The following is a 57,671-nucleotide window of genomic DNA, read 5'->3' as shown; positions in this document are numbered from 1 at the left end:
AGTTCATCATCGAGGAGGTGAACGTCGCGCGCGACCGGGTCTCGGTGCTGCCGGGCCTTCTCGCGCTCGACACGCTCACCGAGATCGTCAAGGCGCCGCGAGACGATTTGCGCTTCCAGCCCTACAACGCGCGCTTTCCCGAGCGCGTGCGCGACCATGCGGGCGACTGCTTCGCGGCGATCAAGGAAAAGGACATCGTCATCCACCACCCCTACGAGTCCTTCGACGTGGTGGTGCAGTTCCTCTACCAGGCCGCGCGCGATCCGGACGTGCTCGCCATCAAGCAGACGCTCTACCGCACCTCCAACGACAGCCCCATCGTACGCGCGCTCATCGAGGCGGCGGAGTCCGGCAAGTCCGTGACGGCGGTCGTCGAACTGAAGGCGCGCTTCGACGAGGAAGCGAACATCCGCTGGGCGCGCGATCTGGAGCGGGCCGGCGTGCAGGTGGTCTTCGGCTTCATCGAGTTGAAGACGCACGCCAAGATCTCACTCATCGTGCGGCGCGAGGAAGGCTCGCTGCGCTCCTACTGCCATCTCGGTACCGGCAACTACCATCCGGTCACGGCGAAGATCTACACGGACCTTTCCTTCTTCACCTGTACGCCGGAGGTCGCCGGCGACGTGCAGCAGGTGTTCAACTTCATCACCGGCTACGGCACGCCGGTCGAACTCGACACGCTCATCGTCTCCCCGCTCAACATGCGCCGGCGCATCATCGAGCATATCGATGCGGAGATCGCCCATGTCGAGGCAGGCCGGCCCGGATCGATCTGGATGAAGATGAATGCGCTCGTCGATCCGGAGATCATCGACGCGCTCTATCGCGCCGGTCGGGCGGATGTGGACATCGAGCTCGTCGTGCGCGGCATCTGCTGCCTGCGTCCGCAGGTCGAGGGGCTTTCCGAGCGTATTCGCGTGAAGTCGATCGTCGGGCGCTTTCTGGAGCACAGCCGCATCTACTGCTTCGGCAACGGCCGCGGCCTGCCCTCGCCCGACGCCCTCGTCTATATCGGCTCGGCCGACCTGATGCCGCGCAACCTGAACCGCCGCGTCGAGACGCTGGTGCCGGTGAAGAACCCGACCGTCCACGAGCAGGTCCTGTCGCAGATCATGCTCGGGAACCTGATAGACAACCAGCAGAGTTACGAGATATTGCCGGACGGCACGTCGCGCCGGATGATGCCGCGCCAGGGAGAGGAACCATTCAACGCCCAGGTCTACTACATGACGAACCCCAGCCTTTCGGGCCGGGGCGAGGCGCTGAAGGAGAGCGCGCCGAAGCTGATCGCCGGCTGGACCGCGCCGGAACGCTGACCGGCACGCGGACGACGGGAGCGTTTTCGTGATCGAGTCGGAAGCGCTCGGCCGGATTTCGGGATTCCGGCCCGTTTCCGTCATCGACATCGGCTCCAACTCCGTGCGCCTCGTCATCTACGAGCGCCTGAGCCGTTCGCCCTCCATCCTCTTCAACGAAAAGGTGCTTTGCGGTCTCGGACGCGGCCTCGTCGCGACGAACCGCATGGACGATGCCGGCGTCGAGCGCGCACTTTCCGCGCTTAAGCGTTTCCGCGCTCTGAGCCGCCAGGCGCAGGCGATCGAGATGCACGTCATCGCGACGGCCGCAGCCCGCGAGGCGGAGAACGGGTCCGAGTTCATCCGCCGGGCCGAAGCCATCCTCGAAGCGCCGATCCGCGTTCTTTCCGGCAAGGAAGAGGCGACCTACTCGGCCTACGGCGTCATTTCAGGCTTTGCCGCGCCGGACGGCATTGCCGGCGACCTCGGCGGCGGTTCGCTGGAACTCGTCGACATACGCGGCAGCAGGATCGGCGACGGCGTGACCCTGCCGCTCGGCGGCTTGCGCCTCGCCGACCTCGCCGGCGGTTCCGTTTCCAAGGCGCGCGCCTTCGCACGCAGGCAGATCAAGGGCGCGAAGTTTCTCGCCAAGGGCAAGAACCGCCTCTTCTACGCCGTCGGCGGCACATGGCGGAACATCGCTCGCCTGCACATGGAACAGACCGGCTATCCGCTGCACATGATGCACGCCTACGAGATCGAATTCGAGCCGATGATGGACTTTCTGTCCCGTGTCGCGCGGCTTCGCGATACCGGCTCGTGCGAACTCAAGCCGGTTTCCAAGAACCGCCGTGCGCTGCTGCCCTTCGGCGCGGTGGCCCTGCAGGAGACGATCGCCGCCATCCGGCCACGGGCCGTCTCGATCTCCGCCCTCGGCGTACGCGAGGGCTACCTGTTCTCGCTTCTCGACGCTGAGGAACGCGCGCGCGACCCGCTGCTCGCCACGGCCGAAGAACTGGCGCTCCTGCGCGCCCGCTCGCCGGAACATGCCTACGAGATCGCCGAATGGACCGAACGTGTCATGCCGGTCTTCGGCGTCGACGAGAGTACCGACGAAGCGCGCTATCGCCGCGCCGCCTGCCTGCTCGCCGATATTTCCTGGCGCGCGCATCCGGACTATCGTGGGCTCCAGGCCGTCAACATCATCGCGCACAATTCGTTTTCCGGCATAAGCCATGCCGGCCGGGCCTATCTGGCGCTCGTGAACTACTATCGCTTCGAGGGGTTGGGCGACGATTCGGCGACCGAGCCGCTCGCCAAGGTCGCCGGCGAACGCTTCGTCCAGCTTGCCAAGCTCGTCGGCGGCATCCTGCGGGTCGGCTACCTTTTCTCCGCCTCGATGGCGGGTGCGGTGCCGCTGCTGCGCTTCGAAGCGGTCCACGACGAGAACGACGAGGCGGACGTCGTGCTGATCGTGCCCGAACGGCTTGCCGATCTCGCCGGCGAGCGCGTCAACGGACGGCTTCAGCAGCTCGGCAAGCTGACCGGCAGGCGCATCGGCGTACGCATCGAGCACGACTGAACGCCCTTCACCGCGATGGTGCGTTTCGGCCATCGATGGGCGTTCCGATACGATCGCGTACCACGCGGCAAGGTTCGCGCGCTCCGCCGGTACCGACGTGTCCAGATATTCGCAGATGACGGCGGATTCGCAGATCGCCTCGCCCGTTTCGGTCACGAGCGTCGGCACCTTCGCGAGCGGGTTCAGGGCGCGAAGGGCGATGTCGACGCGAACCGGAGTTGCATCAGGCCTTCCGGTCTGCACGCACCCAGATGCGGTTGTCGTGAAACGCAGCTCCGCCGAAGGGAGCGCAAGGGTCCGCGCCGGTCAGAACATTGATCCCTTCGCCATCGAGGTGGTCGCGGTTCGGCCACAGCCCCTCACAGACCACCACGCCGCGCCGCAGGCCGGAAAAGAGCCGCGCATGGATGCGCACCGCGCCGCGCGGATTGCCGAGCACGACGACATCGCCATCCGCGACGCCGATCTCACGCGCGTCGTCGGGATGGAGCATGGCCTCGGGGCGCCCCTCGCGCGTGCGCGATCCGTCCGTTTCGGAAAAGGTCGAGTTCAGGAAGTTGCGCGCCGGCGAGGTCGCCAGCCGAAAGGGGTGGGCTTCGTCCGCGGTCTCGATGACGTCGACGTGGTCGGGAAAGCGCGGAAGGCGCTCGTGCGGGCCCTGCACGCCCATCGTTTCCGGCGGACGGTTCGGCGCGCGCTGCCCGGTCCAGTCCGGCGCGAAGCGGAACTTGCGGTCCGGCCAAACGAAACCGTCGAGGTAGTGCGCTTCCCCGAAGCGAGGCTGGCAGTCGATCCAGCGTTCGCGAAGGAGCTTCTCGAAGCCGGGATAGCCGCTCGCCGCCATCATCCCGTCGATCAGCTGGCGTTCGGTCATGCCGAAGCCCGGACGATCGGAAACACCGAGCCGCTTTGCCAGCTCCTCGATCACGAAGTGGTTCGTGCGCACCGTTTCCGGCGGTTCGACGAGCTTCGGTCCGAGCGTGATGTGTTGCTGCCCGCCACCCTTGTAGATGTCGTCGTGCTCCACGAACATCGTCGCCGGCAGCACGATGTCGGCAAGGTCTGCCGTTTCCGTCAGGAACTGCTCGTGGACGGCGACGAAGAGATCCTCGCGCAGGAGCCCGCGCCGCACCTTGCGCTGCTCCGGCGCGACGTTCGCCGGATTCGTGTTCTGCACGAGCATGGCCGTCACCGGCGGCCCGCCGTAGAGCGCGTCGGGCTCACCGGTCAGCACCGCGCCGATGCGGCTCTGGTCGAGCGAGCGCACGCCGGCGTCGCGCTCGCCGAGACCCATGATCTCGGCCTGATTGAGCCCGAAGGTGCCGCTGTTCGAGTGGAAGGCACCGCCGCCCTCGAACTGCCAGCTACCGGTAACCGAAGCGATGCAGCTTGCAGCGTGCATGTTGACGGCGCCGTTACGGCTGCGGGTAAAGCCGTAGCCGAGGCGCAGATAGCTGCGTTTCGTGCGGCCGAGCAACCGCGCGAACGCCTCGATCTCTTCCACGCAAAGGCCGGTGATCGCCGCCGCCCATTCCGGCGTGCGCGTTGCCAGATGCGCTTCGAGGCCCGCCGCGTCGTCCGTATGCGCGGCGAGGAACGCGCGATCGGCCAAGCCTTCGCGAAAGAGCACGTGCATGACGGCGCAGGCCAGCGCGCCGTCGGTGCCGGGCTTCAACATCAGCGCCGTGTCCGCCTGCTTCATCGTCGCCGTCTCGTAGACGTCGATCACGACGATCTTCGCGCCGCGTTCCTTTCGCGCGCGCATCGCATGGGTCATGACGTTGACCTGCGTGGCGACGGCGTTCGTGCCCCAGATGACGACGCAATCGGATTTCGCCATCTCGCGCGGATCCGGGCCCATCAGCTTGCCCGTGCCGGCGAAAAAGCCCGTCCAGGCGAGATTGGTGCAGATGGAATCGAACTGGCCGGAATAGCGCTTGGCATGCCGCAGACGATGGATCGAATCGCGCTGGACGAGACCCATCGTTCCGGCGAACAGGTAGGGCCATATCGCTTCGCTGCCATGGCGCTGCTCGGCCTGACAGAACCGCTCGGCGATCGTGTCGAGCGCGTCGTCCCATGAGATGCGCTGCCAGTGCCCCTCGCCCTTCGCTCCCGAACGGCGCAGCGGGTGCAGCAGGCGATCGGGATGGTAGAGCCGTTCGGCGTAGCGCGCGACCTTGGCGCAGATCACGCCCGCCGTATACGTGTTTTCCCGCGCGCCGCGCATGCGGCCGACCCGGCCGTCCGCGCCGATCTCGACGTCGAGCGCGCAGGTCGAAGGGCAATCGTGGGGACAGGCCGAAAAGCCGGTCCGTTGGTTCGTCGGGATCGGGCTCGCATCGTTCATGCGCCTCGTATATGGCACGACTGCCGCCGCGACCACCCGTTTCAGAACCGAAGCCACCCATCGACCATGAACTATCGACACGTCTACCATGCAGGCAATTTCGCCGATGTGCTCAAGCACCTCGTGCTCGCGCGTGTCGTCCGCTACCTTCAGCGCAAGGAAAAGCCGTTCCGCATCCTTGATACGCATGCCGGTTGCGGCCGGTACGATCTGACCGGAGAAAAGGCGCAGCGGACCGGCGAATGGCGCGAGGGCATCGGCCGGTTGATGACGGCCGACCTGCCGGCAAAGCCCGCCGAACTGGCCGCACCCTATCTCGACGTCGTTCGGGGGATGAACCCCACGGGTGCGATCGAGGCCTATCCGGGCTCCCCCTTGCTAGCGCGGCGGCTGATGCGCACGCAGGACCGCCTCTCCGCGATCGAACTGCATCCGGAAGATTTCGCCGAGCTCCAGACGCTCTTCGACGGCGACCACCACGTACGCACGACGAAGCTCGATGGCTTTCTCGCGCTCGGCGGGCACGTGCCCTTCAAGGAACGCCGCGGCCTGGTGCTGATCGATCCGCCCTTCGAAGATACCGGCGAGGTGACGCGCATGCTGGACGGGGTCGCCCGTGCCCTTCGCCGTTTTCCCGGCGGCACGTATTGCCTGTGGTATCCGCTGAAGACCGGCGAACCGGCGCGCGGGCTCGTCGAAGGCGTCCGCCGGCTCGCGCCGAAGGAGGCGCTGCGTTGCGAACTGAGCGTGCGAACGCGGGCGAAGGGGCTGGACGGCAGCGGCCTCCTCGTCGTCAACCCGCCCTTCGTGCTCGCCGAAGAGCTCGGCGTTCTCCTGCCGGCGATCGTGCCCCTGCTGGCGCAGGACGAAACCGCTGGCTGGCGCGTCGAAGAGTTGGTAACGTCACGCTAAGACGCGGCGCATATCCTTCTTGACACGCGATCGGTCCCGTCCATCTTCCGATGGGGCCGAAGGCACGCCTCCGCTTGGTAAGGAAAGACGATGTTTGGCAAAATGCTGTCCATGGTGGCGATCGGTGCCGCCCTTTTCTGCGCACCGGCGAATGCCGCGGACTACGTCCAGCCCGGCCCGCGTGGCGCGATGGCGGTCGGCTCGTCCGTCTGCGCGCAGCACGGCACGCTGGCGACGATCGACAGCGAGTTCGACTACCGCGCGCGCAACTACCTTCACGCGCCGCTTGCCATCACCGATTTCCGTGACGCGCGGCTGATCGCCTACCACCCCTACGACCCGACGCACCTCGTCCGGCGCATCTACTGCGAGGCGACCGTCGTCATGCAGGGAAGCCCTCCGCGGCCCATCTATTACCTGATCGAATCGACGATGGGATTCGCCGGCATCGGCGATCGCGTGGAATACTGCATCGCCGGCCTCGATCCATGGCACGTCTACGGTTCGCACTGCTCCACCGTTCGCTACGAAAATCCTTATTGACGCGGTCGCATCGCCCTTTCCGCCGTCGCATTGCGCTGGCGGTCACGGCATGGATCGGCGCGTGCGCGACGTCCGGTCCGGCACTCGCCGACGGTGAAGCGCCCGGAACGTTCGCCTTTTACGTTCTCGCGCTCTCATGGGCGCCGAGCTATTGCCGGGACGCCGGCCGGGACGCGAGCCCGCGTGAATGTGGTCCGCATACGGGGTACGGCTTCGTCGTTCACGGCCTCTGGCCGCAGAACGAGCACGGTTATCCCGCCTTCTGCCCGACGACCCTGCCCGACCATGTGCCGAAGACGCTTGCCGAGCGCATGACGGACCTGACGCCGGACGTCGCCCTCATCGAGCACGAATGGCGCAAGCACGGCACCTGCACCGGGCTCGATCAGCAGGCCTACTTCGCGCTCGTCCGAAAGGCTCGTGCAAACGTCGCGATCCCCCGTGCCTTCGCTTCGCCTGCGCCAGCTCGGTCGGCGGACCCCGCAAACGTCGAAGCAGCGTTTCGCATGGCCAATCCGGGACTTCCTTCCACCGGCATCGCGGTCACCTGCCGCAACGCTCGCCTCAGCGAAGTGCGCATCTGCCTCACATGGTCGCTCGCTTTCCGGGCATGCCCGGAGGTGGATGCCAATGGCTGCAACACCTCCAGATTGCGCTTGCCGGCGGCCGATTGAACCGCTACCGCGGTCTTCCTTCCGACATTCGTGCCTACCGGAGCTTTCATGAAAATCCTGACTTCTTCCGCTTCGCCCTATTCCGCCAAGGTGCGCATGGCCGCGCGCTATGCCGGCCTTCCCTTCGAGGAAGTGGCGACCGATACCGCTTCCGAGGGCAGCGATCTGGTCGATCGCAACCCGCTCGGCAAGATCCCGACGGTGCAGGCCGAAGACGGAACGGTCGTCTTCGACAGTCGTGCGATCATGCAGTATCTCGATCGGGAAAGCGGGCGGAAGCTCTATCCGCGCAACACCGCCAAGCGCACGCAGGCGGAGGTGCTCGAAGCATTGTGCGACGGGATCATGGACGCGCTGATCCTCGTCGTCTACGAGCGCCGCTTCCGGCCGGAGGAAAAGGTGCACCAAGAGTGGATCGACAAGCAGTGGCGCCGTGTGGAGCGCGGGCTCGATCACCTGGAAGCCAACCTGCCGCGCACGGCGAAGAACCTCACCGGTGCGCATTTCGCGATCGCTGGCCTGCTCGGCTATCTGGCGCTGCGCTTCGAAGGAAAGTGGGAACGGGGCCGGCCGAAGCTCAAGAACTGGACGACGAAGTTCGAGAAGATCTTCCCGGACTATGCGGAGTTGAAGCCGCACGTCGCCGAGAGTTGATAGCAGACCAGCTTTATCGGAAAAACGGCACCGGCGTCAGAACTTGATGCCGATGCCGGCGCGCACGCTCTGCTCGTCGAAGCCGGAAGAGACCGGGCCGCTGTCGGGCAGGTCGTAGTTCTTCGAACCGTAGTCGGAATAGCGATATTCGACGCGCGCCGTCACGTTGTCGGTGATCGAGGCTTCCGCGCCCGCACCCGCCGTCCACCCGACATGGGTCTTCGTGTCCGAGCTGTCGCCGTCGTCGAGCTTGAGGTTCGAACCGGCGATGCCGCCCGTCGCATAGACCATGAAGGGATTGTCGAACGCATAGCCCATCCGCCCGCGAACGGAACCGAAGAGCTCCTGGTCCGCCTTGAGGCCGGCCACCTCGGCATCTGCGCCGGAATAGCCGAGATCGGCCTCGACGCCGAAGACGTAGTTCTCGTGCTGCCAGTTATAGCCCGCGAAACCGCCGCCCATGGCCCCGTCGCCGGTATCGTCCGGATTGTCGAAATCATCGGAATTGTACCCTGCGAACGCGCCGGCATAGGGCCCGCTCCAGACGTAGAGGGGCTTGCCGTCCGAGGGCTCGGGTGCGACGGGCGCTGCCTGAAGGTCCGCGGCATGTGCCTGTCCGAACCCTGCAAGCGCGATCGCAATGCCCGCAACGAGGATGCCGCTTCTACGCATGAAAACTCCTGTCGGCCTGCGTCGTACCGTACGCAGCCGCCGTACCAACGCGCCGTGGAAGCCGTCGTTCCACCGGCACGCAAACCATATGGCCATCGATCGGGACATTTTGCAGCCGAAGCAAGGGCCGTGGTGCCGCATTCGTCCACAGCCGTTACGGGCCAAGGGAGATTAGCCTTACCCAAGATGTATAAAGACGGTTCTAGGTATCTGATTTTGATGAATTTTTTTGATTCTCCCATCGGAGTCTCGCACGTGCGGGAGAAATGCAACACCGCACGAAAAAGCAGGACGGTATCGGTCCACGGGCAAAGTCTTCCGTGCATCACGGGCTCGCGCGTTGTTTTCGCCGCGATCCGGCGCCTATATCGGGTCGTGTGTGATGAAGACGGGAGCGGACCGCGGAATGGGTGAATACCGGACGGCATTGGTGACGGGCGGCGCGAAACGCATCGGCCGGGCGATCGTCGAGGATCTGGCGCGAAACGGCTTTGCGGTCGCCGTCCACGCCAACCGCTCGACCGACGAGGCAGAAGCGCTCGTCGGAAGCATTCGTTCGGATGGCGGTCGAGCCGCGTTCGTGCGTGCCGATCTCACCGATGTCGAACAGGCGGAGAACCTGATCGCACGCGCTAGCGAAGCACTCGGCCCGGTCGATCTGCTCGTCAACAGCGCCTCGCTCTTCAAGGAAGATACCGCCGAACGCTTCGACGCCGGCACATGGGACGCGCATTTCGCGATCCATGCGCGGGCGCCCGTGCTGCTCGCCCAGCGCTTCGCGGCGCAGGCGGATCTCGGCGACAACCCGCTCGTCGTCAACATCGTCGATCAGCGTGTCTGGCGCCTGACGCCGGAGTTCTTCTCCTACACCCTGTCGAAATCGACGCTCTGGACCGCGACACAGACGATGGCGCAGGGATTGGCGCCGCGCATCCGCGTCAACGCGATCGGTCCGGGGCCGGCGATGGCGAGCGAGCACCAGTCGGCGGAAGACTTCGAAGCGCAGACCGCACGGGTTCCGCTCGAACGCGGCCCGCAGGCTGACGAATTCGGTCGAACCATACGCTATCTCTATGATTGCCGGTCGATCACCGGCCAGATGATCGCCCTCGACGGCGGCCAGCACCTCGCCTGGCGCACGCCGGACACAGTGGACGTCGCGGGATGAGCGAAGACACCGAGAACCTCGACCCCGAAGAACGTGCGGATCGCAAGCGTGCCGAACGCGCCGCCGACGATGTCGCCGGCGTCGTCTACGACGAACGCGACGAAGGCGGTGGCAGCGACGACGAAGCGCCGGAAGACGCCTCCGACCGTGTACGCACGCTTACCGGTGCGATCGAATGGGAGGATACTGCCGACGTCGCCAAGGGCCTGAAGGGTGCAGAGGCGATCCGCGCCTTCCTGCCGCGCCTGCCGAACAGCCCCGGCGTCTATCGCATGTTCGACGAGGCCGGCGACGTTCTCTACGTCGGCAAGGCGCGCAGCCTGAAGAAGCGCGTCTCGAACTACGCGCAGGGGCGCGGCCATTCCAACCGCATCGAGCGCATGATCACCCGCACGGTGACGATGGAGTTCGTGACGACGCGCACGGAAACGGAAGCGCTTCTTCTCGAAGCCAATCTTATCAAGCGCCTGCGCCCGCGCTTCAATGTTCTACTTCGGGACGACAAGTCCTTTCCGTATATCCTGATCACCGGCGACCATCAGGCGCCGGCGATCTTCAAGCATCGCGGCGCCCATTCGAGGAAGGGCGACTATTTCGGTCCGTTCGCGTCCGCCGGCGCCGTCGGACGGACGATCAATTCGCTGCAGCGCGCTTTCCTGATCCGCACTTGTTCCGACAGCGTCTTCGATGCGCGGACGCGACCCTGCCTGCTCTACCAGATCAAGCGGTGCTCTGGCCCGTGCACCGGCGAGATCGACGAGGCCGGCTACCGCGAGCTCGTGGGCGAGGCGAAGGATTTCCTTTCCGGCAAGAGCCAGAAGGTAAAGGCGACGATCTCGCGGCAGATGCAGGAAGCATCGGAAAACCTCGATTTCGAAAGCGCCGCGCTCTTTCGCGATCGCCTCTCCGCCCTTTCCCACGTGCAGAGCCATCAGGGCATCAATCCGCGCAGCGTCGAGGAGGCGGACGTCTTCGCGATCTACAACGAGGGCGGCGTAGCCTGCATTCAGGTGTTCTTCTTCCGCACAGGCCAGAATTGGGGCAATCGCGCCTATTTCCCGAAGGCCGATCCATCGCTTACGGCGGCGGAAATCCTCGGCGCGTTCCTTTCCCAGTTCTACGACGACAAGCCCTGCCCCAAGCAGGTGATGATCTCCGAACCGATCGAGGAGCAGGCGCTGCTTGCCGAAGCGCTCGGCATCAAGGCCCATCGCAAGGTCACGGTTTCCGTCCCCCAGCGCGGCGAGAAGAAGGATCTTCTCGACCACGTGCTTTCGAACGCGAAGGAAGCGCACGGCCGGCGCATCGCCGAAACGGCATCGCAGACGCGCCTGCTCAAGGGTCTTGCTGAAACCTTCTCCCTGCCCCGTACCCCGCGTCGCATCGAGGTTTACGACAATTCCCACATCATGGGCACGAACGCCGTCGGCGGCATGATCGTCGCCGGCGCGGACGGCTTCGTGAAGAACCAGTACCGCAAGTTCAACATCCGTTCGGAGGACCTGACCCCGGGCGACGATTTCGGGATGATGCGCGAGGTCATGCAGCGCCGCTTCTCCCGGCTCCTCAAGGAGCACGGCAAGCCCGAGCTAGAGGATGCGGCGAACCGCCCGGCCGATGACGACGAAACGGAAAACCCGCAGGATGCCGCGATGCCGGCGTGGCCGGACGTCATCTTCATCGATGGTGGCCAGGGCCAGATGTCGGCGGTGCGCGGCATTCTCGACGAACTCGGCGTGTCCGACAGCGTGACGGCGATCGGCGTCGCCAAGGGAGCCGACCGCGAGGCCGGTCGCGAGCGCTTCTTCGCCAGGGGCAAGACGGATTTCTCCCTGCCGCCACGCGATCCCGTGCTCTATTTCGTCCAGCGCATGCGCGACGAGGCGCACCGTTTCGCCATCGGCTCGCACCGTGCGCGGCGCAAGAAGGAAATGGTCAAGAACCCGCTCGACGAGATCGCCGGCATCGGGCCGACCCGCAAGCGCGCGCTGCTCCACCACTTCGGCACGGCGAAGGCCGTCTCGCGCGCCGCCTTCGACGATCTTTTGTCGGTCGAAGGCATTTCGCGCTCGACGGCGCAACTTATTTATGACCATTTTCACGACGAGCGTGGGGCGTGACCTCGAGAAGGGACGGGTCGCTCCGAATGAGATTCGCATACGGCCGAGAGGAACAGCGTGGCTGAGCAGAACACGGCAGGTCGCATCAACGCCCATGCCTTCAGCATTCCGAACATCCTGACCTATGCGCGTATCCTGGCCGTTCCGCTGATCGTCGGATGCTTCTTCGTCGAGGGCCGTCTCCACGGCTCCAACGTGGCGCGCTGGTGGGCGCTCGGCTTCTTCATCTTCGCCTCCATCAGCGATTTCTTCGACGGCTACCTGGCGCGCATCTGGCAGCAGACCTCGACGATCGGGCGTATGCTCGATCCGATCGCGGACAAGCTGCTCGTCGCCTCGGTGCTGCTGCTTCTGGCCGCCGACCGGACGATCGCCGGATGGACGATCTGGGCGGCGATCATCATCCTTTGCCGCGAGATCCTCGTCTCGGGACTGCGCGAATACCTCGCCGCACTGAAGGTCAGCGTGCCGGTCACGCGCATCGCCAAGTGGAAGACGACGATCCAGATGATCTCGATCGCCTTCCTTCTCGCGGGGCCCGCGGGCGACGCGGTGATGGCGCACACGACCCAGATCGGCCTGACTCTCTTGTGGATTGCGGCGCTGATCACGATGTACACGGGATACGACTATTTCCGCGCCGGCATGAAACACGTGGTGGAGTGATGCCCGTCAAGCTCGTCTATTTCGCATGGGTGCGCGAACGCATCGGCAGCGCCGAGGAAACGATCGAACTGCCGGAATCGGTGTCGACCGTCGCCGACCTGCTCGACCATCTGGAAGGTCGTGGCGAAGGCTATGCGGCCGCGCTCGAAAACCCGCAGGTCATCCGCGTCGCCCTCGATCACGAACATACGCCGCACGACCGGCCGATCGGCCGGGACGTCCGCGAGATCGCCCTCTTCCCGCCGATGACCGGCGGCTGACGGTCGTGGCCGGTGCCATCACGCCCGTCGTGCGCGTGCAGCGCGCGGATTTCGACATGGACACGGAGTGCGCGGCACTGGCACCGGGCGGCGATACCGGCGCCCTCGTCACCTTCACGGGCCTGTGCCGCGACGAGGACGGAACGCTGGGCGCACTCGAGCTCGAGCACTATCCCGGAATGGCGGAAGCAGAGATGACGCGCATCGCCAACGAGGCGATCGAACGCTGGCCACTGACCGCACTTGCCGCGATCCATCGCACCGGACGGATCCTGCCCGGCGAGAACATCGTCCTCGTGATCGCCGGTTCCGCGCATCGCGGCGCCGCCTTCGAGGCGGCAAGTTTCGTGATGGATTTCCTGAAGAGCCGCGCGCCCTTCTGGAAGAAGGAACACCGCACCGACGGCAGCGAGGGCGACTGGGTCGAGGCGAAGGACGGCGATACGGCAGCCATGCGTCGCTGGTAGGTCCCTCGCGCAAGCCGGCAGCGAACGGAACGAATACCTCGCAATTCGCGCCAGATCGTTTATGTCTCGGGCGAAGCACCTCCAAGCCACCGTTACCGGTGCGCGCAAGCCCACCAACGCGAACCCTTTGTGCGCCGGCCATCCGCTTCGGCCGTCGATGCGTCGGGACGCGGGAGCGAAGACCAGGACACGCCGCGTGAGCGAGACTTCCAAGAACCAGCCGGCCGGCTTCCTGTCGCGCCGGTCGAAGCGCACGCAATGGGCAGCACTCGTCATCCTCTCGGCGGTGCTCGCCGCACTCCTCGAATGGGCGGCGATCCCGGCCGGCTTCCTCCTCGGCCCGATGGCCGTCGCCATCACCGCCGGCACCAACGGCGCGACAATCGGCGTCAAGCGACCGGTCTACAACGTCGCCCAAGCGGTCGTCGGCTGTCTGATCGCGCGTTCCGTGACGCCGACGATCCTCGCCACGTTCGCCAGCGAATGGCCGATCTTCCTGGGCGTCGTCGTCGCCGTCATCACCGCGTCCAGCCTGCTCGGCTGGCTGATGAGCCGCTGGAACGTGCTGCCGGGTTCGACGGCGGTCTGGGGGTCGTCGCCGGGCGGTGCCACGGCGATGATGCTGATGGCCGAAGCGTTCGGCGCCGACGCGCGGCTCGTCGCCTTCATGCAGTATCTGCGCGTCGTCATGGTGGCGCTCGCCGCATCGCTGATCTCGCGCATCTGGATCGACGCTTCGGCCGGAGGCGGCGCCGGCGCGCCATGGCTGGAAGCCGTCGCGCCCGGTGCGCTGGCGCAGACGATCGCGCTTGCCGCCTTCGGCTCGTGGCTCGGTCACCTCTCGCGCATCCCGGCCGGCCCGCTCATCCTGCCGCTGATCGTCGGCGCCGTTCTTCACGTGAGCGGGATCGCGACCTTCGCGCTGCCGCTCTGGCTGCTCGCGCCGTGCTACGCGGTGCTCGGCTGGCGCATCGGCCTCAGTTTCGACCGGGCCATCCTGCACCATGCCCGCCATGCCTTTCCACGCATCCTCGCATCGATCCTCGTTCTGCTCGTCTTTTGCGGCGGGCTCGCCGTATTGCTCAACCGCGCGCTCGGCATCGACCCGCTGACCGCTTATCTGGCGACCAGCCCCGGCGGCATGGATTCGGTCGCCATCATCGCCGCGTCGAGTAACGTCGACCTGCCCTTCGTCATGACGCTGCAGGCGGTACGCTTCTTCATGGTGCTGATCTGCGGACCGACCATCGCGCGCTACGCGGCCCGGCGCGCGATGGCGAACGAGGCGTCATGATAGCGCCGAAACGAAAGAAGCCGGCACGAAGGCCGGCTTCTTCGAAAGATCTCTCGGGAATGGATCAGCCGACGATGTCGGTGCCGGCGAACCAGTAGGCAATCTCCTCGGCCGCCGTTTCCGGCGCGTCGGAACCATGGACGGAGTTCTCGCCGATCGACTCGGCATAGAGCTTGCGGATCGTGCCGTCCTCAGCTTCCGACGGGTTCGTCGCGCCCATGATCTCGCGGTTCCTGGCGATGGCGTTCTCGCCTTCGAGCACCTGCACGACCGTCGGGCCCGACGACATGAACTCGGTCAGTTCGCCGAAGAAGGGACGATCCTTGTGCACCGCGTAGAAGCCTTCCGCCTCGCGCAGGCTCATGTGGACACGCCGGGAGGCGACGACCTTCAAGCCGGCATCCTCGAACATCTTGATGATCGCGCCGGTGAGGTTTCGGCGCGTCGCGTCGGGCTTGATCATGGAAAAGGTGCGTTCGATCGCCATGGGGCTTCTTTCCTTGCTTCGTTGTGACGGCCGCTTCCGGCGGCTTCGACTGGATGGGCGGGAAGTGCGCGCTCCTTAACGGCTGAAGGGGCGGCGAACAAGGCCACCGTCACGCCGCGACCGCGTTTCACGCTCGTATCGTACGATCGACAGTGCTTGTGGCGCCATCGCGCGCCGCATGGTAGGTCCCGGCAGGGCAATCCTGGGACAGGGCGATGAAAGACCATTTCCGCATGATGGCGGCCTATAACGAATGGGCCAATCGGCGTGTCTACGATGCGGCGGCCGCCCTTCCCGACGAGGCCTACCGGCGCGACGTCGGCGCGTTCTTCGGTTCGCTCAACGGTACGCTGAACCACATCCTGGTCGCCGATCGGATCTGGATGCATCGCTTCACCGGCGGCGGCGAGAACCCGTCGCGCCTCGATGCCATCGTCGCGGATCGTCTCGCCGAACTGCGCGCTGCCCGCGAAAGCGAGGACGCGCGCATCGTCGCCTTCGTCGAAGGCATGGAGCCGGAAGAATTCGCCGGCCGCTTCACCTATATCACGGTGACCGATACGCGCCGCATCAGCCAGCGTCTGGCGCCGGCCCTCACCCACTTCTTCAACCACCAGACCCATCATCGCGGCCAGACGCATTGTATCCTGTCCATGCTCGAAAGCGAGCCGCCTTCGCTCGATCTCAGTGCCTTTCATCGCCAGCCGGCAGGTCGTGCCTTCGCCTGAAGGGCCGCGCCTGCGATCTCCGCCCTTGCCTCCGGCACCCGCGTGATTCAAGAACACCGCCATGCTTGCAATTTCCAACCTTTCGGCCCGCATCGCCGGTCGCCTCCTGATCGAAAACGCTTCCGTCACGCTGCCGGCCGGCACGAAGGCCGGGCTCGTGGGGCGAAACGGCGCCGGCAAGTCGACGCTCTTTCGCCTCGTCACCGGCGAGATGGCGAGCGAGACGGGTTCGGTCTCGATCCCCAAGGGTACGCGCATCGGTCAAGTCGCGCAGGAAGCGCCGGGCACCGAAGATCCGCTGATCGACATCGTCCTTGCCGCCGATCGCGAACGGACCGCCCTGATGGCGGAGGCCGAAACGGCCGAGGATCCGCACCGCATCGCCGAGATCCAGACCCGGCTCGTCGACATCGACGCCCATTCGGCCGAAGCGCGCGCGGCGGCCATCCTCGCCGGTCTCGGCTTCGACCAGGCCGCGCAGCAGCGACCCGCCTCCAGCTTTTCGGGTGGATGGCGCATGCGCGTCGCGCTCGCGGCCGTCCTATTTTCCGAACCGGACCTTCTGCTTCTCGACGAGCCGACGAACTATCTCGACCTCGAGGGCACGCTCTGGCTGGAGGAGTACATCCGGCGCTACCGCCATACGGTCGTCGTCATCAGTCACGACCGCGACCTCCTGAACAACGCGACGAACGCGATCGTTCATCTGGAATCGCGCAAGCTCACCTTCTACCGCGGCTCGTTCGACCAGTTCGAGCGGCAGAAGGCGGAAGCGGACGAGCTGCAGATGAAGAGCCGCGCCAAGGTCGAGGCGAAGCGCAAGCACATGCAGGCCTTCGTCGACCGTTTCCGTGCGCAGGCGACCAAGGCCCGCCAGGCACAGTCGCGCCTGAAGGCGCTGGAGCGCATGGGAACGATCGACGCGGTGATCGAGGACCACGTCCACGAGTTCTCCTTCCCCGAGCCCGAGAAGCAGATCGCCTCGCCGATCGTCGCCCTCGAAGGCGCCTCGGTCGGCTACGAGCCCGGATCGCCGATCCTGAAGGGGCTCGATCTGAGGCTCGACCATGACGACCGGATCGCGCTGCTCGGCTCGAACGGCAACGGCAAGTCGACCTTCGCCAAGCTGGTCGCCGGGCGACTGTCGACGGAAACCGGACGCATGCAACTCGCCCCGAACCTCAAGGTCGGCTACTTCGCGCAGCACCAGATCGACGATCTGAGGCCGGCCGAAAGCGCGGTGGCGCACGTGCGCGAACGAATGCAGGGCGCCGGCGATGCCAAGGTGCGCGCCCGCGTGGCGCAGATGGGCCTTTCGACGGAGAAGATGGACACGCCGGCGGGCGACCTTTCCGGTGGCGAGAAGGCGCGGCTCCTGATGGGGCTCGCCACCTTCGACAATCCGAACCTTCTTATCCTCGACGAACCGACCAACCACCTCGACATCGACAGCCGTGCGGCGCTGGTGCGCGCGCTCAACGCATTCGCGGGCGCCGTCATCCTGATCTCGCACGATCGCCATCTGCTGTCTGCGACGGTCGATCGACTGTGGCTCGTTCGCGAGGGCACGGTCACGAGCTACGACGGCGATCTTTCGGACTATCGCAGCCTCATCCTTTCTTCCGGAAAGGGCGAGGAAAAGCCGGCTACCGCGGGCACGGCGCCGAAATCGCGCGCGGACCAGCGAAAGGCCGCGGCCGATCGCCGGAAGGCGGCCGCTCCGGTGAAGAAGAAGATCGACGCGATCGAGGCGCTGACGGGCAAGCTCGAACGCACGATCCGCACGCTCGACGTCGAACTCGCCGACCCCGCGCTCTACGAGCGCTCGCCCGAAAGCGCGGCGGAAAAGGCCAAGCAACGCTTCGACGCCGAAGCGCGCCTTGCCGAAGCGGAGGACGAATGGCTGCGCCTTTCCAGCGAATACGAGGACGCCATCGCCGAATAAGGCCGCCTCGCCTTGCGCAGGTTCATGCGCCTCAGGCCTTGCGTTCCCAGCGGCGCTCGGGCGTCTGCTGCCAGTAGGTGAGCTGCATGCCGGCATCCTTGAGCGAACGCCAGTGCGCACGCGCCGCTTCGAGCTGGTCCTGGTCGTGGCCGTCGAACATGAAGACGACGCGCTCGTAGCTCGCCACCTCGCCCGGTTGTGCGGCATCGACCAGAAAGCGGACGGTGGCGCCATTTCCCGTGTCCTCGCCGCTCGTCAGCAGAATGGGCTGCAGATCGGCATAGTCGGCGCGATCGGTGCCGTGAGCGAGGAAGCTTGCTTCGCGATAGGTCCACAAATGCGCGTCCAGCGCATCGCGCCGTTCGTCGCTACCAGTCTGGACGACGACGCGCCAGCCGCGCTCGACGCTCTTTTCGAGCAGCGGCGGGAGCGCGTCCTCCAGACGCGATTCAGTCAGGTGATAGAAGAGGACCTCCGTCACAAAACGGCCTTCCGGTCAGCTTTCCCGGTCAGTTCTCGTAGTCCGCCCGGACGAGTTCATCGAGCAGGCGGACGCCGAAGCCCGATCCCCAGGAACGGTTGATCTCGCTCGACGGCGAGCCGAAGCCGGTTCCCGCGATATCGAGATGCGCCCACGGCGTCTCGTTGACGAAGCGCTGCAGGAACTGGGCCGCCGTGATCGAACCGCCGGCGCGCCCGCCGGTATGCTTCATGTCGGCGAACTTCGATTCGATCTGCTTGTCGTATTCCGGCCCGAGCGGCAGCCGCCAGAGCTTTTCGTGCGTCGCGAGACCCGCCTTCGTCAGCCGGTCGGCAAGGGTGTCGTCGTTGGAAAAGAGGCCGGCATGGTGGTGGCCGAGCGCGACGATGATCGCGCCGGTCAGCGTCGCGAGGTTGACCATGAACTGCGGCTTGAAGCGGTCCTGGCAGTACCAGAGCGCATCGCAGAGCACGAGGCGGCCTTCCGCATCGGTGTTGATGATCTCGATTGTCTGCCCAGACATCGACGTGACGATGTCGCCGGGACGCTGCGCATGGCCGTCGGGCATGTTCTCAACGAGGCCGATGATGCCGACGGCATTCACCTTCGCCTTGCGGGCGGCGAGCGTATGCATGAGGCCGGTGACGGCGGCCGCACCGCCCATGTCGCCCTTCATGTCCTCCATGCTGGCGCCGGGCTTGATGGAGATGCCGCCGGAATCGAAGACCACACCCTTGCCGATGAAGGCGACCGGCTGCGTTTGCGTACCCTTCCACTGCATGATCGCGAGCCGCGGCGGGCGCGAGGACCCTTGCGCGACGCCGAGCAGGGCCTGCATGCCGAGCTCGCGCATTTCGGCCTCGCCCAGAACCTCGACCTCGACGCCGAGCTTTTCGAGCGCCTTCGCACGTTCGGCGAACTCCTCGGTGCCGAGGATGTTGGCCGGTTCGTTGACGAGATCGCGGGCAAGCGTGACGCCCTCGCCGACGCTGCGCTCCGCTTCGAAGGCGGTACGGGCCGCTTCGGCGTCCGTGAAGACGATCGTCACGTCGACCGCCGCGTCCGATGCCCCGTCGTCGGCGTCTTCGTCCCTGGACGTGGTCTTGTAGGTGTCGAAGCTGTAGGCGCGCATCAGCATGCCGAGCGCGAAGTCGGCCGCGTTGCGGGCATCGGGTGAAAAGCCGGGCGCGGAGAGGAATACGGTCACCGCCTCCGCACGGCCGAGCGCGCCGGCGACGGTGCCGCCGAGGCGCAACCAGTCATGCGCGGCGAAGCCGGCCGCATCGCCCGTTCCGACGAGGAGCACGCGATCGACATTCGCCCCCTCGGGCGCGATGAGATCGAGGGTCTTCATCGAAGCGCCCTTGAAGCCGGCGATCGCGCCAGCGCGCATGAAGCCGTCGCGCGAACCGAGGCCTTCGGCCGGCCCGGCAAGCCCGCCCTCGCCCGCCTGCAGCAGAACGGCGAGCCCTTCGGCAGCCTCGCCCTTTTCGGTAAAGGTAAAGTCGATCGCTCTCGTCATCGTCACTCTCGGCAATGCTCGTTTGATGATTTCACGCGATCATGCCGCTTTCGCACCGCTTGGCAAGGGTGCGCCCCATTGCCGGCATGCGGCCCGCCATGGCGAATTGCCGCGCCGTGCCACCGCGGAAACGACACACGAAAGGTTTTCTTAACCACGTTCGTTTGCGGACTTTTATCCAATTTGATGCTTGATCGGGAACCGTGAATGACCGAAGACGCCGCCAATGCCGCTAGGATCGGCGACCTTGGATACGAGGTCGCATGGTCTGCCGGTGTGCTCGGGCGAAAGGGCCCGGCATCACGCTCGTACCGCGCCTCGATCACGCCGCCGCAGAAAGATCGTCACGCTGCATGAACCAGATCCAACGGTACATCTTCCGGCGTATCTTCCTGCTTTCGATCGGCACGCTCATCGTCACGGGCGTCCTGGCAATGACGACGCAGATCCTGCTCTACGTCAACGTGATGACGTCGACGAGCCAGTCGCTGATGACCTATGGCGAGTTGGCGCTGATGCTCATGCCGAAGGTGCTCATCATCGTGATGCCGTTCGCCCTGCTCATCGGCGCGGGCCAGACGCTCGGACGGATGAACGAGGACTCCGAGCTCGTTGTTGCCGAAGCCGCCGGCGCCCCGCCGCGAACGGTCGGCAAGCCGCTGCTCCTCATCGCCGTCGGCATGGCGTTCGTCACGCTCCTTTCCAACAACTTCGTCGAACCGTATTCGAACCATCGCCTGCGCGACATCGTCACCGAAGCGCGCGGCGACCTGCTTTCGAGCGCCATCCAGACGGGCACCTTCACCAAGCTCGACGACAACGTCTATTTCAACGTGCAGAACGTCGCGAGCGGGGGTGAGCTTCGCGGCATCTTCATTTCCGACGAACGGGACCCGGCCTCCAACCTCACCTATTTCGCAAAGAGCGGCCGGCTCGTGCGCACGGATGAAACGCAGCTTCTCGTTCTGTCGGACGGCCAGTTCCAGACACAGAACACCAAGACCGGCGAGGTATCGATCGTCCGCTTCCAGTCCTACGCGCTCGATCTCGCGCTCTTCCCCGGCGGAGGCGAAGGCACCCTTTATTATCCGAAGGAACGCCCGACCACCTACCTCTTCAGTCCCGACCCGAACGACAAGGCCTATCGGGACCGGCCCGACCTCTTCACCAAAGAGATCAACCGGCGTTTCAGCGAATGGATGTATCCGCTGCTCGTCGGGCTGGTCGCTCTCAGCTTCATGGGCCGGGCGAAATCCAACCGCGCTGCGCGCATCCAGCAAAGCATCCTCGCCTTCCTGATCGTGCTTTTCTATCGCGCGCTCGGCTTCTACATCGAACCCGATGCCGGGCGAAGCCTGCTCTTCGGCTACCTGATCTACGGGGTCCCGCTCTTCGGTATCGCCTCCTATGCGTTCCTCGTCCTGACCGGCAAGGAGATCTGGCTGCCGCAGAGCTGGGTGAACGTCATCGCACGGATCTGGTTGCGCACGCGGCGGGCGATCGGCGGGCTCTTCATCCCCGGACGAAGGCGCTCCGCATGACGCTTGGAACGTTGTGGCGATACTTCTTCCGGCGCCAGCTCGGAACGATCGCGCTCTTCACGGCGGGCATTTTCGTGCTCGTGGTGCTCATCGACTTCACAGAGGTGTCCGGCCGGATACCGGACGATTCGACCTTCACCGTGCTTGATACGCTCTCGATCTCTCTGCTTCGTGCGCCGAGCATCATCGAGACCACCTACCCGTTCATTATCCTCTTCGCCTCGATCGCGACGCTCGTCGGGCTGAACCGCAAATACGAGCTCGTCGTGGCGCGTGCCTCGGGCGTTTCGGCGTGGCAGTTCCTCGCGCCGCTTGCCATCGCGAGCCTCCTGGTGGGCGGTTTGGTCGTCACCGTCCTCAACCCGATCGCCGCGCGCACCATGCAGCTCTCGCAGCTTCAGGAGGTGAAGGCCGGTCTGAAGAACAGCGGCGACATCGGCAACACCCGACCGCCCTGGATCCGCCAGGAAACGAAGGAAGGCACGACGATCATCGGCGCACGGACGATCGCCGACAACGGCCTCCTCCTCGCGAACGCCACCTTCCTGCGCATCGGCAACGACGGCAACGTCGAAGACCGGCTCGACGCCGAGCGCGCGCGACTGCAGCACGATGAGTGGGTTCTGACCAAGGTCAGGCGGTTTCGCGCCGGCGAACCGGAGGAAGATCACGCCGAAATGACGGTCGCCACCAATCTGGAGCCGGAATTCGTCCAGGAATCGCTCTCCGACCCCAAGACGATTCCCTTCTTCAAGCTGCCGCAGAAGATCGCCGCGGCGCGTTCTTTCGGCATCAATGCCAATGTTTTTGCGGTCCAGTTCCACTCGCTGGTTGCGTTGCCTTTCCTGATGGTATCCATGACCCTGATCGCCGCTGTGGTCTCGCTGAGGTTCGCGCGGTTCGGCCAGTCGGTTTCCGTCGTGGTGGGTGGAATCCTCGCCGGCTTCGTGCTTTACGTGGTCTCGGTGGTCATCAAGTCATTCGGCGGTGCGGGGACCATTCCGCCGATCGCTGCGGCCTGGATTCCGGTCGTGGTCGCGCTTGCATTGGGGATTACGATTCTGCTGCACAAGGAGGACGGCTAGTTGAAGCGCCGCCGCCAGGGTACATACGCGACGCGCGTCAGGCTGCTTCGAGCGGGCGCTGCGCTGGCAACGGCCATGGTCTGCGGTCTTGCAGGCAGCGTCGCTACCAACGCGCAGCAGCTGCCGAGCACGACGTCGGTGCCGCCCGGAACGCAGCTCCTGCTCTCCTCGAAGAAGCTGAGCTACAACGAAAACACCCACACGGTGGTTGCTTCCGGCCAGGTGCAGATCGCCTATGACGGCTATCGCCTCGTCGCCAACCGCGTCGAATACAATCAGGATACCGGCCGGGTGCGCGCCGCCGGCGAAGTCGCGCTCGTCAATCCCGACGGGACAAAGCTCTACGCCGACAATCTCGACGTCACGGACAATTTCGCCGACGGTTTCGTCAACGGGCTGCGCATCGACACGCCGCAGAAAACCCATATCGTGGCGACGAGCGCCGAACGGCGCGGCGGCGTGCAGACGCAGTTCAACAACGGCGTCTACACCGCCTGCAAGCCGTGCGAGGAGAACCCGGATCGCGCGCCGTTCTGGCAGATCAGGGCGCGCAAGATCGTTCAGGACTCCGAGGCGCAGACCGTGCGCCTGCGCAACGCGACCTTCGACCTCTTCGGCCTGCCGGTCGGCTACTTTCCTTACCTCTCGGTCACAACGGCCAAGCGGAAATCCGGCATCCTGAGGCCGAGCCTCGGCTATGACGACGCGCTCGGCTTCAGCGTCTCGGTTCCCTATTTCCAGGTGCTTTCGCCCTATTCCGACGCGACCCTCACGGTCACGGGCTATACCAAGCAGGGCTTCCTGGCCGACACCGAATATCGTCGCCGCTTTCGCAACGGCTCGCTCGGCTTTCGCGCCGCGGGCATCGGCCAGTTCTCGCCGAAGGAATTCGAGACGGGATCGGCGGATTACGGCAAGACCGGCCGCTTCCTTTTCGCGACGCAGGGCTCGTTCGACATCAATCCGCGCTGGAAGACGGGCTGGAACGTCTTCTACGAGACCGACGAGAACTTCGGCCGGACCTACGCCATCCCCGGCTACAACAGCTCGACGGTCACCTCGCAGGCCTATCTGACGGGTATCGACGGCAAGAACTATTTCGACCTGCACGCCTATCGCTTCGACGAGCAGGGATCCGAAAAGAGTTCGGAAATCGGCGTCAAGAATCTCGAGAAGTCGCAGCCCTTCGTGCTGCCGGTGATCGACTATTCGCGCGTTTCCGACGAGCCCGTCTTCGGCGGCCAACTGAGCTTCAACGCCAACGAGACGAGCATCTATCGCTCGCAGGCTGCGCGGACCAACACGAACGATGATGGTTTCAGCCGATATCGTGGTCTCGAAGGGAACACGCATCGCCTTTCCGGCGAACTCGAATGGAAGCGCACGCAGACCTTCGACAACGGACTGCTTCTCACGCCGATCCTCGCCGCCCGCGGCGATGCCTTCGACATCAACATGGACGACCCGACCCCGTCCACATCGGGCGTGAACCCGGCCATCGACGAGTTCGAAGACGGTACGCGCTTCCGCACGATGGTCACCGCCGGGCTGGAGGCGAGCTATCCGTTCGTCGCCACCGCAGCGCACAGCTCGCACGTCATCGAGCCGATCGCCCAGCTTTTCGTGCGTCCGAACGAGGACGACCCCGGCTCCTTCCCCAACGAGGACGCGCAGAGCTTCGTCTTCGACACGACGAACCTCTTCGACCGCGACAAGTTCTCCGGCTACGACCGCGTCGAGGGCGGCACGCGGGCGAATGTCGGCGTGCGTTACACCGGTTCCTTCGACAACGGCGTGACGCTCGACGGGGTCTTCGGTCAGTCCTACCAGATCGCCGGACAGAACTCCTTCGATTCGCCCGATCTCGTCTATGCCGGTCATGATTCCGGGCTGGACCACACGGTTTCGGACTATGTCGGCTCGCTCGGCGTCTCGCTGCCCGTCGGCATCGACCTCAGCAGCCAGGCCCGGTTCGACAACTCGTCCTTCGCCCTTCAGCGTACGGACGTGAACGCGACCTATGCCAACCGGATCCTCAGCACCGGAATCACCTATGCGCAGCTCGCCCCGCAGCCCGAATACGGCAGCACGAATACTGCGCAGGAGGTTTCGGCCAATGCCCGGTTGAAATTCGCGCAGAACTGGAGCGTCTACGGCAAGGCGACCTACGATATCGAGCGCAAGGGCGTCTCCAACGACCTTGCCGGCCTCATTTTCAACAATGAGTGCTTTACCTTCAATATCTTCTACAAGGAAACGCGCGATCTGGGTCAGCCGGGCAATCTGCTCGACGACGGCGAGACGGACTGGTCGGTCGGCGCGACTTTGAGCTTCCGCACGCTCGGCGACATCAAGCTCGGCTCGGAAGACCTGACGACGAACTGAACCGGCGTCCGGCCGGCCCTTGCGCTTTGCCAAAAGCGCACGAAATGCGCATAATGGCGGGTGCGGGACGCCGCGTCCGATAGGCAATCGGTTCGCGCACGCGCGCGTCGTGGCAAGAGGAAAGGCAATCCCATGTCGTTCGGTATCCGCCGGTTCCCCATCCTCGCAGTATGGGCGGCACTCGCATTCTGCCCGTTGCTGATGGGCGGAACCGGTCCGGCACACGCTGCCAATTCGATCAAGATCGTCGTCAACGGGGATCCGATCACGAGCTACGACATCTCGAGCCGCATGCAGTTCCTCCGCCTGCGGCACGAAAAGGGCGACCTGCGCAAGAAGGCGCGCGAGGAACTCATCGACGAGACCTTGAAGACTCAGGCGATCTCACGCGCCGGCGCCTCCGTCTCCACCGCGCAGGTCGACGACGCGTTCGCGCGTTTCTCGCAGAACAACAAGCTTTCGCCCGCCAAGATGAAGACGATCCTCGAGCGGGCCGGCGTCGGCATCACGCACTTCAAGCATTACATCGCCGTCCAGATGAGCTGGCCGCGCGTTGTCGCCGGACAGGAGCGTGCCGATAACGCCGGCGATTCCATGCTCTCCAAGATGCTGGAGAACGGCAAGAACAAGCCTTCGACGACGGAGTACGTCCTTCAGCAGGTCATCTTCGTCGTGCCCAACGACAAGCGCAGCGCCATTCTCGGCCAGCGCAAGAACGAAGCGAGCGCCATGCGCGCGCGGTTCAACGGCTGCGACAACACCCGCAACGTCGCCGCGAGGCTGACGGACGTCGCGGTCCGCGATCTCGGCCGCGTCATGCAGCCCAAGCTGCCACCGATGTGGAAGGACGCCATCGAGAACACCAAGCCCGGCTCGGCCACACAGCCCAAGGTGACCGATCGCGGCGTCGAATTCATCGGCGTTTGCTCGGCACACACCGTATCGGACGATCTTGCCGCCGAGACGGTGTTCCAGTCCGAGGAGAGCAGCCAGGAAAACACCGATGCCAGCAAGGACATGCTGAAGAAGCTGCGCGAGAACGCCAGCATCGTCTACAAATAGGCGTGGTGGCGCATTGCTCGCCTGGAGCATTTCCGGTGAAGTCTGGTTCACCGGAAATGCTCCAGCTCTGTGTTTTGTCGCATTATCCGACGCCAAAGCGATCCCGCTTTGGCTGGAAATGCTCTAGCGGGCCCTATAGCGCCTCGGAAGCAGCCCGTCGGCGCTCCACCGGATACATCGAATGACGGTTCTCGCACTGACCATGGGCGATCCGGCCGGGATCGGGCCGGACATCACGCTTGCCGCATGGACCGCCCGGCACGAGCGCTGCGTACCGCCGTTCCTGCTGATCGGCGATCCCGCGGTGCTTCAAAAACGCGCCGAACGGCTCGGGCTTTTCGCGCCGGTCGCCGAGGCCACGCCCGACACGGCCGAGGCGACGTTCGAAACCGCCCTTCCCGTGCTTCCGCTCGCTGCCGGAACCGATGTCGTCCCGGGCCACGGCGACGTTGCCTATGCCGGCGCCGTCGTCGGCTCGATCGAGAGCGCGGTGTCGCTCGCCACGTCCGGCGCATGTTCGGGGGTCGTCACCAATCCCATCGCCAAGGCGATCCTCTACGAAGCCGGGTTCGGCTTTCCCGGCCACACCGAGTTCCTCGCCGATCTCGCTGCCTCATCTCTCGGACGGCCCGTTCGTCCGGTGATGATGCTTTCCGGCCCGAAGCTTCGCGCCGTGCCGGTAACGATCCATCTCCCCTTGCGCGCCGTCTTCGAAGCGCTGACATCGGATCTGATCGTCGAGACCGGGCGTATCGTCGACCGGGACCTCGCTACACGTTTCGGCGTGACGGCGCCGAGGATCGCGCTTTCCGGGCTGAACCCGCATGCCGGCGAAGGTGGCACGCTCGGCCACGAGGAAGAGGCGATCATCGCCCCGGCGATCGAGACGCTGCGGGCCGAAGGCATAGACGTGCGCGGCCCGATGCCGGCGGACACCATGTTTCACGATCGCGCGCGCGCCGAATACGACGTCGCGATGTGCATGTACCACGACCAGGCGCTGATTCCGGCCAAGGCACTCAGTTTCGACGACAGCGTCAACGTCACGCTCGGCCTGCCCTTCGTGCGGACCTCGCCCGATCACGGCACGGCCTTCTCGCTCGCCGGCAGCGGCCGGGCCGATCCTTCGAGCCTCGTCGCCGCGTTGCGCATGGCGAGCGATCTCGCAGCCGGTGCCTCGGGTGCCGAGACCGGCACGGCGCCGTGAGCCAACCGGCCGACGGCCTGCCGCCGCTGCGTGACGTCATCGAGCGGCACGGCATCGACGCGCGCCGTACCCTCGGCCAGAACTTTCTGCTCGACTTCAACCTCATCGAGAAGGTGGCGCGCAGCGCCGGTTCGCTCGACGGGCTGACCGTGCTGGAAATCGGCCCCGGCCCGGGCGGGCTGACGCGCGCCCTGCTCTCGCTCGGTGCGGATCGGGTCGTCGCCGTCGAGCGCGACCGCCGGTGCCTGCCGGCACTGGCGGAGATCGGCGAGGTGCATCCGGGCCGCCTCGATATCATCGAGGGCGATGCGCTGACGATGCATCCCGGCGAGATCGCGAAAGGCGGCCGGCTCGCGATCGTCGCCAATCTGCCATACAACATCGGCACGCAGCTTCTCGTGCAGTGGCTTTCGGGAGAAGAATGGCCGCCCGCCTACGAGTCGCTGACCCTCATGTTCCAGCGCGAAGTGGCCGAGCGCATCGTCGCCGAACCGGGCTCGCGTGCCTACGGCCGGCTGGGCGTTCTCGTCGGCTGGCGCATGCATGCGGAGATCTGTTTCGACCTGCCGCCGCAGGCCTTTTCACCGCCGCCGAAGGTCACCTCGTCCGTCGTTCATCTCGTTCCGCGCGAACGGCCCGACCCATGTCGCTTTGCCGATCTGGAACGCGTCACCCAGGCGGCGTTCGGCCAGCGGCGCAAGATGCTGCGGCAGAGCCTGAAGCCGCTCGGCGGCCAAGCCTACCTCGAAGCGGCCGGAATCGATCCGACCCGGCGCGCAGAAACCCTGTCGATCGCAGAGTTCTGCACGCTCGCGCGCACGCTCGAAAGCCGGACGACGCGAAGCTGAGATCCGCTGCCGGAACGCGTCTACCTGTCTGCCTTCGACGGCTTTTCGAGCAGCGCGCTGACGAAGTCGTAGAGACCCGGCAGCCGATCCCGGCGCAGCCTTTCCGCCTCGATGATCGAGCGCACGGAACGGAAGGCGCGGGACAGGTCGTCGTTGATCACGACGTAATCGTAGTCCGGCCAGCGCTCGATTTCCGAACGCGCATTGGCAAGGCGCGTCTCGATCACCTCCTCGCTGTCCTCGGCGCGGCGGTGCAGGCGCGCGCGCAGTTCCTCGACCGCCGGCGGCAGGACGAAGATGGACACGACGTCGGCCGGCATCTTTTCCTGCAACTGCCGTGCGCCCTGCCAGTCGATGTCGAAGAGCATGTCGCGGCCCTCCGCCATCGCGTCCTCGGCGGCCTGGCGCGGCGTGCCGTAGAAATTGCCGTGCACCTCGGCCCATTCCACCAGCGCATCGGAATCGCGCATGCGCTCGAACTCGCGCATGGACAGGAAATGGTAGTGCACGCCCTCGATCTCGCTCGGCCGGCGCGCACGTGTCGTGACGCTGACGGAAAGGTTCAGGCCCTGCTCGTTTTCGAGCAGCGTGCGTGCGATCGTCGATTTTCCGGCCCCCGACGGCGAGGAAAGCACGACCATGAGGCCGCGGCGCTTCACCTGCAGCGGGAGAGGTTCGGACGACATACGGCTACTCCAGGTTTTGGATCTGTTCGCGGAACTGGTCGATGACGACCTTCATTTCCAGGCCGGCGGCCGTCACGGCCGAGGCGTTCGACTTGGAGCAGATGGTGTTGGCCTCGCGATTGAACTCCTGCGCGAGGAAGTTCAGCCGGCGCCCGACGGCGTCCTCGTTGGCCAGCAGCGTGCGTGCCGAAGCGATATGGCCTTCGAGACGGTCGATCTCTTCGCGCAGATCGGCCTTGGTGGCAAGCAGCGCCGCCTCGGCATAAAGCCGTTCCCCGTCCAGACCGTCGGCATTTTCCATGAGGATGGTCACTTCGCGCGACAGGCGAGCGCGGATGGAACCGCTGCTTCGCGAGGGGTCCGTCTCGACGCGGGCGAGCTCCGCCTCGATAGCGTCGAGCTGACGGGATAGCACACCGACCAACGCTGCGCCTTCGGCCTCGCGCGCGGTCTCGAGTGCGGCGACGGCACGCTCGAGACCGGCGAGACTCTGTCGGTCCTGCTCGGCCAGCGCCTCCGCCTCCGGCTCGCGTTCACGCAGTTCGAGGACGCCGCGAACGGCGAGGATCGCATCGACGCTCGGACGCGAACCGCCAAGGCGCGCGCCGATGCGCTCGGCAGCCGCGAGGGCTGCTTCGAAGGCAGCTTCGTTGAGGGTCGGCACCGCTTCGGCGTCGAGCCGGTCGAGCGAGAGCGAAACCTGGATGTTGCCGCGCTGGAACGCTTCCTGGCACAGCCGACGAACCTCCGGTTCGTAGCGTTCCGTTCCCTGCGGCAGGCGGGTACGGATATCGAGCCCCTTGCCGTTGACCGAGCGCAGTTCCCAGGCCCAACGCGTACCGTCGGCCTGGCCTTCCGTGCGCGAAAAGCCGGTCATGGATTGCACGGCCATGGACCGATCCCTCTTTCACTTCAGGCCGGCCGACGCGAAATCGTCCGCCACCCTTGAACCATCACGAGCGAGCGCCCCGATTGCCGAATGCGCTCGTCATCCCCTCGGCTTCCGCCCGAACGCCGTCCGGGCCACATATCGGAGAAGCCTAGTTCTTCTTGCCGCCGGCGGTATCCGGATCCACGACGGCATTCGCGTCCGTGTCCGTGTCCGTGTCCGTGTCCGCGGCATCCTTGCGCGAGGCCTGGATCGCACGCCAGCGCCGCACATTGGCATTATGCTCCTTGAGCGATTCGGAAAAGACGTGCCCGCCCGTTCCGTCGGCGACGAAGTAGAGCGCATCCGTATCGGCCGGGTGCGCGACCGCTTCCAGCGACTTGCGGCCCGGATTGGCGATCGGCGTCGGCGGCAGACCGTCGATCCGGTAGGTATTGTAGCGCGTCGTCTTCTTCAGGTCCGATTCGTAGAGCGGGCGGCCGGACGGCTTTCCGTCGCCACCGAAGATGCCGTAGATCACCGTCGGATCGGACTGCAGGCGCATGCCCTTCTTCAGGCGGTTCATGAAAACGGCAGCGACCTTCGGGCGCTCGCCGGGCTGGCCGGTTTCCTTCTCGACGATCGAGGCGAGGGTCACGAGTTCGGCCTTGCTGTCGAGGGGCAGGTTCGGATCGCGGTTTGCCCAGATGCGATCGACCACGCGATCGTCGATCTTGTGCATCTTCTCGACGATCTCCTTGCGCGGCGTTCCCCGCGTGAACTTGTAGGTGTCGGGCATCAGCGAGCCCTCCTCCGGCCGATCGTCGGGAAGGTCGCCGGACAGGTACTGATCGGCCTCGAGCTTCTCGAACATGGCCTTGACGGTCAGGCCTTCGGGAAAGGTGATCGAATGGAGGATCGAGCGACCGGAGCGCAGGATATCGAGCACCGTCTCCATGGAGACGTGCGGCGCGAAGGCGTATTCGCCGGCCTTGAGCGTATCGCCCTTGAGATAGATACGGCTTGCGAGCTGGAAGAACCGGGCGTTCGAAACGATGCCTTCGTTTTCCAGCCCCTGCGCGATCTGGGCGACACCCGCGCCCTTTTCCACCATGTAGGTCGCGCGCTTCTGGAGCGGACCGGGGGCGGCGTAGAGCGTCGTCCCGAAATAATAGGCGGCACCCGCGCCGAGCGCGGCGAGCACCATCAGCGTCATCAGGAAGTTGCCGGCAATGACGAACTGGCTGCGTGCGCGGCGCGAACGGCGACGCTTGCGGCCGGATCCGTCAGGCGACGCGTCCTCGCCATTCCCGAAGCCGTCTTCCGGCTCGTTGCTGCGCTTGCCCTCGCTCACAGCGGTTCCCTCTTCGACGCCGGTTCGTCCGGCATCGTTATGGTTCGCATTGTGGCGAAAGCGCGATGTCCGGGTGTCGCACCGTCACGCGTCGTAGCGGCTGAGCACCAGCGAGGCGTTGGTGCCGCCGAAACCGAACGAGTTCGACAGGGCGACGTTGATCTCGCGCTTGCGGGCCGAGAGCGGCACGAGGTCGATCGCCGTTTCGCGCTCGGGATTCTCCAGGTTCAGCGTCGGCGGCGCGACGTTGTCCCTGATCGCCAGCACGGAGAAGATCGCCTCGACCGCACCGGCCGCACCGAGCAGATGACCGATCGCCGATTTCGTCGACGACATCGAGACGGTGTCCGCGGCATCGCCGACGAGCCGTTCGACGGCAGCCAGTTCGATGGTGTCGGCCATCGTCGAGGTGCCGTGCGCATTGATGTAGTCGACGTCGCTTGCGTCCAGACCGGCTCGTTTGAGAGCGGACTGCATGCACCGGTAGGCGCCGTTGCCGTCCTCGGCGGGCGCAGTGATGTGGAAGGCATCGCCGGAAAGACCGTAACCGACGACTTCCGCGTAGATCCGTGCGCCGCGCGCCTTCGCGTGCTCGAGTTCTTCGAGAACGACGATGCCCGCCCCCTCGCCCATGACGAAACCGTCACGCTCGCGATCGTAGGGCCGCGAGGCGGCCTGCGGATCGTCGTTGCGGCTGATGGAGAGCGCCTTGCAGGCGGCGAAGCCTGCCAGCGCGATCCGGCAGATCGGCGATTCGGTACCGCCGGCCACCATCACGTCGGCATCGCCGAGCCCGATCAGCCGGCTGGCATCGCCGATGGCGTGCGCGCCGGTGGAACAGGCGGTGACGACGGAATGGTTCGGCCCGCGCAAACCGTGGCGGATCGAAACCTGTCCGGAAGCGAGATTGATGAGGCGGCCGGGGATGAAGAAGGGCGAAATCCGCCGCGGCCCGCGATCGCGCAACGTATGTCCCGCGTCGACGATGCCTTCGAGCCCGCCGATACCGGAACCGATGAGGACACCGGTCGCGGTCTGATCCGCCTCGGATTTCGGCTTCCAGCCGGCATCGATCAGCGCCTGGTCGGCGGCCGCCATCGCATAGACGATGAACGGGTCGACCTTGCGCTGTTCCTTGGGCTCCATCCAGGCGTCGGGGTTGTAGGTACCGCCCGACCCGTCGCCTACCGGAATCCGGCAGGCGATCTTGGCAGGCAGATCCTCGACCTCGAACTCGTCGACCTTTCTGGCCGCGTTACGCCCTTCGATCAGCCGTGACCAGGTCGTTTCCACATCGCTTGCCAGCGGCGTGACCGCGCCCAGGCCCGTGATGACCACACGCCTCATCGACATATCCCGAACCTTGACCGAAACCGTCTGCGAGCGGCTTGCGCCCGTCCCCTGGCAGCAAGCCGCCCCCTAGCGGGTCGCTGGCTCAGGCCTGCTGCTTCTCGATGTACTTGATGGCGTCGCCAACCGTCAGGATGGTGTCGGCCGCGTCGTCGGGAATTTCGACGCCGAACTCTTCCTCGAATGCCATGACGAGTTCGACGGTATCGAGCGAATCGGCGCCGAGATCGTCGATGAAGCTGGCGCTTTCGACAACCTTGTCGGCATCGACGCCCAAATGTTCGACGACAATCTTCTTAACGCGGTCTGCGATGCTCTCGCTCATGTCGGGTTCCTCGACCTCTTGAATTTGACTCGTGCCTCGTTAGCGGCATCGTACCCCCTAATCAAGCTTCGCGCCGTATTTTTCAACGGTTGCGGGCTGCTTGCCCGCCTGCTGTGCGCGAATTGCACGGCTCCATGAAGAACCGCGCGGCAAGGTACGAGCGCCATTGCTGTTTTCATGTTCGCGTGCGCTCAGATCATTGCCATACCGCCGTTCACGTGGATGGTCTGGCCCGTCACGTAGCCTGCCTCGCGCGAAGCGAGATAGGCAACGGCGGAAGCGACCTCGTCGCCCGTGCCCATGCGGCCCATGGGGATCGCGCCCATGATCCGGCCGCGCTGCTTTTCGTTCAGCTTGTCCGTCATCGCCGATTCGATGAAGCCGGGTGCCACGCAGTTGACCGTCACGTTGCGCGTGGCGATCTCCTGGGCGAGCGACTTGGAAAAGCCGATGAGGCCCGCCTTCGCCGCGCAATAGTTCGCCTGGCCGGGATTGCCCGTCACCCCGACGATGGAACTGATGTTGACGATGCGCCCGAAGCGCCGGCGCATCATCGGATGCGCAAGCGCCCGGGTCAGCCGGAAGACCGACGTCAGATCGACCTCGAGCACGGCATCCCAGGCGGCGTCCTCCATGCGCACGAAGAGGCCGTCGCGCGTCACGCCGGCATTGTTGACCAAGAGGTCGACGCCGCCGAGTTCGCTCTCGGCGGTTTCGGCGAGGCGGTCCACCGCCGGCCGCTCGGAAAGGTCCGCCGGCAGCACCAGTGTCCGCTCGCCGAGATCCTCGGCGAGCGCATCGAGCTTCTCGCGACGCGTACCGTGCAGGCCGACCGTCGCGCCGCCCTTGTGAAGCATGCGGGCGATCGCCTCGCCGATACCACCGCTCGCACCCGTTACGAGGGCCTTGCGCCCTTCAAGATCAAACATCGGCGCTCCTTGTCATCCCGATCATCCAGTATGTTTCACGCTCTCGACGTTTGCGCGCCGGATCGTCTCGGTTCACCGCTTCGATGCGATGTCCGAAAGGCACCTCCGGCGATCGCCCCTGCCTTCAGAGACCGAGCGCTTCGAGCGTCTTTTCAAGATCGGCGGGCGTGTTCAGCGCCATGCCCGCGAGCGAGCGGTCGATCCGCCGGACGAGCCCGGTCAGCACCTTGCCGGTGCCGATCTCGTGCACCGTGTCGACGCCGTTCGCCGCCATCCATTCGATCGTTTCGCGCCAGCGCACGCGACCGGTCACCTGTTCGACCAGGCGGTTGCTCTCTTCCACCGACTGGTCGACCGGCTCGGCCGTGACGTTCGCGACGACCGGCACGCTCAAGGGGCCGATCTCGACCTCGGCGATCGCCGTTCGCATGATGGTCGCCGCCGGTTCCATCAGCGTGGAGTGGAACGGCGCGGAGACCGGCAGCTTGATCGCGCGCCGCGCGCCCTTGCCTTCGGCGACCGCCGTCGCACGATCGATCGCCCCGGCATGGCCGGAAACCACGAACTGCCCACCGCCATTGTCGTTGGCGATTTCGCAGACGCCGTTCTCGCCCGCTTCGCGGCACACGTCCTCGACCACGTCGACGGTCAGCCCGATGATCGCGGCCATCGCGCCCTCGCCGACCGGCACCGCATCCTGCATGGCGTTGCCACGGATGCGAAGGAGACGTGCCGTATCGGCGAGCGTCAGCATGCCGGCCGCGCAGAGTGCGGAATATTCGCCGAGCGAATGGCCGGCGACGCAGGCGACGTGTTCCTTGAGGTCGAGACCGCGGCTTTCGAGCACCCGCATCGCGGCCATCGAGACGCTCATCAGTGCCGGCTGGGCGTTCGCCGTCAGCGTCAGCTCTTCCTCCGGTCCCTCCCACATGATCGCTGAGAGTTTCTGGCCGAGCGCGGAATCGACCTCGTCGAAGACGGCACGCGCTTCCGGAAAGGCTTCCGCGAGATCGCGGCCCATGCCGACGGCCTGGCTGCCCTGCCCGGGAAAGGTGAAAGCATGTGTCATCCGTGTCGTCCCGCGTCCTGCGCCATCGGTATCGTTGAGCGCTCGTGTGTTCACGCTCGCCGTAACGGAGTCAAGTAGGCGCCGGACCGGAGATTGCATCTTGAAGATGCTGCGGCACCCCCCAAATGCGCCGGGTGCGACCGGCGCCCCGCGGAGGGACGTGCGACCGGCATCTCGAGCGAGAAGAAAGGCAATCTTGACGAGCGACCTCCTCCTGCTCGCCGCCGGGCTCGTGCTGCTGTTCGCCGGAGGCGAAGGGCTGGTGCGTGGCGCGGTTTCGTTCGCAAACCGCCTCGGCATGCCGCCCCTCCTCGTCGGAATGACCGTCATCGGCTTCGGCACGTCGCTGCCCGAATTCCTGGTCTGCCTGCAGGCGGCGTTGCGCGGCTCGCCGGATATCGCCGTCGGCAACATCGTCGGCTCCAACATCGCCAACATTCTGCTCGTCGTCGGCGTCGCGGCCGTGCTCTCGCCGATCGTCGCCCGGGGCACGAGCCTTCTGCGCGATACCGGCGTCATGGTCGCGGCCTGCGTCGCGCTCCTGCTGCTCGGCTGGAGCGGAGGGATCGGCCGGGTGGCCGGTCTCGTCCTCTTCGTCTCGCTCGTCGTCTACCTCGCCGCCGCGATGCTGATCGACCGGGCGAAGGAGGTCGAACCGGACGAGGAAGCGGCGACCCGACTGTCGGGATGGGTCGAGGGGCTTCTGCTCCTCGGCGGGTTCGCCGCGCTTTTCGTCGGCGCGGAACTTCTCGTCGGTTCCGCCGTCCGGCTCGCCCGCGACGCCGGGCTTTCGGAGGCGACCATCGGCCTGACGGTCGTCGCCGTCGGCACCAGCCTGCCGGAGATCGCCGCGGCGATCTCGGCTGCAATGCGCCGCCAGGGCGCAGTCGTCCTCGGCAACGTGATCGGCTCGAACCTCTTCAATATTCTCGCCACGCTCGGCCTGACCGCGGCGATCCACCCCGTCGACGTTTCCGCCGACATCGCCCGGTTCGACGTGCCGGTCATGACCGGGCTCGCGGTTCTCCTCGGGCTGGCGCTCGCACTCGGCGGGCGATTCGGTCGCGTCCTCGGCCTCGTCATGCTTGCCGGTTATGCAGCCTACGTCGCGATGCTGCTTTGAATCGGGGCGCGCGCCGGCGTCCTGCCCTTGCGCTTCGTTCCAAAAGCCCGTACATGGCGCCTGTTCGAACGCCCGGTCATCTGGCTGGGGGCTGAACGGAGGGCCGGCGGCCGCTTTGGCGGTGCCGTCTCGGGCGACGAGCGCCCTAGCCTCCCGTGTCTCCGCTCTCGACCGTCTCGATCCAACGTCTTTCTTGCGCGGGCCATGCCGGCCCTCCTTGAGAAGTCGTTGAGGCTTAGCCGCCGATCGCCGGGCATGAAGAGAAGCAAGAAAGGTAACGAGCCACATGGCTTTATACGAACACGTATTCCTTGCCCGTCAGGACGTTTCCGGCCAGCAGGCCGAAGCGCTCGTCGAGCAGTTCCGCGGCGTGATCGAAAGCGGCGGCGGTTCCGTCGGTCGCGTCGAGAACTGGGGCCTGAAGTCCCTCGCCTACCGCATCAAGAAGAACCGCAAGGCCTATTACGTCCTCATGGACCTCGACGCGCCGGCACCGGCCGTCAAGGAGATGGAGCGCCAGATGCGGTACAACGAGGACATCCTGCGCTTCATGACGATCCGCGTCGACGAGCACGAGGAAGGCCCTTCCGCGATGATGCAGAAGCGCGATCGTGACGATCGCCGCGGCGACCGCGGACGCGGTGGTGCCGGCGGCCCCCGGCGCTAAGGCAAGAAGATCAGGAGCAACCGATAATGGTCGACATCAACCAGATCCCCACGCGCCGCCCGTTCCATCGCCGGCGCAAGACCTGCCCCTTCTCCGGTGCCAACGCGCCGCGGATCGACTACAAGGACGTGCGCCTTCTTCAGCGCTACGTTTCCGAGCGCGGCAAGATCGTGCCGTCGCGCATCACCGCCGTCAGCCAGAAGAAGCAGCGTGAACTCGCCCGCGCCATCAAGCGCGCCCGTGAGCTCGGCCTTCTTCCCTACGCGGTGAAGTAAGAAACGACGACGCGGACGGCGAAGAGCCGTCCGCACCATTCAGGCCGACCGCGACGGGCGCGGACAGGCCCTTTCGAAAACCCGAGTTGGGACCGTGGATCCTCTCAGGATCCATCGCGCCCCTAACTGCTTAAACGGCAGGACAGCGCTTTGACCAAGATCGACCGGCAATCCTTGCTGATCGGCCTTCTGGCCGGCATCGCGACGGCGCTTCTGTCGCTGAGCGCCGGCACGCCCTCCTCCGCCTCGTTCTTTCTCACCGCCAGCATGACGCTGCCGCTGCTGATCGCCTCGCTCGGCTGGGGCAACGCGGCCGCGCTCGTCGCCGTCGTCGTCGCCGGCCTGTCGATCGCGGTCCTGTTGCAGCCGCTGGCCGCACTCAGCATCCTGGTGACGAGCCTGCTGCCGGCAGCCTGGATCGGCTACCTCGCCAACCTCGCGCGACCGGCCGAAGAGGTCGGCGGCACGAGCGGCGAGCTCGCGTGGTATCCGCTTTCGCGGATCCTGTTGCACCTTTGCGGCCTCGTCACGCTCGGGCTGGTCGTTCTCGGCTTCGTCGTCGGCTACGGCAAGGACGTCATCGGACCGGTCGTCGATGCCTTCGTCCGCGTCATGCAGCAGCAGGACCCGACCTACCATCCGGACGCCGCGACGACGGCGCAGATGAAGGACCTGCTCGCCAAGCTGCTGCCCGCCGTGCAGGGCGGCGCCTGGGTCCTGATCCTGTTCTTTTCGCTCTACGTGGCGGCGGCGGTCGTTCGTGCTTCCGGCCGGGCGAAGCGGCCGCGCGACGACGTTCCGCGTGCCCTGCGCATGCCGCGCGCGGGTCTCGGCGCGATGCTTCTCGGTCTCGTCCTGCTCTTCGTCGGCGGCATTCCGGAACTGATCGGCTCGGCGATCTGCGGCGCTTTCGGCACGGGCTTCGTGCTCTCGGGCTTCGCCGTCATGCACGATCGCACGCGCGGCAAGCCATGGCGCATGGCCGTCCTGTGCTTCGCCTATGTCGCGGTGATCCTCTTCACCGTGCCGATCATCTTCTTTCTCGTTGCGGGCCTTGCCGAATCGGCGGGCGCCATTCCGGGCCGGCAGCGGGATCGCACCTGAAACGAACCGAAACCAAACGCACTACCTCCAAGGAAAGGAAAAAGACGATGGACGTCATTCTTCTCGAACGCATTCCCAAGCTCGGCCAGATGGGCCAGACCGTCAGCGTGCGCAACGGCTACGCGCGCAACTTCCTGCTCCCGCAGGGCAAGGCCCTTCGTGCGAACGAGGCCAACAAGACACGCTTCGAATCCGAGCGCGCGACCCTCGAGGCACGCAATCTCGAACGCCGCACGGAAGCCGAGGCCGTCGCCGAAAAGCTGAACGGCAAGTCCTTCGTCGTCGTTCGCGCAGCCGGCGAGACCGGCCAGCTCTACGGCTCGGTCGCCAATCGCGACGTCGTGGCGGTCCTGGCCGAAGAAGGCTTCACGGTCGGCCGCAATCAGGTCGAACTCAACAATCCGATCAAGGAAATCGGCCTGCACTCGATTCCGCTTCTTCTCCACCCCGAGGTCGAGGTTTCCGTCGAGTTCAACGTCGCCCGTTCGGCCGACGAAGCCGAGCGCCAGGCTCGCGGCGAGGATCTCTCCTCCGCCGATGCGATCTACGGAAGCGACGAGGAAGAGGAAGAAGAAGAGCTTGACGCCGATGAACTCTTCGACGATGGCGTTTCTCCAGACACCCTGTCCGAAGAGGAAACGGCCGAAGGGGAAGACGATACGCAGACGACGTCTTCCGACGTCTGACGCGTTGGCTCAACCGACATACGGCGTTGCATAAAAACGCCCTTCGAGTGCCCGTTTTCGACGGGCGCTCACTTTTTCGCCACGAAGGACTTCCGTTGACGGGACGACGGTAGTATCCCGGCTCACGACCTGACCGACGGGTTCAGGCGCCCCCCGCGCGCGCCTCTTGCGGTGCCGCGCCTCGAGCGCAATGATTGCCGCCGATCGCCCATTGTCGTGAGTTCGAGTAGACGTCATGCATCCCATATTCCGAAAATTCATCGCCGATACTGTGAAATCAGGCGACCTGACCATTACTTCCTGGAACGGCGAGGTGAGCCACTTCGGTGACGGCACCGGTACGCCGGTCCATATCCGCTTCACCTCCCGCGCGGCCGAACGGTCCGCCTTCCTCGATCCGACGCTGAAGATCGGCGAGTGCTACATGGACGGGGAACTCGTCCTGGAAAACGGCACCATCTACGATTTCCTGCATACGGTCTTTTCCAATTCGGGCGGCGGCGTCGGCCGCTCCAGAATGTGGCTCAAGGTCATCGACCAGGCGCGGCGCGGCATGGCACTTGCCGCCAAGGGCAACGACCTGTTGCGCTCGCGCGCCAACGTCGAGGCGCATTACGACCTGTCCGGCGAGATGTACGATCTCTTTCTCGACCGGGACAAGCAGTATTCCTGCGCCTACTTTCCGACACCGGAAACCGATCTCGAAGAGGCACAGCTCGCCAAGAAGCGGCATATCGCGGCCAAGATGCGGATGGATCGCGAAGAGCTGACGACGCTCGACATCGGCTGCGGCTGGGGCGGCATGGGGCTCTACCTCGCCCGCCACTGCCGCGCGGACGTGACGGGTGTCACGCTTTCCACCGAGCAGCACGGCATCGCCAACCGGCGCGCCAGGGAAGAAGGCATCGCCGATCACGCGGACTTCCTTCTCAAGGACTACCGCGCGCTCGAGCGGACCTTCGACCGGATCGTCTCCGTCGGCATGTTCGAGCATGTCGGGCGCAAGAACTACGCCGAGTTCTTCGACAAGTCCGCCAAGCTTCTTGACGAGAACGGCGTGATGCTCCTGCACACGATCGGCCAGGCCGACGGCCCCTCGCCGACCAACGCCTTCATCGAGAAGCACATCTTCCCGGGCGGCTACATTCCCTCGCTCTCCGAGATCATGCCGCATATCGAGCGGGCGGGCCTCGTCGTCACCGATATCGAGATGCTTCGCCTGCACTACGCCGAAACGCTGAAGGCATGGCGCGCGCGGTTCGTCGAGCATTGGGACGAGGCGAAGGCGCTCTACGACGAGCGGTTCTGCCGGATGTGGGAATTCTACCTCGCCGCATCGGAAAGCGCCTTCCGCTGGCAGGGGCTCGTCGTCTTCCAGATCCAGCTCGGCCACCGCGTCGATTCGGTGCCGGTCACGCGCGATTACATCTACGAGGAAGAGGCGCGCCTGAAGACGCTCGACTCGCGGAACGAAAGTGCGAGCGCCAGGGTGGAAACGGAACAGAAGCAGGACAACAAGCAGCCGACGGAGCCGATGCGCGCCACCGGCTCCTGAGTCGCAAGCGGTAAAACCGGCCTCCGGTCAAGGCTTGTCACACCCCTCGCCGTCTTTCGGCGAAGGGTGTGACCTTCGCGGCTGTGGAGTGCGTGGACAACGCGGATGACGGGCGTGTTCGAGGAAAACGTGCTATGCTTCGCCCTACCGGCGGCGTAGCACGGAACCGGCCGTATCCGCTCCGGCATCCACGCGAAGGGATCGCTCGCCCGCCATGAACGAAGCCGCACAGAAGCTCACGCTCGCCAGCGACAATACGGGTGCCAGCTATCGCGAGGCACCGAGCAACATCGAGGCCGAACAGGCCCTGCTCGGCGCGATGCTCGTCAACAACGAGGCGTTCTACCGCGTCTCGGACTTCCTGAAGCCCACCCATTTCTACGAGCCCCTGCACCGGAAGATCTTCGAGGTCGCCGGCGACATCATCCGCATGGGCAAGACGGCCAATCCCGTTACGATCAAGACTTTCCTGCCGGTCGAAGAGAAGGTCGGCGAGATGACGATGGCGCAGTACCTCGCGCGGCTCGCGAGCGAGGCGGTCACCATCATCAACGCGGAGGATTACGGTCGCGCGATCTACGACCTCGCGCTTCGCCGTTCGCTGATCACCATCGGCGAGGACATGGTCAACGTCGCCTACGATTCACCGCTCGACGCGCCCCCGCAGGCGCAGATCGAGGATGCCGAGCGCAGCCTCTTCGAGCTTGCCGAAACCGGCCGCTACGATGGTGGCTTCCAGTCCTTCACCGACGCCGTGGCGCTGGCGATCGACATGGCGGGTGCTGCCTATCAGCGCGATGGACACCTTTCCGGCATCTCGACCGGCATCCATTCGCTCGATGCGCGCATGGGCGGGTTGCAGTCCTCCGACCTCATCATCCTCGCCGGCCGTCCCGGCATGGGCAAGACGTCGCTCGCCACCAACATCGCCTTCAACATCGCCGCCGCCTTCGAGCCCGAAACGCAGGCGGATGGATCGACGAAGGCGAAAAACGGCGGCGTGGTCGGCTTCTATTCGCTGGAAATGTCGTCGGAACAGCTCGCGACGCGCATCATTTCCGAACAGACAGAGATTTCGTCCTCGAAGATCCGGCGCGGCGAAATCACCGAGCCGGACTTCGAGAAGCTGGTCGGCTGCTCGCAGATGATGCAGAAAATCCCGCTATACATCGACCAGACGGGCGGCATCTCGATCGCCCAGCTTTCCGCCCGCGCGCGCCGGCTGAAGCGCCAGCGCGGCCTCGACGTGATCGTCGTCGACTACGTACAGCTGATGACCGGTTCGAAGAAATCCGGCGAGAACCGCGTGCAGGAAGTGACCGAGATCACCACCGGCCTCAAGGCACTCGGCAAGGAACTGAACGTGCCGATCATCGCGCTGTCCCAGCTTTCCCGTCAGGTCGAGAGCCGCGAGGACAAGCGTCCGCAGCTTTCCGACCTTCGCGAATCGGGTTCGATCGAGCAGGACGCCGACGTCGTGATGTTCGTGTTCCGCGAGGAATACTACGTCAAGAACGAGGAACCGCGCGACGAGTTCGACCCGAAATACGAGGAGTGGAAGCTGAGGATGGAAAAGGTGCGCGGCGCGGCCGACGTCATCATCGCCAAGCAGCGCCATGGCCCGACGGGCACCGTGCGGCTCGGCTTCCAGGCTGACTTCACGCGCTTCTCCGACCTCGCCGATCCGTCCTACGGCCAATATGGCCATGACTGAACGCTGGAGACCATCCGGGCGGTTCGCATGAGGGCATCCGGCTTCCCCGATCTGCCGCGCGAAGCATTCGAGGCGGCCGCCGGCGCTCGCCTGACGGTCGATCTTTCGGCACTACGCGCGAATTGGCGCATGCTCGCCGACCGTGCTCCCGGCGCCGAGACGGCGGCCGTCGTCAAGGCCGACGCCTACGGGATCGGCATCGCCAACGCCGTTCCGGCTCTCGTCGCGGAAGGATGTCGCACCTTCTTCGTGGCGATGGCGGACGAAGGCTTGCGGGTGCGCGCCGCCGCCCCCGACGCACGCATCTTCGTGCTCAACGGCTTCTTCGCAGGCAGTGCCGCGCTTTATCGCGCCGGCGATCTCATTCCCGTTGCCGGCTGCCGTGCGGATATCGAAGCATGGTGCGCGGAAACCGATCGCACGAACCCGCCTGCCTTCGCGATCCAGGTCGATACCGGCATGAACCGTGCCGGGCTTTCGCCGGCCGAGGCGCTTGCCTATGCCGACGCCATGCGCGCCGGCGAGGCGCCGAAGCCGACGATGGTCATGACCCATCTCGCCTGCGCGGACGATCCAGACAACCCGAAGAACGCCGAGCAGCTCGCAGCCTTCCGCACGGTCCGCGAAGCCTTCGCCGGCATCGAAGCGAGCATGGCGAACTCGGGCGGTGTGCTGAACGGCCCAGCCTACCACTTCGACCTGACGCGGCCCGGCATCGCGCTCTATGGCGGCGAAGCCGTCGAGACCATCGCCAATCCGATGCGGCCCGTCGTGACGCTCGAAGGCCGCATCACCTCGCTGCGCCATGCGAAAGCGGGCGAGACGGTGAGTTACGGCGCGACGTGGACGCTCGAACGCGACAGCCTGCTCGCGACGTGCTCGCTCGGCTATGCCGACGGCTTTGTGCGTGCGGCCTCCGGTTCGGGCGTGCCGCTGCGCGAGGCAGTTCCGCAGGGCACCCGCGGCTTCGTGAACGACACGCATGTGCCGCTCGTCGGGCGGGTGACCATGGATCTCACGATCTTCGACGTGACCGATTGCGTGACGCCGCCGCGGGCGGGAGAACACATCGAATTCTTCGGCGCGCACGTCGCGCTCGACGACGTCGCCCGCGCGGCCGGCACGATCGGCTACGAGCTTCTGACCGGCCTGTCGCAGCGCTACCATCGACGCGTCATGACGGGACGTCCTCCCGAACCGACCGGATAATCACGAGGCGACAATGGACGAGAACGAACTGGAAACCGAACGCTTCGGATGCGAAGCGGGTCTGCGGATCGTCGTTCAGGTGCCCGAAGCGCATGAACGCGACATTCGCGACGCGGTCGTCGCCGAGGCGGCGCTTTCGTGGGGCGATTACGACCGCGTGAGCTTCACGACGCGTTCCGGCACGCAGCGTTTCCGCTCGCTCGGGACCGGTCACAACGCCGCGACGCCCGATACGGTCGAGGTCGAATGCGTCGAGCTATCGTTCTTCCTCGCAAGCGACGCCCCATTGGCGAAGGGCGTGCTGCATGCGATCTACGCCGCCCACCCTTACGAAGAACCGGTCGTCTTCGTCACGCCGTGCCTCCGCACGCGCCACGTCCGCGGAACGGACGAGGATAATCCGAACCGGTTCTGGAACCGCAGCGACGTCGACTGGGCGCCTTGATCGCCTGGCTTCACTTCTTTGACGTCACCGGATATCGACCGCGAAGATCGGCAAGGGCCGAGGTGAAGAGCGCGATGTCGGCGCCGACGGCGACGAAGGTCGCTCCAAGCTCGAGATAGCGGTGGTTCAGCGCCTCGTTGAAGGTCAGGATGCCGGCCGGCTTTCCCGAAGCCTGGATCGTCTCGATCCCGCGTTCGATGAGCCGCTGGAACTGCGTGTCGGCGATACCGTCCGTCACACCCATGTCGGCGCCGAGATCGGAGGGACCGATGAAGACGCCATCCACCCCTTCGGTCGAGGCAATCGCACTGAGATTGTCCATCGCTTTCCGACTTTCGGCCTGGACCAGCAGACAGACATTCTCGTTGGCCTGCTGCACATAATTCCTGACGGTGGAAAAGCGCGAGGCACGGGCGATCCCCGCCCCCACGCCGCGCTTGCCGACGGGCGGATATCGGACGGCACGTACCAGTTCGGCGGCCTGTTCGGCGGTTTCGACCATCGGCACAAGAAGCGTTTCAGCGCCGATGTCGAGCAACTGCTTGATCATCCACGCCTCGCCCATGGGCGGGCGGACGACGACCGCCGACGGGGAGGATTCGAGCGCCTGGAGCTGCGCGAGGATGCTGCGCAAATCGTTCGGCCCATGCTCCCCGTCGATCACCAGCCAGTCGAAACCGGCATGGCCGATCAGCGACGCCACATAGGGGTCGCCGGCCGCGACCCAAAGGCCGATCTGCCGATCGCCCGCTGCAAGCGCCGTCTTGAACCGGTTTTCGATCACGTATCGAACTCCCTTTGGCGTCTGGTGGAGCGAAGTTCGCCTGCCCTTCCGGCCCGCGTTTTACGGACGGGCCGGAAGCATCGTCCGGCTATTTGGCCGCCAGACGGCGCGCCTCTTCTTCGTTCGCGACCGTCGGCGACGAGCCTTTCAGCGATTTGCCGGCGGGCTCGCGCATGAAATAGATCGACACGACACCGACGACGCCGGCGAAGACGAGGATGTAGGCCGGCATCATGAGATTGCCCGTCCACTTCACGAGTGCCGCGGCGATCAACGGCGTCGTGCCGCCGAAGAGCGAGACCGACAGGTTGTAGCCGACCGAGGTCGCGCCGTAGCGCATGCTGGTCGGAAAGAGCGTCGGCAGCGATGACGGCTCGGTGCTCATGAAGCATACGAGCATCAGCCCGATCGGCAGCGTGCCGAGGAAGACCGACGTGTAGTCGCCGCCACGGATCAGGTAGAACAGCGGCACGGAGGCGACGACCAGCAGGATCGATCCCGTCATCATGATCGGCTTGCGGCCGATCTTGTCGCTGAGGAGCCCGAGGAAGGTGACGATGACGAGGATGATCGCCATCACGATCACGATGATGATGAGGGCCGGGTTCGACGCGATGTCCAGCTGTTCCGACATGTAGGTCGGCAGGTAGCCCGTCAGCATGTAGTTCGTGACGTTGAAGCTGAGGACGAGGCCGATGCACACGAGGATCGGCTTCCACTGGCTGGCGATCGTCTCCTTGACCTGCTGGACCGAACTGCGTTCGTCCATCTTTTCGTCGTCGTCCTGCTTCTCGTAGGCGGGCGATTCCTCGAGCTTCATACGCAGGTAGAGGCCGACGATGCCGAGCGGCAGGGCGAGGAAGAACGGCAGCCGCCAGCCCCAGGAGATCATCTGCTCGTGGGAAAGCGTTTCCTGAAGGACGATGACGAAGACCGCGCCGCAGATGTAGCCGGCGAGCGTGCCCACCGGCAGGAACGAGCACAGGTGCCCGCGCTGGCGGTCCGGCGCGTGTTCGGTGAGGAAGGTCATCGCGCCGACATATTCGCCGCCGGTCGAAAAGCCCTGGACGGCGCGCAGCACGAAGAGAAGGATCGGCGCCGCAATACCGATCGCCGCATAGCCCGGCAGCACGCCGAGGCCGAACGTGCCGCCTGCCATCATCAGCACGGTGATGGCGAGCACGCCTTGCCGGCCTATGCGGTCACCGAGGAACCCCCAGAAGATGCCACCGATCGGACGCACGAGGAACGAGACGGCAAGACCTGCGAAGGAGGCAAGCCCGGCGAGCGACGAATCGGAGAAGAAGACCGCGCTGATGATCGGAATGATGTAGCTGTAGACGCCGAAATCGTACCATTCGGTGAAGTTGCCGATCGCCGTGCCGGCGACGGTCTTCTTCAGCCTGCTCGGATCGGAAATCGTGACGTCGTCTACCGACTCCACGTTCGAACGGTTTTTCGCCTTGTCGTCCGACATGTACTGCCCCTCTCGTTTTATCGTTGTTTGCAAGCCGTTGGGACACACGCGTCGGCGTCCGGATTGCGGAAGGTTTCGTTAAAAACAGCAAAAAGGTGGCAAGGGTTCCCCCCTGAGTTCACATTGTACAAATCGAACCCGTTCCGCCGTCCTCGTCGTCGGCGACCTTTCGGCAAAGCCGCGCGCATCGCGGTGGCGAATCGGATAGGCAGGATGGATGGTCAAGTCGCGCACCCGTTTCGTCTGCCAGAACTGCGGCGCCGTCTATACGCGCTGGGCGGGCAAGTGCGATGCCTGCGGCGCATGGAACACGATCGTCGAGGACGATCCGACGTCCGGCATCGGCGGCGGGCCGGGCAAGACGCCGAAGAAGGGCCGCGCCGTCGCCCTCACCTCGCTGTCCGGCGAAATCGAGGATGCACCGCGCATCGGCACAGGCATCGGCGAACTGGACCGCGTCACGGGCGGCGGCTTCGTGCGCGGTTCGGCGATCCTCGTCGGCGGCGATCCGGGCATCGGCAAGTCGACGGTTCTCATGCAGGCGGCCGCAGCGCTTGCGCGTGGTGGATGCCGGGTGATCTACGTCTCCGGCGAGGAGGCGGTCGCGCAGGTGCGTTTGCGCGCGCAACGCCTGAACGCGGCCGATACGGACGTCATGCTCGCCGCCGAGACGAACGTCGAGGACATTCTCGCGACGCTTGCCGAAGGCCCTCGCCCGGATCTCGTTATCGTCGATTCGGTGCAGACGCTGTGGAGCGACCTCGCCGAATCGGCGCCCGGCACCGTTACGCAAGTGCGCATGGGCGCCCAGGCCATGATCCGCTTCGCCAAGCAGACCGGCGCGACGGTCGTGCTCGTCGGCCACGTGACCAAGGAAGGTCAGATCGCCGGTCCGCGCGTTGTGGAACACATGGTCGACGCGGTCCTTTATTTCGAAGGCGACCGTGGCCATCACTACCGTATTCTGCGCACCGTCAAGAACCGCTTCGGCCCGACCGACGAGATCGGCGTCTTCGAGATGTCGGATCTCGGCCTGCGGGAGGTCGCAAACCCTTCCGAACTCTTTCTCGGCGAGCGCAACGAAAAGTCGCCCGGCGCCGCGGTCTTCGCGGGCATGGAGGGAACGCGCCCGGTTCTCGTCGAGGTGCAGGCGCTTGTCGCACCCTCGACGCTCGGCACGCCGCGCCGCGCCGTCGTCGGCTGGGATTCGGCCCGCCTTTCGATGATCCTCGCCGTGCTCGAGGCGCATTGCGGCGTACGGCTCGCCCAGCACGACGTCTATCTCAACATCGCCGGCGGCTATCGCATTACCGAACCGGCCGCCGACCTCGCGATTGCGGCCGCGCTCGTTTCGTCGCTGGCCGGCCTTGCCCTGCCTGCGGAATGCGTTTATTTCGGCGAAGTCAGCCTGTCGGGGGCCGTGCGGCCGGTCGCGCACACGGCGCAAAGGTTGAAAGAGGCGGAAAAACTGGGGTTTCAGCAAGCCGTCCTGCCTTCGCGCACGGCCGATCTTCCGGGCGAGCGCGCCGGTTCATGGACGGAAATCGAAACCCTGCCCGACCTCGTCGCGCGGATCGCCGGTTCCGCGGGCCTTGCCTCCGGCGAAGACGAGTGAGAAGGACGCTGATTGCCGGCGCGTTGCGATCGGACCGACCATCGGAGACGAAATAGCCACAATGCCCATCACGATCCTCGATGGAATCGTCATCGCCGTCATGCTGTTCTCGGCGGTCCTCGCCATGGTTCGCGGCTTCTCCCGCGAGGTGCTCTCGGTCGTCTCCTGGGTGCTCGCGGCCGCTGCGGCGTATTTCTTCTATCCCGACCTCACCCCGCTCGCGAGCCGCTACACGCAGAGCCCGCCGATCGCGATGATCGGGTCCGCCGCGATCATCTTCATCGTCGTGCTCGTCGTCGTCTCGCTGATCACCATGAAGATCGCCGATTTCGTCATCGACAGCCGGATCGGCCCGCTCGACCGTGTGCTCGGCTTCGTCTTCGGCGCCCTGCGCGGCCTGCTCCTCATCGTCGTGGCGATGATGTTCTTCAACTGGCTCGTTCCGAAGCAGCAGCCGGACTGGGTCGCGGAAGCGAAGACGAAGCCGATGATCGATTCGCTCGGGCAACGGCTCGAAAACGCGCTGCCGAGGCATGCGGACACCAAGCTGATGGACACGCTGCGCGGCAAGGACGACGACAGCCCGGACACGCCGGACGACAATACCGACGCGCAGTAACACCGGTGCATACGGCCGAAAGCCGGGCGCAGTACCGTTTAAAACGTGCGCTTCCGGTGTTACATAGCGGGCAGGCAACCGCGCGACCCGTCGTACCCTGCGACGTCCGGCCCGCGCGTTCGCGCCGCCGTGACGGCAGCGCTTTCCCGCAGGCATCCTCAAGAGGTCCCCGAATGGCCGAGATCGACGACATTCGCGACGAAGGCGACGCATTTCACGACGAATGCGGCGTTTTCGGCATCTTCGGCAAGCCGGACGCCGCCGCTGTCGTCGCCCTCGGCCTGCACGCGCTTCAGCACCGCGGACAGGAAGCGGCCGGCATCGTTTCCTATGACGGCCACCAGTTCTTCACCGAGCGGCACGTCGGCCTGATCGGCGACACCTTCACCAAATCCTCTGTCATGGAACGGCTGCGGGGCGATCGCGCGATCGGCCATACGCGCTATTCGACGACCGGCGACGACGGCATCCGCAACGTCCAGCCGCTCTTCGCCGAGCTTGCCGGAGGCGGCTTCGCCATCGCCCACAACGGCAACATCACCAACGCGCTCACGCTTCAGCGCACACTGCAGAAGCGCGGCGCGATCTTCTCGTCGACCTCCGACACCGAGACGATCCTCCATCTGGTCGCGACCAGCGAGAAGCAGCGTCTCGCCGACAAGTTCATCGACGGGCTGAAGCAGCTCGAGGGCGCCTATTCCTTCGTCGGCCTCTCGCAGAAGAAGATGATCGGTGCGCGCGATCCCCTGGGCATCCGCCCGCTCGTCCTCGGCGATCTCGACGGCGCGTTCATCCTTGCTTCCGAGACCTGCGCGCTCGACATCATCGGTGCGCGCTTCGTGCGCGATATCCGCCCCGGCGAGGTGGTCGTCATCACCGCAAAGGGCGTCGAAAGCCACTTTCCGTTCGAATGCCCCTCGCCGCGTTTCTGCATCTTCGAATACGTCTATTTCGCGCGTCCGGACTCCGTGCTCGAAGGGCGTAACGTCTATGCCGCCCGCAAGAGGATCGGCGAGGAACTGGCGCTCGAAGCTCCGGTGGAGGCCGATCTCGTCATTCCCGTGCCCGATTCCGGCGTGCCGGCGGCCATCGGCTTTTCGCAAGGGGCGAAGCTGCCCTTCGAACTCGGCATCATCCGCAACCACTATGTCGGGCGCACCTTCATCCAGCCGACGGATTCCATCCGCCACATGGGCGTCAAGCTCAAGCACAACGCCAACAAGGCGCTGATCGAGGGCAAGCGCATCGTTCTCGTCGACGATTCGATCGTGCGCGGCACGACCTCGCAGAAGATCGTGCAGATGATGCGGGAAGCGGGCGCGGCCGAGGTGCACATGCGCATCGCATCGCCGCCGACGATCTCCTCGTGCTTCTACGGCGTCGATACGCCGGAGACGTCGAAGCTGCTCGCCCATCGCATGTCGGTCGCCGAGATGGCGGATTATATACGCGTCGATTCGCTGGCCTTCCTTTCTATGGACGGGCTCTATCGCGCCGTCGGCGAGAGTGCGCGCGACGACGCTCGCCCCCAGTTCTGCGACGCCTGCTTTACCGGCGACTATCCGACCGAACTCACCGATCTCGACGCGACGGACAACGTTCGCACGCTGTCGCTTCTCGCCAACAACGGTTGAGCCGTCCCATGCCCGATCTGAACGGCCGCATCGCCGTCGTCACTGGCGCCTCGCGCGGCATCGGCTATCACACCGCGCTCGAACTCGCGAAGGCGGGTGCGCATGTCGTCGCCGTCGCGCGTACGACAGGCGGGCTGGAAGAGCTGGACGACGAAATCCAGGCGGCCGGCGGTGCGGCGACGCTTGTGCCGATGGATCTGACCGCCATGGACGCGATCGACCGGCTGGGTGCGGCCATCTTCGAGCGATGGGGCACGCTCGACATCTTCGTGGCGAACGCCGGCATTCTCGGCGTCATTTCGCCGGTCGGCCATATCGAGGCGAAGGTGTTCGAGCAGGTGATGAACGTCAACGTCACGGCGACATGGCGGATGATCCGCACGCTCGAACCGCTGCTTGCCAAGTCCGATCAGGGACGCGCGCTGCTCTTGTCGTCAGGTGTGGCCAATTCGTGCAAGCCGTTCTGGAGCGCGTATGCCGCCTCGAAGGCTGCGGTTGAATGCATCGGCCGCGTGTGGGCGGCGGAAACCCAGCGCCTGCCGCTCAGGGTCGTCAACGTGAACCCCGGCGCGACGCGCACCCGCATGCGCGCCCAGGCGATGCCGGGCGAGGATCCGGAGACGCTGCCGCATCCGAGCGACGTCGCACGGAAGCTCGTCACGCTATGCGGCCCGGAACTGACGACGACCGGCCTGCTCTACGACTTCCGGCAGGATCGCATGCTTTCCTACCACGCGCCGGATTGAACCGGCGCCGCACCTATTCCGCCGTCGTCTCCGTCAGGCTGTTCGGGTCGATCTCCACGCTCGCCTCCGCTCCGTAGCGGCGCCCCCATGCGCGCGCGCTGAAGGGCAGCGAGCCGAGATAGGCGAGCGCCGTCAGTGTCATCGTCTCCCAGGTAAAGCTCATCAGGAAGGCGACGTAGAGGACGAGGAGAAGCAGAACGGGCAGGACGAGGTCGCGCCGGATGCGCCCACCGAGCGACTTGCCCGACCATACGGGCAGCCGGCTGATGAGGCAGAAGCCGACGAGCACCGTATAGAGCGAGGCGAGATAGGCGAAGACCGGCCCCTGCGGAATGCCGAGGAAGCCGAGATAGACCGGAAGCAGCACGAGCATCGCGCCGGCCGGCGCCGGCACGCCGAGGAAATAATCCGCCTGCCAGACGGCCTTGATCTCGCGTTCCGCCATGACGTTGAAGCGCGCCAGCCGAAGGCCCGCCGCGACGGCGTACATCATCGCCGCGATCCAGCCGAGCGAACGCGCCTGATCGAGCAGGAACGAATAGAGCACGAGCGACGGCGCAATCCCAAAATTGACGATATCGGCAAGCGAATCCATCTGCGTGCCGAACTTCGACGTCGCCTTGAGAAGCCGCGCCACGCGCCCGTCGATGCCATCGAGGAACGCCGCGAGCAGCACCAGCGCCACGGCGAGCTCGAAACGCTGCTCGAAAGCCATGCGCACGCCGGTCAGTCCGGAACAGATCGCGAGCACGGTGATGAGGTTCGGGATCATCAGCCGCGGAGAGATCTCGCGAAGGCGCGGGCCGCGGCCGCCGGTGTTGTCTGGCCCGTTCGGCTCGAACGGCGGAAATGGCGTTTCCAAAAGCCGGCTTCCTTTTGCTTTCCGGTTGCGAGGAGCCATCGTCTAATCGGTCCGCCCGACGACAGCGTCCTTCGCGGCCGAGAATTCGGCAAGCACGGTTTCTCCCGCCACGGCGCGCTGGCCGATGGCCACACGTGGCGTGGCGCCGGCCGGAAGGTAGACGTCGAGGCGCGAGCCGAAGCGGATGAGACCGAAGCGCTCGCCCGCTTCGAGTGTGTCGTCCGGCTTGCCCCAGCACACGATCCGTCGCGCCACGAGGCCGGCGATCTGCACGCAGCCGATCGGTCCGTGCGCGCTTTCGATGACGAGGGCGTTGCGCTCGTTGTCCTCGCTCGCCTTGTCGAGTTCTGCGTTGACGAACTTGCCCTTGCGATAGGTCGCAGAAGCGATGCGCCCGCGCATCGGCATGCGGTTCACGTGGCAATCGAAGACGTTCATGAACACCGAAACGCGCATCATTGGCGCGTCGTCGAGGCCGAGCCCGGCGGGCGGGCGACCGTGCACGATCGCCGAAACGCGCCCATCGGCGGGGCTCACGACGAAGTCCCGGTCGACCGGCGTGACCCGTGGCGGATCGCGGAAGAAGAAGGTGCACCAGCCGGTGGCGATCAGGCCGATCCAGAAAAGCGGCTGCCACAGCAGGCCGAGGAGCACCGCGACGACGAAGAAGGCGGCGATGAAGGGCCATCCCTCGCGCCGGATCGGCACCAGGCTGTTGCGAATGCTTCGTGTGATGCTCATGCCGCAGGGTTCCGTTGGTCGGTTGGGGGTGTGCCTAACGTGAAAAGCAAGGGGCGGCAACGGCGCGCTGGCCGACCGCCAGCGCGGAAGCGATGTTCCAAGCGGACCGAGCGAACGCGATCCTTCAGACTTACGATGAAACCTTCGTCATCCGCTCGTCGGTCGCGTCCTCAAGACCATCCGCCTCCCGCGCCTTCCTCAGTTGCGACTCCGCCTTGTTCGCCTCGAGCTGGCGGCGCCACATCCCGGCGTAGAGGCCGTCGGATTGCATGAGTTCGCCATGGGTGCCGCGTTCGGCGATCGACCCTTCCTTGAGCACGATGATCTCGTCGGCGTTGATGACGGTCGACAACCGATGCGCGATGACGAGCGTCGTGCGCCCCTTCGAGACGTAATCGAGCGAGGCCTGGATCTCCTGCTCGGTTGCCGTGTCGAGCGCGGAAGTCGCCTCGTCCAGGATCAGGATCGGCGGCGCCTTCAGGATAGTGCGGGCGATGGCGACCCGCTGCTTCTCGCCGCCCGAAAGCTTCAGCCCGCGCTCGCCGACCATCGTGTCGAACCCGTCCGGCAGCATGCGGATGAAATCGGCCACCTGCGCCAGCTCCGCCGCCTGCTCGACCTCCGCGCGACTTGCCGAAGGGCGGCCATAGGCGATGTTGTAGCCGACCGTGTCGTTGAAGAGCACCGTATCCTGCGGAACCATGCCGACGACCTGGCGCAGGCTTTCCTGCGTGATGTCGCGCACGTCCTGCCCGTCGATCGTAACCCGGCCGCTGCCGACGTCGTAGAAGCGGAAGATCAGGCGCGAGATCGTCGACTTGCCGGCGCCCGACGGCCCGACGATGGCCACCGTTCCGCCCGGCGGGACCTCGAAACTGATGCCCTTCAGGATGCCGCGGGTCGGGTCGTAGTTGAAGTGGACGTCCTCGAAGCGGATGCGCCCTTCGGTGACATCGAGCGGTCGGGCGTCGGCGCGGTCGCTCACTTCCGGTTCGACCTCGAGGAGATCGAACATCTGTTCGATGTCGGTGAGCCCCTGGCGGATCTCGCGATAGACCGAGCCGATGAAGTTGAGCGGCACGGCAAGCTGCATCAGAAGCGCGTTAATGAACACGAAGTCGCCGATCGACTGCTGCCCGGATTGCACGGCCGAGGCGGAAAGCACCATCATCGCCGCCATGCCGATGCCGAAGATCGCCGTCTGGCCCATGTTGAGCCAGCCGAGCGAGGTCGCGACGCGCGTCGCGGCACTTTCGTAGCCTGCCATCGAGGAATCGAAACGGGTCGCCTCCATCTCCTCGTTGTTGAAATACTTCACCGTCTCGAAATTGAGCAGCGAATCGACCGTCTTCGTGCTGGCGTCGTTGTCCGAGGTGTTCATGGCCCGGCGAATGGCAATGCGCCAGTTGCTCGCCTGCACCGTGAAGACGATATAGATCACGACGGTCGCAACCATGATCGCCAGATACTTCGCACCGTAGCTGAACGCGAAGACCCCTGCTGTCAGCGCGAACTCGATCAGCGTCGGCAGCGTCGAAAGGATCGTGAAACGCACGATCGTCTCGATGCCCTTCACGCCGCGGTCGATCACGCGGGAAAGGCCGCCCGTCCGCCGTTCCAGATGGAAGCGCAGCGAAAGGCGATGGATGTGGACGAATGTCTTGTAGGCGAGTTCGCGCACCGCATGCTGGCCGACGCGCGCGAAGAGCGCGTCACGCAGCTGGTTGAAGGCGCCCTGCACAATCCGGATCGCGTTATAGGCAACGACGAGCATGATCGGCGCGACCAGAACGGCTGGAATCGCATCCGGCAGGCCGGACTCGCCGTTCAGCGCGTTCGTCGCCCATTTGAAGAAATAGGGAACGAGCAGCAGCACGCCCTTCGACAGGAGGAGGAAGGCGAAGGCAAATGCCACGCGCCTCTTCAGGTCGGGCCGGTCGGACGGCCACATATAGGGCCACAGATTGACGAGTGTCCTGAGCGGGTTGCCGGAATCGGCGGAGACGGTCCTCGATGGTGCCATTACCGATCGCACCGTTCGCAGCCCGTGCCGCAGCACGTTTCGAAAAGGGCGTCGATCTCGCCGGAAAGCGCGTGCAGCGCCGCGCGGTCGAGCGCATAGGCCGAAGCCTGGCGGTTGGCGCGATAGGTGACGAGGCCGGCATCGACGAGGATGCGAATATGCTGGGAGACGGTCGATTGCGCGAGCCCGACACGACCGACGACGTCCTTGACGCAACACGCATCGGCCGCGGCGAGCTGGTTAAGGATGGAAAGGCGCGCGGGATGGGCGAGCGCGGCAAGCTGCCGGCTGGTCGCCTCCATCCGGCACCATTCGTGCGCGTTCCGTTCGAGATTTTGGGTGTTCATCGTAAATCGTCGATATACGATGAAAGTCGCACCGTCAAACGCTCTGCTTGGGGGATCCAGAGTTTCATACTGGAAATCGAAGCGTGGTGACGCCCTACCCCTGGCCGTCGTGCTGCAATGCGCGATGGAGCTTTTCCACCTTGCCGATGGGCGCGTCCGACTTTTTCGGAACGTCGAAGACCTGGCCCGGCAGGATGTAGTTCGGGTCGCGTATCTGCTGGCTGTTGGCAAGATAGATCGTCGTATAGCGCACGCCGCGGCCATAGGTGCGCCGGGAGATCTGCCAGAGCGTGTCGCCCTTGCGGATGATGACGTAGTCGTCCGTCGGTTCGAGCGCCGGTTGCACGGAGGTTGCGGGTTCCGCTTCGTTGCCGGTGGCGGACGTCTTCGCACGGACGGCAGGCACGCCGGCGACCGGCGGTAGCGCGTTGGCGATGTCTGCGACCTTCGCACGCATGGTCTTGAGTTCGGGTGCGGCGATGTCGGGAGCGCCCTTCAGGTCCGGCAGCGAACGCAGGCTGAGCAGGGCCTGCCGCGCGGCATCGCGCACGCTCGCCGTTTCCCTGTTCGCCGTGTTGTCGTCCGATGCGTCCGCGTCAGCAGAACTGCCGAATGCAGATTTCGCCGGTGTCGCACGCGATGCCTGCGTGCCGGATTGGTCTCTGCCGGAGGCGTCCTGCCGATCCTCGTTGGCCCCGGCACCGTCTCCGGCGTTTCGAGCGAGTGCCTGCAGGCGATCCTCGGCGTGCGCGCGCGCCGCTTCGATCGCGTTGCCGTCCGGTACATCGGCCTTGAGCGTATCCCAGAGCTTCGAAACGGCGCGGTTTGCCTCTTCGCGTCGGCGTGCCGTCGCCGTTTGCCCATCGTCGGCACCCTCCGTCGAACGGGCGACGGCGGTGTAGCGATCGCCTTCGGGGCGCGTGAACGGCACAGCCGCACGCGCGAGGACATCACCGCTTTCCGGATCAACGAGGTCGGCGCGCACGCTGTGCTTGCCCGTTTTCAGATCGGCAGACCCGTTGACGACGAAGCGCCCTTCGCCCGTCGCGCGCGACTGGCCGACAAAGGCGTCGTCCACATAGATGCGCACCGTATCGCCGGCCGTCGCCGCACCCGCCACGTAGACGTCGCCTCCGTCGATCTCGACGGCGTCGACATGGATATGCGGTTCCGACGATCCTTGCCCGGAGGGCGCGATGGCGGCGCTGGACGCGCCCTCGCCCTTCTGGCTTCCGGCATCGACACTTGCAATTTCAGTCGGACCGTTTTTGCCCGAAGCGTTCGAGGATGCGCTTTCGGAAGACTTTGCCGATGCGACGCTCTTGCCCGACGACGGCGCCGATCGACTGTTCGCCGCGCTCGCGGCGGTTTCCCTTGCCGCTTCGTCCGACGCGTTCCGCTCGCCTGCTTGCTTTGCCGTTCCGTCGAGGGAACGAGCCAGGGTCTTGCCGGTCGGCACGGAGAGCAGATCGGACGCGGCACCGGGCCGGTTCACCATCGCGAGCACGTCGCCGTTCTTGTCCTTCGGCACGCTGATCGTCGCCGATTCCCGCGATGTCGCGCTGTCGCCGGAATCATCGCTGTCGCGCAGCCGCAGCTCGTAATTGCCGGGCTTGAGCGGCTGATCGGGCATGGCGACGAAATCGCCACCCGCATCGGCGGTGGTGCTGGAAACGGTGTCGTCGCCGTTCATCACCATGACTTTCGCGTTCGGACGGGCATGCCCGGCAATCAACGTCGACCCGTCGGGCTCGACACGCACGATGTCGAAGGACGGCCCGGGTGGCCGGACGGACGGGGACGCCGCCTTGCCGCCCGTCCGATCGTCGCCCTCGTCGACAGAGGCGATCTCGGCACCCGTCGAGGCCCGTTCGCTTCGCCTAGACGATGCCTTTGCCGACTGTCCGGCTTCGCGAGCGGCCGTTTGCGCAGCCAATGCCGCACGGGTGCTGCCGTCGGCACCGTTTTCCTGCGAACGCTCCGCGCTCTTCTCGGCTTCCTGTGCCGTGGAAGTTTCTACGGGCGTCGTCTGCCGCTTCGCATCGCCTTCATTTTCGGCGTCGACCACGGCATCCCTGTTCTGCGTACCGTCGTCATCGTTCGACGTCGAATTGGCGGAGCCGGTACGCGACGCCACCGAAGCGTTCGCCCCGCCATCACCCTTGTCGGAGGGGCCGGCCTCGGCCGCGATCGCCGTTTGATCGCTCGCACCGTTCGCGGTATCCGCAGCCTTCGCGGCGCGTTCGCCGGAATTCCGCTGGTCACCGGACGGAGCGACCTGCCCGCCGGACGCCCCGTCCGACGCCTTCGAAGCCTGGTGAGGCGCAGTTTCGGTCGCTTCCCGCGATCCGTCGGCCGTCTGACTGGTATCGCCGGCATCCGAGGCAGCCTTCGCGGACGCCGTCGTCTCGGCCTGCGATTGGCCGGCAGCGGACTGCGACGCCACGCCCTTCGCAGCGTCCGCTGGCGCCTGCCGCTCGTTCGACGGCCTCGCCGAAGCCGATTTGTCGTGCGCGGCGCTCTTGCCGGTATCGTCCTTCGAAGACGCTTCGTTCGCGTCGTCCGGGGCCGGCTTCGCGCCAGCTTCCGTGTCCCTTTCGGAAGCTGCCTTCCTTTCGCCGTTCGTGCCCTTCGAACCGCTCGTCGAGGCGGTTCGCGAAGGATCGCGGCCGTTCAGGCCGAACGGCGAATCGGAACCGTTGACGTAGCTGCCGATGATGACGATGAGGATCGCGACGACCAGGATGCCGACGGCGGAATATCCGGCTTGCTTTCCGGTCATGACGGCTCCAAGAGGACAATCCCGAATTAGCGGGATTTAACACATGCTTAGACCTTTTGCCGGCGGCATTCAAGGAGAGCCCGGGCGCACCAAATGCGCCTTGACGAATGCCCCGCGGCAAGGCTTCCTCGCAAGCATGACCGAATCTTCTTTACGCTCGGTATGCGTTTATTGCGGCTCGCAGGCCGGCACGGATGCAGCCTACATCGCCGCCGGCCGCGTGCTCGGCAACGCGATCGCCATGGCCGGCCTGCGCCTCGTCTACGGCGGCGGCACACGCGGCGTAATGGGCGCGCTCGCCGAAAGCGTGGTCGCCGGCGGCGGCAAGGTCACCGGCATCATACCGGAATTTCTCATCGACCGCGAAGCCACACGGAACGAACTCGGCCATCTCGACGAACTCGTCGTCACCGACGACATGCATGCGCGCAAGCACGCCATGTTCGAGCGCTCGGACGCGTTCGTCAGCCTGCCGGGCGGCATAGGCACGCTGGAAGAGATCGTCGAGATCATGACCTGGGCGCAGCTCGGCCGCCATACCAAGCCGATGCTCTTTGCCAACGTCAACGGTTTCTGGAACCCCATGCTGACGCTGCTGGAGCACATGGCCGAGGCGGGCTTCATCCATACCGCCCACCTCGTCAAGCCGATCGTCGTCGACGAGGCGGAAGCGATCGTGCCTGCGCTCTTCGCGGCGCCGCATTCGGCGGACGACGAAGGATCGGACGCCACCA

53 protein-coding genes and 1 pseudogene (2 of these 54 only partly in view) are annotated in these 57,671 nt (G+C 65.4%); 34 read left to right on the top strand and 20 right to left on the bottom strand.

Annotated elements, in window-relative coordinates:
- Positions 1-1,316, top strand: the 3' portion of a protein-coding gene (locus tag FJU11_RS02460; protein ID WP_141165422.1) for an RNA degradosome polyphosphate kinase. 880 nt of this gene lie to the left of the window's left edge; the window shows 1,316 of its 2,196 coding nt (coding positions 881-2,196); the start codon falls outside the window, past its left edge; its stop codon occupies positions 1,314-1,316.
- Between the two features lie 28 nt (positions 1,317-1,344).
- A complete protein-coding gene (gene ppx / locus FJU11_RS02455) occupies positions 1,345-2,877 on the top strand; it encodes an exopolyphosphatase (RefSeq protein ID WP_141165421.1) in 1,533 nt (510 codons plus the stop codon).
- Between the two features lie 96 nt (positions 2,878-2,973).
- On the opposite strand, the pseudogene FJU11_RS18720 reads toward ppx, so the two are convergent.
- Positions 2,974-3,120: pseudogene (locus tag FJU11_RS18720) on the bottom strand (glutathione S-transferase N-terminal domain-containing protein); the annotation flags it as partial.
- A complete protein-coding gene (locus FJU11_RS02445; RefSeq protein WP_141165420.1) occupies positions 3,101-5,227 on the bottom strand; it encodes a molybdopterin oxidoreductase family protein in 2,127 nt (708 codons plus the stop codon). The pseudogene FJU11_RS18720 and the gene FJU11_RS02445, both read right to left, overlap by 20 nt.
- Before the next feature lie 66 nt (positions 5,228-5,293).
- Here FJU11_RS02445 and FJU11_RS02440 point away from each other — a divergent pair, with 66 nt between their 5' ends.
- From FJU11_RS02440 to FJU11_RS02425, 4 genes are all read left to right on the top strand, one after another.
- Positions 5,294-6,139 (top strand): 23S rRNA (adenine(2030)-N(6))-methyltransferase RlmJ, encoded by an 846-nt coding sequence (locus FJU11_RS02440; RefSeq protein ID WP_141165419.1) that lies wholly within the window; start codon positions 5,294-5,296, stop codon positions 6,137-6,139.
- A gap of 90 nt (positions 6,140-6,229) precedes the next feature.
- Entirely contained in the window at positions 6,230-6,682 is a 453-nt protein-coding gene (locus FJU11_RS02435) for a hypothetical protein (protein ID WP_141165418.1), read from the top strand.
- Positions 6,679-7,356 carry a ribonuclease T2 gene (locus FJU11_RS02430; RefSeq protein ID WP_235890773.1) on the top strand — a complete coding sequence of 226 codons (678 nt, stop codon included), beginning with the start codon at positions 6,679-6,681 and terminating at the stop codon, positions 7,354-7,356. The genes FJU11_RS02435 and FJU11_RS02430 overlap by 4 nt, the downstream gene beginning before the upstream one ends.
- 48 nt (positions 7,357-7,404) lie before the next feature.
- Positions 7,405-8,010: a glutathione S-transferase family protein gene (locus tag FJU11_RS02425; protein WP_141165416.1), complete on the top strand. Its 606-nt coding sequence runs from the start codon at positions 7,405-7,407 to the stop codon at positions 8,008-8,010.
- A gap of 36 nt (positions 8,011-8,046) precedes the next feature.
- Here FJU11_RS02425 and FJU11_RS02420 read toward each other — a convergent pair whose 3' ends face one another.
- Positions 8,047-8,682: an outer membrane protein gene (locus FJU11_RS02420; RefSeq protein ID WP_141165415.1), complete on the bottom strand. Its 636-nt coding sequence runs from the start codon at positions 8,680-8,682 to the stop codon at positions 8,047-8,049.
- Between the two features lie 406 nt (positions 8,683-9,088).
- On the opposite strand from FJU11_RS02420, the gene FJU11_RS02415 reads away from it, so the two are divergent.
- The 6 genes from FJU11_RS02415 (at position 9,089) to FJU11_RS02390 (ending at position 14,657) form a co-directional block, all read left to right on the top strand.
- Positions 9,089-9,850, top strand: a complete 762-nt coding sequence (locus FJU11_RS02415) for an SDR family oxidoreductase (RefSeq protein ID WP_141165414.1) — start codon at positions 9,089-9,091, stop codon at positions 9,848-9,850.
- Positions 9,847-11,970 carry an excinuclease ABC subunit UvrC gene (uvrC, locus tag FJU11_RS02410; RefSeq protein WP_141165413.1) on the top strand — a complete coding sequence of 708 codons (2,124 nt, stop codon included), beginning with the start codon at positions 9,847-9,849 and terminating at the stop codon, positions 11,968-11,970. Before FJU11_RS02415 ends, uvrC begins: the two co-directional genes overlap by 4 nt.
- A gap of 84 nt (positions 11,971-12,054) precedes the next feature.
- Positions 12,055-12,636, top strand: coding sequence for a CDP-diacylglycerol--glycerol-3-phosphate 3-phosphatidyltransferase (gene pgsA, locus FJU11_RS02405; protein WP_141165451.1), 582 nt, complete (start codon positions 12,055-12,057; stop codon positions 12,634-12,636).
- Complete coding sequence (moaD, locus tag FJU11_RS02400; protein ID WP_141165412.1) at positions 12,636-12,896, top strand: molybdopterin converting factor subunit 1; 261 nt, start codon at positions 12,636-12,638, stop codon at positions 12,894-12,896. The genes pgsA and moaD overlap by 1 nt, the downstream gene beginning before the upstream one ends.
- Positions 12,897-12,901: 5 nt before the next feature.
- On the top strand, positions 12,902-13,363 hold the full coding sequence (locus FJU11_RS02395) for a molybdenum cofactor biosynthesis protein MoaE (RefSeq protein WP_141165411.1): 462 nt from the start codon (positions 12,902-12,904) through the stop codon (positions 13,361-13,363).
- Between the two features lie 196 nt (positions 13,364-13,559).
- The gene (locus FJU11_RS02390) at positions 13,560-14,657 is read left to right on the top strand and encodes an AbrB family transcriptional regulator (protein WP_235890772.1); all 1,098 of its coding nucleotides are present in this window, start codon (positions 13,560-13,562) and stop codon (positions 14,655-14,657) included.
- Between the two features lie 64 nt (positions 14,658-14,721).
- Here FJU11_RS02390 and ndk read toward each other — a convergent pair whose 3' ends face one another.
- Positions 14,722-15,144: a nucleoside-diphosphate kinase gene (gene ndk / locus FJU11_RS02385; RefSeq protein ID WP_141165409.1), complete on the bottom strand. Its 423-nt coding sequence runs from the start codon at positions 15,142-15,144 to the stop codon at positions 14,722-14,724.
- 215 nt (positions 15,145-15,359) lie between these two features.
- Here ndk and FJU11_RS02380 point away from each other — a divergent pair, with 215 nt between their 5' ends.
- Together FJU11_RS02380 and FJU11_RS02375 are read left to right on the top strand one after the other, a co-directional pair.
- Complete coding sequence (locus tag FJU11_RS02380) at positions 15,360-15,872, top strand: DinB family protein (protein ID WP_141165408.1); 513 nt, start codon at positions 15,360-15,362, stop codon at positions 15,870-15,872.
- A gap of 61 nt (positions 15,873-15,933) precedes the next feature.
- Positions 15,934-17,817, top strand: a complete 1,884-nt coding sequence (locus tag FJU11_RS02375) for an ABC-F family ATP-binding cassette domain-containing protein (RefSeq protein ID WP_141165407.1) — start codon at positions 15,934-15,936, stop codon at positions 17,815-17,817.
- A gap of 31 nt (positions 17,818-17,848) precedes the next feature.
- Here FJU11_RS02375 and FJU11_RS02370 read toward each other — a convergent pair whose 3' ends face one another.
- Complete coding sequence (locus FJU11_RS02370; RefSeq protein ID WP_141165406.1) at positions 17,849-18,298, bottom strand: DNA polymerase III subunit chi; 450 nt, start codon at positions 18,296-18,298, stop codon at positions 17,849-17,851.
- 28 nt (positions 18,299-18,326) lie between these two features.
- Entirely contained in the window at positions 18,327-19,820 is a 1,494-nt protein-coding gene (locus FJU11_RS02365; protein ID WP_141165405.1) for a leucyl aminopeptidase, read from the bottom strand.
- A gap of 353 nt (positions 19,821-20,173) precedes the next feature.
- Here FJU11_RS02365 and FJU11_RS02360 point away from each other — a divergent pair, with 353 nt between their 5' ends.
- The 6 genes from FJU11_RS02360 (at position 20,174) to rsmA (ending at position 27,948) form a co-directional block, all read left to right on the top strand.
- Complete coding sequence (locus FJU11_RS02360) at positions 20,174-21,361, top strand: LptF/LptG family permease (protein ID WP_181408013.1); 1,188 nt, start codon at positions 20,174-20,176, stop codon at positions 21,359-21,361.
- The gene (lptG, locus tag FJU11_RS02355; RefSeq protein WP_141165403.1) at positions 21,358-22,446 is read left to right on the top strand and encodes an LPS export ABC transporter permease LptG; all 1,089 of its coding nucleotides are present in this window, start codon (positions 21,358-21,360) and stop codon (positions 22,444-22,446) included. Before FJU11_RS02360 ends, lptG begins: the two co-directional genes overlap by 4 nt.
- Positions 22,447-24,831 (top strand): LPS-assembly protein LptD, encoded by a 2,385-nt coding sequence (locus tag FJU11_RS02350; RefSeq protein ID WP_235890770.1) that lies wholly within the window; start codon positions 22,447-22,449, stop codon positions 24,829-24,831. It begins immediately after the preceding gene.
- Between the two features lie 132 nt (positions 24,832-24,963).
- Entirely contained in the window at positions 24,964-25,893 is a 930-nt protein-coding gene (locus tag FJU11_RS02345) for a SurA N-terminal domain-containing protein (protein ID WP_141165402.1), read from the top strand.
- A 181-nt stretch (positions 25,894-26,074) separates the two neighbouring features.
- Entirely contained in the window at positions 26,075-27,100 is a 1,026-nt protein-coding gene (gene pdxA / locus FJU11_RS02340) for a 4-hydroxythreonine-4-phosphate dehydrogenase PdxA (protein ID WP_141165401.1), read from the top strand.
- A complete protein-coding gene (gene rsmA, locus FJU11_RS02335; RefSeq protein WP_141165400.1) occupies positions 27,097-27,948 on the top strand; it encodes a 16S rRNA (adenine(1518)-N(6)/adenine(1519)-N(6))-dimethyltransferase RsmA in 852 nt (283 codons plus the stop codon). The genes pdxA and rsmA overlap by 4 nt, the downstream gene beginning before the upstream one ends.
- Before the next feature lie 20 nt (positions 27,949-27,968).
- Here the strand turns inward: rsmA and gmk are convergent, their stop codons facing one another.
- The 7 genes from gmk to fabD all read right to left on the bottom strand — a co-directional run bounded on the left by gmk (position 27,969) and on the right by fabD (position 34,529).
- Positions 27,969-28,634 (bottom strand): guanylate kinase, encoded by a 666-nt coding sequence (gene gmk / locus FJU11_RS02330; protein ID WP_235890767.1) that lies wholly within the window; start codon positions 28,632-28,634, stop codon positions 27,969-27,971.
- Between the two features lie 4 nt (positions 28,635-28,638).
- Complete coding sequence (locus FJU11_RS02325) at positions 28,639-29,526, bottom strand: YicC/YloC family endoribonuclease (protein ID WP_141165399.1); 888 nt, start codon at positions 29,524-29,526, stop codon at positions 28,639-28,641.
- A gap of 148 nt (positions 29,527-29,674) precedes the next feature.
- Positions 29,675-30,856 (bottom strand): endolytic transglycosylase MltG, encoded by a 1,182-nt coding sequence (gene mltG / locus FJU11_RS02320; RefSeq protein ID WP_235890765.1) that lies wholly within the window; start codon positions 30,854-30,856, stop codon positions 29,675-29,677.
- Between the two features lie 84 nt (positions 30,857-30,940).
- On the bottom strand, positions 30,941-32,203 hold the full coding sequence (gene fabF, locus FJU11_RS02315) for a beta-ketoacyl-ACP synthase II (protein ID WP_141165398.1): 1,263 nt from the start codon (positions 32,201-32,203) through the stop codon (positions 30,941-30,943).
- A gap of 88 nt (positions 32,204-32,291) precedes the next feature.
- Entirely contained in the window at positions 32,292-32,531 is a 240-nt protein-coding gene (locus FJU11_RS02310; protein ID WP_141165397.1) for an acyl carrier protein, read from the bottom strand.
- A gap of 191 nt (positions 32,532-32,722) precedes the next feature.
- Positions 32,723-33,460, bottom strand: coding sequence for a 3-oxoacyl-[acyl-carrier-protein] reductase (gene fabG, locus FJU11_RS02305; protein WP_141165396.1), 738 nt, complete (start codon positions 33,458-33,460; stop codon positions 32,723-32,725).
- 124 nt (positions 33,461-33,584) lie between these two features.
- Complete coding sequence (gene fabD, locus FJU11_RS02300) at positions 33,585-34,529, bottom strand: ACP S-malonyltransferase (protein WP_141165395.1); 945 nt, start codon at positions 34,527-34,529, stop codon at positions 33,585-33,587.
- Between the two features lie 196 nt (positions 34,530-34,725).
- On the opposite strand from fabD, the gene FJU11_RS02295 reads away from it, so the two are divergent.
- The 9 genes from FJU11_RS02295 (at position 34,726) to FJU11_RS02255 (ending at position 43,307) form a co-directional block, all read left to right on the top strand.
- Positions 34,726-35,652, top strand: coding sequence for a calcium/sodium antiporter (locus FJU11_RS02295; RefSeq protein WP_210242828.1), 927 nt, complete (start codon positions 34,726-34,728; stop codon positions 35,650-35,652).
- 286 nt (positions 35,653-35,938) lie between these two features.
- Positions 35,939-36,319: a 30S ribosomal protein S6 gene (rpsF, locus tag FJU11_RS02290; RefSeq protein ID WP_141165394.1), complete on the top strand. Its 381-nt coding sequence runs from the start codon at positions 35,939-35,941 to the stop codon at positions 36,317-36,319.
- A 26-nt stretch (positions 36,320-36,345) separates the two neighbouring features.
- On the top strand, positions 36,346-36,594 hold the full coding sequence (gene rpsR, locus FJU11_RS02285) for a 30S ribosomal protein S18 (RefSeq protein WP_141165393.1): 249 nt from the start codon (positions 36,346-36,348) through the stop codon (positions 36,592-36,594).
- Between the two features lie 150 nt (positions 36,595-36,744).
- Positions 36,745-37,698 carry a DUF2232 domain-containing protein gene (locus tag FJU11_RS02280; RefSeq protein ID WP_141165392.1) on the top strand — a complete coding sequence of 318 codons (954 nt, stop codon included), beginning with the start codon at positions 36,745-36,747 and terminating at the stop codon, positions 37,696-37,698.
- A gap of 47 nt (positions 37,699-37,745) precedes the next feature.
- On the top strand, positions 37,746-38,384 hold the full coding sequence (gene rplI / locus FJU11_RS02275) for a 50S ribosomal protein L9 (RefSeq protein WP_141165391.1): 639 nt from the start codon (positions 37,746-37,748) through the stop codon (positions 38,382-38,384).
- 235 nt (positions 38,385-38,619) lie between these two features.
- Complete coding sequence (locus FJU11_RS02270; protein ID WP_141165390.1) at positions 38,620-39,939, top strand: SAM-dependent methyltransferase; 1,320 nt, start codon at positions 38,620-38,622, stop codon at positions 39,937-39,939.
- 214 nt (positions 39,940-40,153) lie between these two features.
- Complete coding sequence (locus FJU11_RS02265; protein WP_141165389.1) at positions 40,154-41,653, top strand: replicative DNA helicase; 1,500 nt, start codon at positions 40,154-40,156, stop codon at positions 41,651-41,653.
- 27 nt (positions 41,654-41,680) lie between these two features.
- Positions 41,681-42,862 (top strand): alanine racemase, encoded by a 1,182-nt coding sequence (gene alr / locus FJU11_RS02260; protein WP_141165388.1) that lies wholly within the window; start codon positions 41,681-41,683, stop codon positions 42,860-42,862.
- Positions 42,863-42,875: 13 nt separating this feature from the next.
- On the top strand, positions 42,876-43,307 hold the full coding sequence (locus tag FJU11_RS02255; protein ID WP_210242827.1) for a hypothetical protein: 432 nt from the start codon (positions 42,876-42,878) through the stop codon (positions 43,305-43,307).
- 10 nt (positions 43,308-43,317) lie between these two features.
- On the opposite strand, the gene FJU11_RS02250 is transcribed toward FJU11_RS02255, so the two are convergent.
- Positions 43,318-44,091, bottom strand: a complete 774-nt coding sequence (locus FJU11_RS02250; protein ID WP_141165387.1) for an HpcH/HpaI aldolase family protein — start codon at positions 44,089-44,091, stop codon at positions 43,318-43,320.
- Between the two features lie 88 nt (positions 44,092-44,179).
- Positions 44,180-45,568 carry an MFS transporter gene (locus tag FJU11_RS02245; protein ID WP_141165386.1) on the bottom strand — a complete coding sequence of 463 codons (1,389 nt, stop codon included), beginning with the start codon at positions 45,566-45,568 and terminating at the stop codon, positions 44,180-44,182.
- A gap of 217 nt (positions 45,569-45,785) precedes the next feature.
- Here FJU11_RS02245 and radA point away from each other — a divergent pair, with 217 nt between their 5' ends.
- The 4 genes from radA (at position 45,786) to FJU11_RS02225 (ending at position 50,182) form a co-directional block, all read left to right on the top strand.
- Positions 45,786-47,183 carry a DNA repair protein RadA gene (gene radA / locus FJU11_RS02240; protein WP_141165385.1) on the top strand — a complete coding sequence of 466 codons (1,398 nt, stop codon included), beginning with the start codon at positions 45,786-45,788 and terminating at the stop codon, positions 47,181-47,183.
- Positions 47,184-47,244: 61 nt separating this feature from the next.
- Positions 47,245-47,802, top strand: coding sequence for a CvpA family protein (locus FJU11_RS02235; RefSeq protein WP_141165384.1), 558 nt, complete (start codon positions 47,245-47,247; stop codon positions 47,800-47,802).
- Between the two features lie 173 nt (positions 47,803-47,975).
- Positions 47,976-49,436, top strand: coding sequence for an amidophosphoribosyltransferase (gene purF, locus FJU11_RS02230; RefSeq protein WP_141165383.1), 1,461 nt, complete (start codon positions 47,976-47,978; stop codon positions 49,434-49,436).
- Positions 49,437-49,444: 8 nt separating this feature from the next.
- The gene (locus tag FJU11_RS02225) at positions 49,445-50,182 is read left to right on the top strand and encodes an SDR family NAD(P)-dependent oxidoreductase (RefSeq protein ID WP_141165382.1); all 738 of its coding nucleotides are present in this window, start codon (positions 49,445-49,447) and stop codon (positions 50,180-50,182) included.
- Between the two features lie 13 nt (positions 50,183-50,195).
- Here the strand turns inward: FJU11_RS02225 and FJU11_RS02220 are convergent, their stop codons facing one another.
- The 5 genes from FJU11_RS02220 to FJU11_RS02200 form a co-directional block, all read right to left on the bottom strand.
- Positions 50,196-51,044 (bottom strand): CDP-alcohol phosphatidyltransferase family protein, encoded by an 849-nt coding sequence (locus tag FJU11_RS02220; protein ID WP_181408012.1) that lies wholly within the window; start codon positions 51,042-51,044, stop codon positions 50,196-50,198.
- 42 nt (positions 51,045-51,086) lie between these two features.
- On the bottom strand, positions 51,087-51,845 hold the full coding sequence (locus FJU11_RS02215) for a phosphatidylserine decarboxylase (RefSeq protein ID WP_268935181.1): 759 nt from the start codon (positions 51,843-51,845) through the stop codon (positions 51,087-51,089).
- A 70-nt stretch (positions 51,846-51,915) separates the two neighbouring features.
- Positions 51,916-53,808 (bottom strand): ABCB family ABC transporter ATP-binding protein/permease, encoded by a 1,893-nt coding sequence (locus tag FJU11_RS02210; protein WP_141165379.1) that lies wholly within the window; start codon positions 53,806-53,808, stop codon positions 51,916-51,918.
- On the bottom strand, positions 53,808-54,155 hold the full coding sequence (locus FJU11_RS02205; RefSeq protein ID WP_141165378.1) for an ArsR/SmtB family transcription factor: 348 nt from the start codon (positions 54,153-54,155) through the stop codon (positions 53,808-53,810). Before FJU11_RS02205 ends, FJU11_RS02210 begins: the two co-directional genes overlap by 1 nt.
- A 94-nt stretch (positions 54,156-54,249) precedes the next feature.
- Entirely contained in the window at positions 54,250-56,937 is a 2,688-nt protein-coding gene (locus FJU11_RS02200; RefSeq protein WP_141165377.1) for a LysM peptidoglycan-binding domain-containing protein, read from the bottom strand.
- A 136-nt stretch (positions 56,938-57,073) separates the two neighbouring features.
- On the opposite strand from FJU11_RS02200, the gene FJU11_RS02195 reads away from it, so the two are divergent.
- On the top strand, positions 57,074-57,671 hold the 5' portion of the coding sequence (locus FJU11_RS02195; RefSeq protein ID WP_141165376.1) for an LOG family protein. Its footprint extends 14 nt past the window's final position; 598 of the gene's 612 nt are visible here — the first part of the coding sequence; it begins with the start codon at positions 57,074-57,076; its stop codon lies off the right edge, out of view.

Source organism: Pararhizobium mangrovi (assembly GCF_006516965.1).
In the GTDB taxonomy this organism is placed as follows: Bacteria; Pseudomonadota; Alphaproteobacteria; order Rhizobiales; family Rhizobiaceae; genus Pararhizobium_B; species Pararhizobium_B mangrovi.
The sequence above is the reverse complement of the archived record's forward strand: the minus strand, read 5'-3'. Positions and strand labels throughout refer to the sequence as shown.

Bases quoted from the DNA above. Each gene is read 5' to 3' on its own strand.
- lptG (WP_141165403.1), top strand. From the start codon at position 21,358: ATGACGCTTGGAACGTTGTGGCGATACTTCTTCCGGCGCCAGCTCGGA.
- rpsF (WP_141165394.1), top strand. From the start codon at position 35,939: ATGGCTTTATACGAACACGTATTCCTTGCCCGTCAGGACGTTTCCGGC.
- ndk (WP_141165409.1), bottom strand. From the start codon at position 15,144: ATGGCGATCGAACGCACCTTTTCCATGATCAAGCCCGACGCGACGCGC.
- alr (WP_141165388.1), top strand. From the start codon at position 41,681: ATGAGGGCATCCGGCTTCCCCGATCTGCCGCGCGAAGCATTCGAGGCG.
- fabD (WP_141165395.1), bottom strand. From the start codon at position 34,529: ATGACACATGCTTTCACCTTTCCCGGGCAGGGCAGCCAGGCCGTCGGC.
- FJU11_RS02360 (WP_181408013.1), top strand. From the start codon at position 20,174: ATGAACCAGATCCAACGGTACATCTTCCGGCGTATCTTCCTGCTTTCG.
- FJU11_RS02235 (WP_141165384.1), top strand. From the start codon at position 47,245: ATGCCCATCACGATCCTCGATGGAATCGTCATCGCCGTCATGCTGTTC.
- uvrC (WP_141165413.1), top strand. From the start codon at position 9,847: ATGAGCGAAGACACCGAGAACCTCGACCCCGAAGAACGTGCGGATCGC.
- FJU11_RS02375 (WP_141165407.1), top strand. From the start codon at position 15,934: ATGCTTGCAATTTCCAACCTTTCGGCCCGCATCGCCGGTCGCCTCCTG.
- FJU11_RS02415 (WP_141165414.1), top strand. From the start codon at position 9,089: ATGGGTGAATACCGGACGGCATTGGTGACGGGCGGCGCGAAACGCATC.
- rpsR (WP_141165393.1), top strand. From the start codon at position 36,346: ATGGTCGACATCAACCAGATCCCCACGCGCCGCCCGTTCCATCGCCGG.
- FJU11_RS02380 (WP_141165408.1), top strand. From the start codon at position 15,360: ATGAAAGACCATTTCCGCATGATGGCGGCCTATAACGAATGGGCCAAT.
- FJU11_RS02225 (WP_141165382.1), top strand. From the start codon at position 49,445: ATGCCCGATCTGAACGGCCGCATCGCCGTCGTCACTGGCGCCTCGCGC.
- FJU11_RS02365 (WP_141165405.1), bottom strand. From the start codon at position 19,820: ATGACGAGAGCGATCGACTTTACCTTTACCGAAAAGGGCGAGGCTGCC.
- FJU11_RS02425 (WP_141165416.1), top strand. From the start codon at position 7,405: ATGAAAATCCTGACTTCTTCCGCTTCGCCCTATTCCGCCAAGGTGCGC.
- radA (WP_141165385.1), top strand. From the start codon at position 45,786: ATGGTCAAGTCGCGCACCCGTTTCGTCTGCCAGAACTGCGGCGCCGTC.
- purF (WP_141165383.1), top strand. From the start codon at position 47,976: ATGGCCGAGATCGACGACATTCGCGACGAAGGCGACGCATTTCACGAC.
- FJU11_RS02205 (WP_141165378.1), bottom strand. From the start codon at position 54,155: ATGAACACCCAAAATCTCGAACGGAACGCGCACGAATGGTGCCGGATG.
- FJU11_RS02420 (WP_141165415.1), bottom strand. From the start codon at position 8,682: ATGCGTAGAAGCGGCATCCTCGTTGCGGGCATTGCGATCGCGCTTGCA.
- fabF (WP_141165398.1), bottom strand. From the start codon at position 32,203: ATGAGGCGTGTGGTCATCACGGGCCTGGGCGCGGTCACGCCGCTGGCA.
- pdxA (WP_141165401.1), top strand. From the start codon at position 26,075: ATGACGGTTCTCGCACTGACCATGGGCGATCCGGCCGGGATCGGGCCG.
- FJU11_RS02200 (WP_141165377.1), bottom strand. From the start codon at position 56,937: ATGACCGGAAAGCAAGCCGGATATTCCGCCGTCGGCATCCTGGTCGTC.
- fabG (WP_141165396.1), bottom strand. From the start codon at position 33,460: ATGTTTGATCTTGAAGGGCGCAAGGCCCTCGTAACGGGTGCGAGCGGT.
- FJU11_RS02245 (WP_141165386.1), bottom strand. From the start codon at position 45,568: ATGTCGGACGACAAGGCGAAAAACCGTTCGAACGTGGAGTCGGTAGAC.
- FJU11_RS02265 (WP_141165389.1), top strand. From the start codon at position 40,154: ATGAACGAAGCCGCACAGAAGCTCACGCTCGCCAGCGACAATACGGGT.
- FJU11_RS02325 (WP_141165399.1), bottom strand. From the start codon at position 29,526: ATGGCCGTGCAATCCATGACCGGCTTTTCGCGCACGGAAGGCCAGGCC.
- FJU11_RS02210 (WP_141165379.1), bottom strand. From the start codon at position 53,808: ATGGCACCATCGAGGACCGTCTCCGCCGATTCCGGCAACCCGCTCAGG.
- FJU11_RS02345 (WP_141165402.1), top strand. From the start codon at position 24,964: ATGTCGTTCGGTATCCGCCGGTTCCCCATCCTCGCAGTATGGGCGGCA.
- rplI (WP_141165391.1), top strand. From the start codon at position 37,746: ATGGACGTCATTCTTCTCGAACGCATTCCCAAGCTCGGCCAGATGGGC.
- FJU11_RS02270 (WP_141165390.1), top strand. From the start codon at position 38,620: ATGCATCCCATATTCCGAAAATTCATCGCCGATACTGTGAAATCAGGC.
- FJU11_RS02440 (WP_141165419.1), top strand. From the start codon at position 5,294: ATGAACTATCGACACGTCTACCATGCAGGCAATTTCGCCGATGTGCTC.
- FJU11_RS02310 (WP_141165397.1), bottom strand. From the start codon at position 32,531: ATGAGCGAGAGCATCGCAGACCGCGTTAAGAAGATTGTCGTCGAACAT.
- moaD (WP_141165412.1), top strand. From the start codon at position 12,636: ATGCCCGTCAAGCTCGTCTATTTCGCATGGGTGCGCGAACGCATCGGC.
- gmk (WP_235890767.1), bottom strand. From the start codon at position 28,634: ATGTCGTCCGAACCTCTCCCGCTGCAGGTGAAGCGCCGCGGCCTCATG.
- FJU11_RS02435 (WP_141165418.1), top strand. From the start codon at position 6,230: ATGTTTGGCAAAATGCTGTCCATGGTGGCGATCGGTGCCGCCCTTTTC.
- FJU11_RS02255 (WP_210242827.1), top strand. From the start codon at position 42,876: ATGGACGAGAACGAACTGGAAACCGAACGCTTCGGATGCGAAGCGGGT.
- FJU11_RS02445 (WP_141165420.1), bottom strand. From the start codon at position 5,227: ATGAACGATGCGAGCCCGATCCCGACGAACCAACGGACCGGCTTTTCG.